Below are 57671 nucleotides of genomic sequence, written 5' to 3' on the forward strand. Positions count from 1 at the left end.
TCACGAACCCGAGCCGCGGGTCGCGCAGCCCCTTGTCGAGCCGTCGCGCGACGATCTCCTTGATACGATCGGCCAGCTTCCTGGCCCGTGCCGGATCCGCCATGTTCCCTGCCCTTCCCTCGCCCTGCGTCGGCTTGCGCCGGAGGGGTTCCGCTCTCTTCCTGGGTGAATCGGGGAAGGGGCCCCGCTCTTCACTCAGGAAGAGAGCGGGACCCCGACCCTCGAGCAACTAGGCGCGGGGCTTCTCCCGCATCTCGATCGTCTCGATCTCGTCGCCGATCTGGATGTCGTTGTACTTGCCGAGGCCGATGCCCGCCTCGAAGTCCGTGCGGACCTCGGTGACGTCGTCCTTGAACCGGCGCAGCGACTCGATGGCGAGGTTGTCGCCCACCACGACGCCGTCGCGGATGACGCGAGCCTTGGCGTTGCGCGTGATCGTTCCCGACCGCACGATGACACCGGCGATGTTGCCGAACTTCGAGGAGCGGAACACCTCGCGGATCTCGGCGACACCCGACTGCACCTCTTCGAACTCGGGCTTGAGCATGCCCTTCAGCGAGTTCTCGATGTCGTCGATCGCGTTGTAGATGACGTTGTAGAAGCGCACGTCCACGCCCTCGCGGGCGGCACGCTCGCGCGCCTTCACGTCGGGGCGGACGTTGAACCCGATGACGATCGCGTTGTCGATCGTCGCCAGGTCGATGTCGCTCTCGGTCACGGCACCCACACCGCGGTGGAGGATGCGCAGCTGCACCGAGTCGTCGACCTCGATCTTCATGAGCGACTCCTCGAGCGCCTCGACGGCACCCGACACGTCGCCCTTGATGATGAGGTTGAGCGCCTCCACCTTGCCCTCTTCGAGCGCACGGGTGAAGTCCTCGAGCGAGATGCGCTTGCGCGCCTTGGCCAGCTGGGCGTTGCGCTCGGCGGCCTCTCGCTTCTCGGCGATCTGGCGGGCGGTGCGGTCCTCCTCGGTGACGAGGAAGGTGTCGCCCGCTCGCGGGACGCTCGAGAGGCCCTGCACCTGCACCGGGCGCGACGGGGTCGCGGCGGCCACGGGGTCGCCGTTCTCGTCGGCCATGGCACGCACGCGGCCGTAGGCGGTGCCCGCGACGATCGCGTCGCCGACCCGGAGCGTGCCCGACTGGATGAGCACGGTCGCGACGGCGCCTCGACCCTTGTCGAGCTTCGCCTCGATGGCGACGCCGCGCGCGTCCTTGTCGGGGTTCGCACGCAGGTCGAGCCCGGCATCCGCCGTGAGGAGCACCGCGTCGAGCAGCTCCTGGATGCCGATGCCCTCGCGCGCCGACACGTCGACGAACATGACGTCGCCGCCGTACTCCTCGGCGACGAGGCCGAACTCGGTGAGCTGCTGGCGCACCTTGGCGGGGTTGGCGTCGGGCTTGTCGATCTTGTTCACCGCGACCACGATCGGCACGTTGGCCGACTGGGCGTGGTTCAGCGCCTCGATCGTCTGCGGCATGATGCCGTCGTCGGCCGCCACCACGAGGATCGCGATGTCGGTCACCTGTGCACCACGGGCTCGCATGGCGGTGAACGCCTCGTGACCCGGGGTGTCGATGAAGGTGATCGCGCGGTCGATGCCCTCGTGCTCGGTGTGCACCTGGTACGCACCGATGTGCTGGGTGATGCCGCCGGCCTCGCCCGCGACGACGTTCGCGTTGCGGATCGCGTCGAGGAGGCGGGTCTTGCCGTGGTCGACGTGGCCCATGACGGTGACGACCGGCGGGCGGATCTCGAGATCCTCGTCGGTCTCGTCCTCGAGCTCCTGGTCGAGGTCGATGTCGAAGCCCTCGAGGAGCTCCCTGTCCTCGTCCTCGGGCGAGACGACCTGGATCTTGTAGCCGAGCTCCTCGCCGAGCACCTGGAAGGTGGCCTCGTCGAGCGACTCCGTCGCCGTCGCCATCTCACCGAGGTGGAACAGCACGGTGACGAGCGAACCGGGGTTCGCGTCGATCTTGTCGGCGAAGTCGGAGATCGAGGCGCCGCGTCGCAGGCGGATGACGGTGTTGCCGTCGCCACGGGGAACGCTCACGCCGCCGAGCGACGGAGCCTCCCGCATCTCGAATTCCTGCCGCTTCGTGCGCTTCGACTTTCGGGCCTTGCTCTTGCCGCCACCACGGCCGAAGGCACCGGCCGTGCCGCCACCGGGACCGCGGCCACGGCCGCCGCCACCGGCCGGACGCGGGCCGCCGAAGCCGCCCGCACCACCGGGGCGCTGGAATCCGCCGCCGGCGCCGCCGGGACGCGCGCCGGCACCGGCACCGGCGCCACCGGGGCGCTGGAAGCCGCCGCCTGCACCGCCGGGACGGCCGCCGGCGCCTGCCGGACGGGGTCCGCCGGGACGCGGGGAGCCGGGGCGCGGAGCCTGCGGGCGCGGGATGTTGCCGGGGCTCGGGCGCTGGCCCATGCCCTGCGAGCTCGAGAACGGGTTGTTGCCCGGACGCGGCTGGGCGGGGCGCGAGCCCATGCCCTGCGAGCTCGAGAACGGGTTGTTGCCGGGACGCGGCGCGCCGGGGCGCGGTGCGGGGCGCGGGATGGCGCCTCCGGGCTTGGGCGCCGACGCGGGCTTGGCGACATCCGACGCGGCGGGCGCCTCAGGCGCCTCGGGCGCCTTGCCGGCGGCAGCCTGTGCGGCACGCTCCTCGGCCTGCGCCTGGCGCTCGGCGACCGTCATCGGTGCCTCGCCGACCGGTGCGGCCGGAGCCGCAGCCGGTGCCTCGGGCACCTCGGGCGCCGCCTTCGGCGCCGGCTTGGGGCCCGGCTTCGCCGCCGTGGCAGGGGCCGTCGCCTTGGCGGGCGCGCCCTTGGCGGGCGCGGCGTTCGCCGCGGTGCCCGCGGCCTCGAGCGCGGCCTTCAGCCGGCGGGCCACGGGGGGTTCGATGGACGACGAGGGTCCCTTGACGTACTCGCCCATCTCCTTGAGCTTCTCAAGGGCGATCTTGCTGTCGACACCGAGTTCGGATGCGATCTCGTGTACGCGTGGTTTGGCAGCCACTTCTCTCCTGTTCCGGGCCCACCCCGAAACAGGGGCGGACCATCAATGGCGGACGGGTCTCATTTCGAGCCGCTCATGAGTTGTCCATTAGCCGTTCAGCCTGTTCTCTACGTTGCTGGTGTCCACCTCGCCGCGGATGCGGAGTGCGCGTCCGAAGGCGCGTCGCCGCACGGCGAGCCGGTAGCACTCGAGCGTCGGATGCAGCCACGCACCCCTGCCCGGAAGCACGGCCGAGGCATCCGCCACGACGTGGGAGTTCTGGGAGACGACCCTCAGAAGCGAGGACCGCGGGGCGCGCGAACGGCATCCGATGCACGTTCTGACGGGTTCCATCCTACACCTCTGGGCTGGGAGCCTGCCGACGCAGGCCGGCGGCTCAGTTCGACTCGAGGATCGAGTCGGGCTGGATGTCGATCTTGGCGCCCGTCAGCTTCGCCGCCAGGCGGGCGTTCTGGCCCTCCTTGCCGATCGCCAGCGAGAGCTGGTAGTCGGGCACGAGGGCGCGCACGGCACGCGTGGACTCGTCGATGACGAACGCGCTCGTGACCTTGGCGGGCGAGAGCGCACTCGCGACGAAGGTCGCGAGGTCGTCGGACCAGTCGACGATGTCGATCTTCTCGGCGCCGAGCTCGGCGGTGACGGCGCGTACGCGCTGCCCGAGCTCGCCGATCGCCGCGCCCTTGGCGTTCACGCCCGGCTGGTTCGCCCGCACCGCGATCTTGGTGCGATGGCCCGCCTCGCGGGCGAGCGACACGATCTCGACGACGCCCGACGCGATCTCGGGCACCTCGAGCGCGAAGAGCTTGCGCACGAGCGCCGGGTGGGTGCGGGACACCGTGATCGAGGGGCCCTTCTGGCCCTTCGCCACGCTCGTCACGTACACCCGGATGCGCTGGCCGTGCGGGTACTCCTCGCCGGGCACCTGCTCCTCTGGCGGGAGGATCGCCTCGACGGTGCCGAGGTCGATGTGCACCATCCGCGGATTCGGCCCCTGCTGGATGACGCCCGCGACGATGTCGCCCTCGCGTCCGCGGAACTCGCCGAGCACCGCGTCGTCGGCGAGGTCGCGGAGGCGCTGGTTGATGACCTGCTTCGCAGCGAACGCGGCGATGCGGCCGAAGTCGCTGGGGCTGTCCTCGGCCTCGCCGATGACGTTGCCCTCCTCGTCGAGCTCGGGCACGTATACCGACACGTGTCCGGTCTTGCGATCGAGGTGCGCACGCGCACCCGACGGGTTCGCGTGACCGTGCTGGCCGGGGTTGGTGTGCTTCAAGTAGGCCATGAGGATCGCCTGCTCGATGATCTCCACCAGTTCGTCGAACGGGATCTCCTTCTCGCGCTCCATCATGCGGAGCACGCTGAGGTCGATGTCCATCGCCGGCCTCCTCTATTCAGCTCTCAGTGCCGCTTCCCCTCGGAGCGGACGACTCTCTACCGTACCGGATGCGGCGGGGCCCGTCATCCGGCGGGCGGGCCCGACCGACGCATCCGCGATCCACCCGGGAACGGCGCGCGGCAGCGGGGCGACGGATGCCACGCGGCATCCGTCGCCCGCCGGAGTTCGAGGCGCGCCTATGCCCGGAACACCTGCACGACCGAGGGCCGCGGCGCCGCCGCCCTGCCGCCGCCGTGGGCGGCGACGTAGTCGGGGAAGAACGAGCGCTGCGCACCGACCGCGCCGTTCTCGCCCGGGTGCTGGACGGCCACGAAGACGAGGCCCTCCCGGTCGTGGATGACCGGGCCGCAGGTCTCGGCCTCGCGCGGCACCGAGAGGAACTGCTGCACGTTGCCGCGCTGGTCGCCCTCGAGCGGCACCTTGAACAGCCCGTCGTTGTAGCCGATGGTGCCGGGGGCGCCGTCGGTCGAGATCCAGAGGTTGCCCTCGGAGTCGAACGCCACGTTGTCGGGGCACGAGATCGGCGACACGAGCTCCTTCGGGAACCCCGCGAAGTAGGTGTACGCGGTGGTCGAGGGGTCGCCGCAGAGCAGCAGGATGCTCCAGCCGAAGGTCTCCCCCGCCTGGCCCGACGTCTCGGTCAGCTCCACCACGTGGCCGTAGCGGTTGCCCGAGACCGGGTTCGCCTCGTCGACCGGAGCACTCGCACCGCCGCGGTTGCTGTTGTTGGTGAGCGCGAGGTAGACCTTGCCGGTGAGCGGGCTGGGCTCGACGTCCTCGGGGCGATCCATCTTGGTGGCGCCGACGAGGTCGGCCGCCAGGCGCGTGTACACGAGCACCTCCTCGGTGGACATCCCGGGCACGACGCTCTCGCCGTCGCGCGTGAGCGCGATCCACTGCCCCGATCCGTCGAACAGGCCGTCGCTCGGAAGCGCGCCGCCGCCGGTGATCTCACCCGCCGGCGAGTTGCCGGAGAAGCGGGCGACGAAGAGGTCGCCCTCGCTCAGGAGGCGCATGTTCCGCTTGCGGGCCCCGGTCGAGGTCGCGGCGGTGTAGCGGCCCTTCGAGACGAACTTGTAGAGGTAGTCGTTGCGCTCGTCATCGCCCATGTACGCCACGACGCGACCGTCCTCGGCGATCGTGACGTTCGCCCCCTCGTGCTTGAACCGGCCCATCGCCGTGTGCTTCAGCGGCGTCGAGGTGGGGTCGCTCGGGTCGATCTCGACGATGTAGCCGAACCGGTTGGGCTCGTACACGTAGTCGGGATCGTGGGCGTCGAAGCGGGGGTCGTAGGCCTCCCAGCCCGTCTCCGTCGAGGTCGTGGACGTGCCGCTGTAGCGCTTCTGCGCGGCCGTGTCGGCGGCCCAGGCGAAGTAGCCGTTGAAGTTCTCCTCGCCCGACAGCACCGTGCCCCACGGCGTGGTGCCGCCGGCGCAGTTGCCCAGCGTGCCCCTGACCCAGCGACCCTCGGGGTCGGCAGCGGTCTTCACGAGGTCGGACCCGGCCGCGGGGCCCGTGAGCTCGAACACCGTCTCGACCGTGATGCGGCGATTGCGCCGGCCGTCGACGACGTACGACCACGGCTCGCCGACCTTGCGACGCTGCAGCTCGACGACCGACATGCCCTGCGCGGCCTTGTAGATGTCGCCACGGCGTCGGCGCTCGGCGGGATCGGTCGTGGCGGGGAACATGATGTTCGGGTTCACGTACTCGTGGTTGTTGACCAGCACGCCCGACTTGCCGCTCGGGTCGGCGATGATGTCGAGGTAGTCGCTGTTGTAGCCGAACTGACCGGCCTGCGCCTCGGGGGTCTGGTGCTCGAAGTCGAGCGCCGGCGTCGAGGAGAACAGCGGGTCGCCCCACCGGATGATCGGCTGCCACGTGTAGCCGGCCGGCACCGTGAACTCGTCGACGAGGCGGTTGACGGGATCGATCGGACCGAACGCGAGACCGGAGGTGCCCGGCTGCGCGGCGTACGCGGCGCCGGAGGCACCGCCTCCGGCGGCATCGCCGACCACGAGGCCGATGGCGCCGGCGAGGCCGAGGCCGAGCAGGGAACGCCGGGAGAGGGCGGACGAGGCGATGTCGCGGAAGTGCGGGTTGTCCGACGTGTTGCACTCGGGGCCGAGGCACGCGTTCGCGCACTTCAACTGGCACGTCACGGCGGATCGCTTGCCGCGCACGTGGTCGGACATCGGGAGCAATCGCAGCCGGGGCTGGTCGGAAATCGTCATGTCAGCGGGTCCTCACGATCGACGAACGGGTCGATCCGAGGGTCGTCCTGCCAGGCGACGCGAATCCGCCACGTCGATGAACGTCGAGTGTCCGCGGGGTGAACCGTGCGTGCGTCGAGGCATCCGTCGCCTCGCGCACGGATCGCCTACTGCGCGGCGACCCCCGGGCGCAAGGGGGCGAGCGACGGGGGTCCGCGTCGATACGCTGTGCCGATGAACCCGGAAACCCTCAAGTCGACCGCGAGCGCCGCCCAACGCTCGCCCGCCTTCCGCATCCTGGCGCGCGTGGGATACGTCGTGCTCGGAATCGTGCACATCATCATCGGCGCGATCGCCATCTCCGTCGCGATCGGCGCCGGCGGCGGCGAAGCCGACCAGGGCGGCGCGATGGAGCAGATCTCGCGGGTCCCCTTCGGCACGGTCGTGCTCTGGGTGATCGTGCTCGGCCTCGTAGCCCTCGCCGTCTGGCAGATCGCCGAGGCGTTCCTGGAGCGGGATCCCGACTCGAAGAAGAAGTGGGGCCGGCGCGTGAAGGAGATCGGCACCGCCGTCGCCTACTTCGCGATCGCCGCCACGGCCCTCGTCTACGCGCTCGGCGGCAGCTCCGACTCCTCGCAGTCGTCGACCACGTTCAGCGCGACCCTGCTCGCGAACCCGGGCGGCGTGGTGCTGCTCGTGCTCGTGGGCCTCGTCATCCTCGGCGTCGGTATCGCGTTCATCGTGCGCGGCATCCGCAAGTCGTTCGAGAAGCAACTGTCGCTGCCCGCCGGCAAGGTCGGCGACGGCGTCCGCGTGCTGGGCGTGGTCGGCTATGTCGCCAAGGGCATCGCCATCGCCGTCGTCGGCGTGCTCTTCGTCGTGGCGGCGCTGACGCACGACCCCGAGAAGGCCGGCGGGCTCGACTCGGCGCTCAAGAGCCTCGCGGCCCTCCCGTTCGGGCAGGTCATCCTGTGGCTCGTCGGCGCGGGCCTGGTCGTCTACGGCATCTACTGCTTCGCGCGGGCGCGGTACGCGCGGCTCTGACCTTCACCGGCCGAGGGCGGCCGCCACGCCGTCGATCGGCACGGTCGTGCGGTCGCCCGACGCCCGGTCCCAGACCTCGACGACGCCCTCGGCGATGCCGCGGCCCGCGATCACGATCTTCGGCACGCCGATGAGCTCCGCGTCGGCGAACTTCACGCCGGGCGAGAGCTTGGGCCGGTCGTCGTAGAGCACATCGAGCCCCGCGGCCTCGAGCGCGGCGCTGATGGACTCGCCGACGGCGAACACCGCGTCGTCCTTGCCGGTCGCGAGCACGTGCACGTCGAACGGGGCGACCGCGGCGGGCCACACGAGGCCCTTGTCATCGTGGTGGCCCTCGGCGATGATCGCGAGGATGCGGGTCACGCCGATGCCGTACGAGCCCATCGTGACCGTGGCGAGCTTGCCGTTCTCGTCGAGCACCTTGAGCCCGAGCGCGTCGGCGTACTTGCGGCCGAGCTGGAACACGTGCCCGATCTCGACCCCGCGCGCGAGCTCCACCGGACCGGAGCCGTCGGGCGCGGGATCGCCTGCGCGAACGTCGGCGGCCTCGACGATGCCGTCGGCGACGAAGTCGCGCCCCGCGACGAGGCCGAACACGTGCTTCTCGTCGAGGTTCGCGCCGGTGATCCACTCGGTGCCGTCGACGACTCGCGGGTCGACGAGGAAGCGGATGCCCGTGACGGACTCCTCGCCGAGCACGGCGCCGTCGGGCGACCACGGGCCGATGTAGCCCTTCACGAGGCCCGGGCGCCCGGCGAAGTCGGCCTCGGTGGCCGCCTCGACCTCGGCGGGCGCGAACGCCACCTCGACGCGCTTCATCTCGACGTCGCGGTCGCCGGGCAGGCCGACGACGACGAGCTCGCGGGTGCCGTCGAGGTGGGTGAGCGCGAGCACCACGTTCTTCAGCGTGTCGGCGGCCGTCCACGGGCGACCGTCGGGGCGCGGGTACTCGGCGTTCGCCAGGTCGACGAGCGTGGCGATCGTCGGCGTGTTCGGCGAGTCGAGCACCAGGGGCGCGGGCAGGCCGTCGAACGGGACCGGCTCGGGCGGGATGGTCGTGTACGCCTCGACGTTCGCGGCGTAGCCGCCGGCCGAGCGCACGAAGGTGTCCTCGCCGACGGGGCTCGGGTGCAGGAACTCCTCGCTCTTCGAGCCGCCCATCGCCCCGGCATCCGCCTGGACGATGACGTAGTCGAGGCCGAGCCGCGTGAAGATGCGCTCGTACGCGTCGCGCTGCGCCTGGTAGCTCGCGTCGAGCCCCGCGTCGGACACGTCGAACGAGTAGGCGTCCTTCATCGTGAACTCACGGCCGCGCAGGAGGCCGGCGCGGGGACGCGCCTCGTCGCGGTACTTGTCCTGGATCTGGTAGATCGTGAGCGGCAGGTCCTTGTAGGAGGAGTAGAGGTCCTTCACCATGAGCGTGAAGACCTCCTCGTGCGTCGGCGCCAGCAGGTAGTCGCCGCCCTTGCGGTCCTGGAGGCGGAAGAGGCCCTCGCCGTACTCGGTCCAGCGGTTCGTGACCTCGTAGGGCTCGCGCGGCAGCAGCGCAGGGAAGTGCACCTCGTGGGCGCCCGCCGCGGTCATCTCCTGGCGGATGACCTCCTCGATCCTCGCCTTGACGCGGAGGCCGATCGGGAGCCAGGCGAACACGCCCGGCGCCTGCCGGCGGATGTAGCCCGCGCGCACGAGCAGGCGGTGGCTGGCCACCTCGGCATCGGCGGGATCTTCGCGGAGGGTGCGGAGGAAGTAGTTGGAGAGGCGAGTGGGCACCCGACGATTCTAATGACGCACGGATGCCGCGTCGGCCTCGGCACCCTCTTGCCGCCGTGCGTCGCCCGCGTCCTAGGCTGGCCGCATGCCCCGACGCCGACCGCACGTCGCCGGCTCCGCCGCGCAGAGCGAGCTCGCCGCAGCCCTCGCCGAGCTTCGCGAGGCGCTCGAGCTGCCCGACGGCTTCCCGGCCGAGGTCCTCGCCGAGGCGGAGGCCGCGGCATCCGCGACCCCACCGCCGGCCGTCGACCGGCGCGACCTGGAGTTCGTGACGATCGACCCCGCCGGATCGCGCGACCTCGACCAGGCCATGCACCTGGCGCGACGACCCGGCGGCTATGCGGTGCGGTACGCGATCGCGGATGTCCCGGGCTTCGTGCGCGCCGGCGGTGCCGTCGACCTCGAGGCCCGCGGGCGCGGGCAGACGCTGTACGCGGCCGACGGTCGGGTGCCGCTGCATCCGCCCGTGCTCAGCGAGGACCGGGCATCCCTCCTGCCCGGAGTCGACCGCAGCGCCTACCTCTGGTCGTTCGACCTCGACGATGCCGGCGCGGTGCGCACGACCCGCCTCGAGCGCGCGATCGTGCGGTCGCGGACCCAATTCGCGTACGACGAGGCGCAGGCGCGGATCGACGACGGGACCGCCGAGGGATCGCTGGCGCTGCTCCGCGAGATCGGGGACCTCCGCCTCGGCCAGGAGCGGGCTCGCGGCGGCGCCAGCCTCAACGTGCCCGACGAGGAGATCGTGCGCACGCCCGACGGCGGCTACGCGCTGGAGCGGCGGCGGCTGCTCCCGGTCGAGGACTGGAACGCGCAGCTGTCGCTCATGACCGGCATGGCCGCGGCGGAGCTCATGCTGGCCGCACGAGTGGGCATCCTCCGCACCATGCCGCCCCCGTCGCCCGACGAGATCGCGGCGTTCCGGCGGCAGACCGAGGCGCTCGGGCGGCCGTGGCCTGAGGCGGTCGGCTACGGCGAGTACCTTCGCGAGCTTCCACGCGACGAGCCGGCGTCCCTCGCGATCCTGCAGGCCGCCGGCGGGCTCTTCCGCGGTGCGGGTTACGAGGCGATGGACGGCAGCACACCGGCGGATCCGGTGCAGTCCGCCCTCGCCGCGCCGTACGCGCACGTCACCGCGCCGCTGCGGCGCCTCGTCGATCGCTGGGGCCTCGTCGTCTGCGAGGCGCTCAGCGCCGGACGCGAGGTGCCGCAGTGGGCACGCGACAGCCTCGGCGAACTCCCCTCGCTCATGGGCACCTCGTCGCGACGCGCGGCGCAGCTCGACGCCGCGTCGGTGGCGCGTGTCGAGGCGGCCGTGCTCTCCGATCGCATCGGCGACCGATTCCCGGCGACCGTGCTTCGGGTGCGGAACGGCTCGGCGGTGATCCAGCTCGTGGAGCCGGCCGTCACCGCCTCCGTCCCCGCCGGACCCGACGCGCGTCCGGGCGGGACGCTGACGGTCGTGCTGGAGCACGCCGACATCCGAGCCGGAACCGTGCGGTTCAGCGCCGGCTGAGGTCAGACGCCCTCGTCGTCGTCCTCTTCGTCCTCCATGGCGAAGTGGTCGAGTTCCGCCTCGGTCTCCTCCGCCGCGGTCTCCTGCGCCCCGGTCTCCTGCGCCTCGGTCGCCGTCGCCTCGTCGGTGCCCTCGTGCAGCGTGCCCATGCCGTCGGGGTACCCCGCCTCGTCGGGGTACTCGAACGTGCCGTCTCCGCTCATCGCGGTCCCCTCTCGCGATCGGATGCCGCGCCACGGGCATCCCATGCGGCCACCCTACCCGCGGGCTCCGCTCACCGCGACGCCGCAGCCATCACCGCGGAAGTCAGGGTCGCGGCCTGTGTCTGGTCGATCTCGAGCGGGACCGTGACCCAGGCGAGGTTCACGCCGTCGGTCGCGTAGACGGCCGTCGTCTGGCCGTCGCCGAGCGGCAGCGCGACCGCCTGAAGCGCGCCGTCGACCGTGACGGGCGCGGCGCCGGCGCGGGCGGCGAGTTCGGAGATCGCCCAACCGGCGCCAGGCAGGAGCTCGCTGGTGAACCACCGCGCGTAGTCGGGCGTCGCCCAGGTGCACGACAGGTCGCCGACCGCGTGCAGCGCCGCGATGAATCCCGACGTGACCTCGCCGCCCACGCTCTCCTGCTCGGCGGCGAACGTCGCACCCAGGATTCCCGTGGTGTCCACGGCATCGGCAAGTGTCGAGCACTCGGCAGGCACTGACCACGTGCCGTCGGGACGCGCGGCCGAGACCGGGGCCGCAGCGGAAGCCGCATCGGCGACGCGTTCCGTGATGGCGTCGATCGCGTCGAGGGCGGTGTTGGCGGATCCGTTCGCCACGCCGACGATCCCCGAGAGCCAATACCCGTCGATGACCGTGCTGAACGAGCAGCGGCTCTCGCTCGGCTCGCCGCCGTAGCAATACGGTGAGTCGGCCCCCGCCCGTGAGACCTGTGCCTCGAGTCCGGCGGCTGGGAGCACGTCGAGCGAGACGTACGCCTCGGAGTCGCTCAGCCAAATGCAGTCGAGGCCGCCGAGCACGCCCACGGCCCAGACCCGTTCGCTCTTCTCGACCGCGATCGCCATGTCGTCGCCCACGAGGTCCGACAGCGTCGCGTCGTCGACGAGCGCCTCGCAGGCGCCAGCGAAGGCGAGCGTCGGCTTCGCCATGACGGTGGGCTCCGGCTCCGCTGACGCGGTCGGCGACGGCGGCTCAGAGGTGGGAGGGGCGGCATCCGCGGCGGGGACGCAACCGGTCAATGCCGCGAGGAGAATACCGGCGAGCAGGGCGCCGGAGATACGTGTCATGGCGAGAATGTATCGCGGCAGTTCGGCCTGCGGCATCCGATCGAGATTTCGATTCGGATACGGCCTTCGGGCCGGCTCAGGGGGTGAGCACCTCGGGCGAGCCCACCGGGGCGTCGGCGCCCATCTCCTCGGCGATGCGGTTCGCCTCGGCGATGAGGGTGGCGACGATCTCGGACTCGGGCACGGTCTTGATGACCTCGCCCTTCACGAAGATCTGGCCCTTGCCGTTGCCGGATGCCACGCCGAGGTCGGCCTCGCGCGCCTCGCCCGGCCCGTTCACGACGCAGCCCATGACCGCGACGCGGAGGGGTACCGTCATGCCCTCGAGCCCGTCGGTGACGTCGTTCGCGAGCTTGTACACGTCGACCTGCGCGCGCCCGCACGACGGGCAGGAGACGATCTCGAGCTTGCGCTCACGGAGGTTGAGCGACTGCAGGATCTGCAGGCCCACCTTGACCTCCTCGACCGGCGGCGCCGACAGGGACACGCGGATCGTGTCGCCGATTCCCTCGGACAGGAGGATGCCGAACGCCGTCGCGCTCTTGATGGTGCCCTGGAAGCTCGGGCCCGCCTCCGTGACGCCGAGGTGCAGGGGCCAGTCGCCGCGCTCGGCGAGCATGCGGTAGGCCTTCACCATGACGATCGGGTCGTTGTGCTTGACCGAGATCTTGAAGTCGTGGAAGTCGTGCTCCTCGAAGAGGCTCGCCTCCCACACGGCGCTCTCGACGAGCGCCTCGGGGGTGGCCTTGCCGTACTTCTCGAGCAGGCGCGGGTCGAGCGAGCCGGCATTCACGCCGATGCGGATCGAGACGTCGGCGGCCTTCGCGCGCCGCGCGATCTCGGCGACCTGGTCGTCGAACTTGCGGATGTTGCCGGGGTTCACCCGCACCGCAGCACAGCCCGCGTCGATCGCGGCGTACACGTAGTTGGGCTGGAAGTGGATGTCGGCGATGACCGGGATCTGGCTCTTCTTCGCGATGATCGGCAGCGCCTCGGCGTCGTCGCGGCTGGGCACGGCGACGCGCACGATGTCGCAGCCGGACGCGGTGAGCTCGGCGATCTGCTGGAGCGTCGCGTTGATGTTCGGGGTCGGCGTCGTGGTCATCGACTGCACGCTCACCTGGGCGTCGCCGCCGACGAGGACCTTGCCCACCTTGATCTGGCGGGACTTGCGTCGCGGGGCCAGGACCTCAGGGACTTTGGGCATTCCGAGATTCACTGCAGGCACTCCCCGAGTCTACTTCCGGCGGCGTGCCCCAGGGCCCATCAGGCGGACGCCGCGTGGTTCTCCCGGATCACGCGCAGCCGCCGGCCTCCATCTCGGGGGCGCCGATCACCTCACCGTCCACTCAGGCGGCAGCGGCGGCGTCCGCCTCGAGCAGGGTCAGGAGCGCCGTCCGGAACTCATCGGGGCACTCGAGGTGCGGCGAGTGACCGCACTGCTGGAGCTGCAGCTCGGTCACCGCGCCGCCCTGGGCCGCGTAGCGATCGAGGACGGCGCGCGTCTGCACGATCATCTGCTGCGGGGGCGCCACGTCGTCGCCCGGCCAACCCGGCACGATGCCGGCCTTGCCGAGCTGGTTGAGGTCGAAGAACGACGCATCGCCGACGATCGCGTCGAGTGCCCCGCGGATCCAGAGGATCGGCGGCTTCGGATCGGCGTGGACGATCGCGGTGGTGTCGAAGACCGTCGGGGCCAGCGTGTTGAGGACGCCGCGTCCGCCGGGGGCGAAGCCCGGCCACGACTCGGAGGCCGTCGCATCGCCCGGATTGTTGTCGGGCCCGGTCGCCGTCGAGAGCATCGACTCGACCCAGATGTCCTCGTAGGGCGACTCGTATCCGGGCGCGACGTAACTCGACCGGAAGACGGCTCGAGGTGAGCCGGGCTCGTCGCTGCGATCGCCAGCCGCGAGGCGCGCCACGAAGTCGGGGTTGGACGCGCCGCCGCCGGTGCCGGCTCCATCGGGCGTGAGCAGCGAGCCGTCGGTCGCCGTGCCGCCGAACCCGTAGGGCGACACCGGCGCCTGCAGCGTGAGGCTCGCCACGAGATCGGGGCGGTCCAGCAGCAGCTGCATCACCACGCCGCCGCCGAGGCTCCAGCCGACGAGGTGCACGGCACCGAGTCCGAGCTCGTCGATCACCGAGGCGAGGTCGTCGGAGAAGTCGCGCACGCCGCGCGTCGCGTCGACCGGGAGCACGTCGCTGTCGCCGTAGCCCCGGAGGTCGACGGCGAGGGCGCGGATCTCGCCCGGCAGCGCGAGCATCGTCGGCTGCCAGAACAGCGACGACGAGACGTTGCCGTGCACGAACACGACCGTGCGCACGTGGTCGGCAGCGGCATCCGCCCGGCGCTCGAGCACGTTGGCCGTGAGCCGCGGCGTGGTCACCCGATGGGCGACGATGCCGGGGAAGAGGGTGTCGACCATGGTGCCTCCCTAGGCGACGGCGCTCGTGTCGAGCGGGGGCTCGGTCGCGGCCACGACCTCGTCGACCGTGACACCCGGCGCGAGCTCGACGAGCCGGAGCCCGTCGGGGGTCACGTCGATGACGGCGAGGTCGGTGATGATGCGGTCCACGACCGCCTTGCCCGTGAGCGGCAGCGAGCACTCGTTCACGATCTTCGGCGAGCCGTCCTTCGCGACGTGCTCCATGAGCACGATCTTGCGCCGCGCGCCGTGCACGAGGTCCATCGCGCCGCCGGGGCCCTTCACCATCTTGCCGGGGATCATCCAGTTGGCGAGGTCACCGGCGGCCGACACCTGCATGGCGCCGAGGATGGCGGCGTCGATCTTGCCGCCGCGGATCATGCCGAAGCTGGTGGCGGAGTCGAAGTACGCGGCTCCGGGAAGCACGGTGACGGTCTCCTTGCCCGCGTTGATGAGGTCGGGATCGACCTCGTCGTCGGTCGGGTAGGGCCCGACCCCGAGGATGCCGTTCTCCGACTGCAGCAGGATCGTGACGCCCTCGGGCACGTAGTTCGGCACGAGGGTGGGAAGCCCGATGCCCAGGTTCACGTAGGAGCCGTTGCCGAGCTCGCGGGCGGCGCGGGCGGCCATCTCGAATCGCGTGAGCGCCATCTCAGTTCACCTCTCGGACGGTGCGGCGCTCGATGCGCTTCTCGATGTCGGTGCCGACCACGATCATGCGGTCGACGTAGATGCCGGGCAGGTGCACGGCGTCGGGGTCGAGGTCGCCCGGCTCGACGAGCTCCTCGACCTGCGCGATGCAGACGCGCCCGGCCATCGCGGCGAGCGGCGAGAAGTTGCGGGCCGACTTGTCGAACACGAGGTTGCCGAAGCGGTCGCCCTTCAGTGCGTGCACGAGTGCGAAGTCGGTGGTGATCGCCTCCTCGAGCACGAACTCGCGCGGCTCGCCCTGGAACTCGAACGTCTGCACGGGCTTGGGCGGGCTCGCGATCGCGATCGACCCGTCGCCGTGGTATCGACGCGGCAGCCCGCCCTCGGCCACCTGGGTGCCGACGCCGGTCTGCGTGAAGAACGCCGCGATGCCGCTGCCGCCGGCGCGGAGCTTCTCGGCGAGCGTGCCCTGCGGCGTGAGCTCGAGTTCGAGCTCGCCCGACAGGTACTGCCGTTCGAACTCCTTGTTCTCGCCCACGTACGACGAGGTCATCTTCGCGATGCGCTGCTTCGCCAGCAGCACGCCCAGGCCCCAGTCGTCGACGCCGCAGTTGTTCGAGACGACCGAGAGCCGGTCGACGCCCGCGTCGAGCAGGGCCTGGATCAGCACCATCGGGATGCCGCAGAGCCCGAACCCGCCCACGGCGAGGGTGGCCCCTGAGGGGATGTCGGCGACCGCCTCCTGAGCGGACCCGACGACTTTGTCGAGTGTCACGATGCACCTTCCTGTGTTTCCGCGGCCTCGATGCGGGCGCGGATCACGGGGATCACGCTACCGGCACCGAGCTCCGACATGACGATCGTGTAGTGGTTGACGTCGGCGACGTCGTGGACGACGAGCTGCGGCATCCGCGCGGCCCAGTCGGCGACGACCGGCCGAGGGTACAGGGGTGCCGCGTCGAGGAGGCCGCGGGGCGCGCGGAAGAAGTCGACGGGGCCGGGCGCGGCGAGCAGGGCCTCGACGTAGCCCGCCGATCCGTCGAGTTCGACCGCGTTCACCGCGACCGCATCGGCCCTCGCCGAACTCCGCAGCGACGGCTCGTCGCCGTCGACGTCGTAGTCCACGTAGGCCTCGATCGCGTCGTTCCAGTAGGGGCCGAGGGCCGGATGCCGCCGCCAGAAGCCCACGTAGGCGTCACGGCTCGGGAAGGTCATCGAGAGCCGCTCGAGCGCGGGGCCGAGGAGCACGGCGGGCAGGTCGGCGGGTGCGACGCCGTCGGGGTTCGGCACGGGCAGGCCGCCGTCGATCAGGGCGAGGCCGACGACCCGGTCGGGATGCCGCTCCGCGAACCGCACCGACACGAACGCGCCCATCGAGTGGCCCACCACGAAGACCCGCTCCACGCCCTGCGCGTCGAGCACCGCCGCGAGGTCGTCGGCGTGCTGCACGAGTCCGTACGGCGCCGGAAGTGCGTTGCTCCTGCCCCGCCCGCGGAGGTCCGGCGCGATCACGCGCCGGTCCGGCAGCGCGGCCGCGAGCAGGTCCCAGTTGCGGTGTGTGGCCGTGATCCCGTGCACCGCGAGCACCGGCGTGCCGGGGGTGTCCGGCCGCCAGAGCCCGCCGGCCAGGGCCCCGCCCGCGACGGGTGCCGCGAAGGTCGTGTCGCTCACCGTGCGCTCCATCCGCCGTCCATCGTGTAGCTCGCGCCCGTGACCATGCCGGCGTCGGGGCCGGCGAGCCACAGCGCGAGGCTGGCGACCTCCTCGGGCTCGACGAGGCGCTTGATCGCGGACTCGGTGAGCATGATCCTCGGCACGACCTCGTCCTCGGGGATGCCGTGCACGCGCGCCTGGTCGGCGATCTGCTTCTCGACCAGCGGCGTGCGCACGTAGGCGGGGTCGATGCAGTTCGAGGTGACGCCGTGCGGGCCTCCCTCGAGCGCCGTCACCTTCGAGAGTCCCTCGAGCCCGTGCTTGGCGGCGACGTAGGCCGACTTGAACGGCGACGCCCGAAGGCCGTGCACGCTCGAGATGTTGATCACGCGCCCGAAGCCGCGCTCGTACATGCCGGGCAGGGCGGCGCGGATGAGGAGGAACGGCGACTCGAGCATGAGCCGCAGGATGAACGAGAACCGCTCGGGCTCGAACTCCTCGATCGGGCGCACGTGCTGGATCCCCGCGTTGTTCACGAGGACGTCGGCCTCGAGCGTCAGGTCCGCGAGCGCCGCCGTGTCGCCGAGGTCCACCTGCCATGCCTCGCCGCCGACCTCCTCCGCCACGCGTGCGGCGGCCTCGCCGTTGAGGTCGGCGATCACGACGTGCGCCCCGGCCGCGGCGAAGGCGCGCGCGCACGCCTCGCCGATGCCGCTCGCGCCCCCGGTCACGACGGCCCGCCGCCCGGTGAGATCGGTCACGATTCCTCCTTCTCCGGCGCGCCGTCGCGCCGGTCTCCTGCGAGCTCGGGGCGGCCGAGGGCTCCCCCGATGAACCGCATCATCTCGTCCAGCACGTGCGGGGGGACCTCCCGGGTGCCGCTCGCCGTGGGGTCCGCGTCGTCGCCGGGCGCGGCGTCGGGGTCGCCCCAGAGCACCCAGCGCATGCCGATCATCTCGCCGATGCCCATCAGCGCCCATGCGGCGACCGTCGGGTCGATGTCGCCGATCTCGCCGTCCTCCGCGGCATCGCGGAGGCCGTCGATGTAGCCCTCGACGATGCGGGTGTAGTGCAGTCGCAGCGCATCGGGTGAGACGAGCTCGGCCTCGCGCACGACCCGGTAGAGCGCGGGATGCTCGGCGGTGAACCGGAAGAACGCCGCGAAGCCCGCCCGCTCGGCCTCGAGCCGGCTCGTCGCCCCGCGTGCACCCTCGCTCATCGCCTGGCGGACGCGGTGGTTGAGGTCCTCCACGAGCTCGTTGAAGATGTCGAGCTTCGTGTCGAAGTACAGGTAGAACGTGCCCTGGCCGACGCCCGCGCGGTCGGTGATGCGCGACACGGATGCCTCGTGGTAGCCGTGGTCGGCGAACACCCGCTCGGCGGCCGCGAGCAGCTTTCGGCGGGTCTCGACGCCCCGGGCGGTGCGTGGGCTGGCGCTCATCGGGACTCCCCCGCCGACGCGTCGACGTGCGGGACGGCCCCCGAGGCGACCCGCTCCGCGAGTTCACGCCGCAGCACCTTGCCCGCGGTGGAGCGGGGCAGCTCGTCGACGAAGTGCACCTCGCGGGGCACCTTGAAGCGCGCGAGCGACTCCGCGACGAACTGCGCGAGCTCGGCGGCATCCGTCACGCGGCCCCGCTGCACCACCACCCAGGCCGCTCCCGCCTCGCCCCAGCGCTCGTCGGGCACGCCGACGACCGCGACGTCGGCGACGGCGGGATGCCCCGTGAGCACGGCCTCGACCTCGGCGGGGGCGACGCCCTCGCCGCCCGAGATGTAGATGTCCGAGATCCGGTCGACGATCGTGAAGTAGCCGTCGACGTCGCGACGCACGAGGTCGCCGGTTCGGAGCCACCCGTCGACGAGTGCGGCGGCGGTCGCGGCGGGGTCGCGGAAGTACCCGGCGAACACCGACGGCCCGCGCACGAGCAGTTCGCCCTCGGCCGCGCCGGGGAGGTGCTCGCCCGTGACGGGGTCGGCGACGGCCACGTCGACGTGCGGGTACGGCCGGCCGGCCGAGCCGGCGCGGGACCGCGCGTCCTCATCGGGCAGGCACAGCACGTTGGGCGACGCCTCGGTGAGCCCGTAGCCCTGCGTGAGCGCCACGTCGCGCGCGTGCCAGGCCCGCAGCAGCGCGGGCGGCATCGGCGCGCCGCCGACGATCGCGTGCGCGAGGCTCGACAGGTCGGTGCCCTCGAAGTCGGGATGCTGCGCGAGGAACAGGTAGTTCGCCGGAACCCCCATCATCGTGGTGATGCGCCGCTCCTGGAGGAGGTGCAGCACGCGCCCCGGATCGAACGTGCGCTCGAGCACCACGGTCGCGCCCGTCCACCAGGCCAGCAGCGGCTGGATGTTCCACCCGCCCACGTGGTACTGCGGCAGCACGGCGAGCACGGTGTCCGCCGCGCCGATCTCGGCGATGCGCGAGAACGAGAGGTTGGTCCAGAAGCAGTTGAGGTGCGTGAGCACCGCGCCCTTCGGCCGTGCGGTCGTGCCGGACGTGAAGATGATGAGCAGTGCGTCGTCGTCGGCCACGTCGACGCGGTCGACGGATGTCGCGCGTCGCAGGTCGACCGCCGGTGCGGGCACCTCGGACTCGACCCCGTGCGCGCCGAGCGGCGCGTTCGGGATGCGTCGGGCGAGCCGCGACAGGGTCGCCCGTCCGAGCGACTCGAACTCGCCCTCGACGAGCAGCAGGGCCGGCTCGGCGATCTCGAGCTGCTCCGCGAGCTCGCGCGGGGCCAGCCGCCAGGAGAGCGGCACGAGCGCGAGCCCGGCCTTGGCGCACGCGAAGAACAGCACGACGTGGTCGGCGCTGTTGCCGGTGATCGTCGCGACGCGGTCGCCGATCGCATAGCCGGCGGCGCGGAACGCCCCGGCGAGCCGTTCGGCGCGCGCGTCGAGCTCGCGGTACGTCACGACGACGCCACGGTCGTCGATCGCGATGCGCTCGGGCGTGGCGCGGGCGCGGTCGCGGGTCCACCGTCCGAGGGTGTGCAGGCCGTCAGGCATCCGCGGCCTCCTCCGTTTCGACCGGGTGCTGCTTCCGACCCGTTCGGATGCGCTGCGGAATCCCCGCGATCCCCCCGGGCAGGAACAGCACCACGAGGATGAAGAGCGTTCCCAGAATGAACAGCGGTTCGGACAGCGGCACGCGGAGCACGGCGGGCAGTCCGGCGATGAAGTCGGAGCCCGCGAGCGCCGTGAGTCGCTGGTCGAGCAGTGTGTAGACGATACCGCCCACGATGGCCCCCCAGCGATAGCCCACCCCGCCGAGCACGACGATGACGAGCAGCGTGAGGGTGAAGTCCGCGGTCGCGATGCGCGGCGACGCACCCGATTGCAGCAGCAGGTAGCCCATGCCCGCGACCGCCGCGAGCACCGACGCGACGATGAAGATGAGCAGCTTCACGGTGTACGGCCGGAGGCCGATGACCCGGACCCGCAGCTCGTTCTCGCGCACCGCCTCGGCCACGTGTCCCGCTCGGCTGCGCTCGACCCACAGCACCACCAGGTACACGAACACGAGCACGCCGAGCGCGAGCCAGTAGAGGTTGCGGGTGTTCACCACGCCGACGAGCGCGTCGGGCACGTGCTCGATGTCGAGCGAGAGCCCCTCGTCGCCGCCGGTCGCGCCACCCGGGTTGCGGCGGATGAGCACCGAGCCCGCCTGCGCGAACGCGAGCGTCACCATGGCGAACGAGATGCCGGTGACCCGAAGGGCGAGCGACCCCACGGTCGCGGCGAGCACGATGCCGACCACCAGCGTGACGGCGATCGAGCCCAGGAAGATGAGCTCGCTCGGCCATGCCACGGGCGCGAACGCGTAGAGGGTCATGCCGAGGCCGTAGGCGCCGGCCGCGAAGAAGAGGGCGTGCCCGAACGAGAGCAGGCCGGCGAGGCCGAACATCATGCGGTAGCTCAGCGCGAGCGCCGCGATGAGCATCGCGTAGGCGAGCAGCTGCAGCGTGCCGGGCGTGTACGTGGGTCCTGGCAGCACGCCGGGGATGTCGATCGCGAGCAGCGGCAGGATCGCGAGCAACACGACGAGGGCGACGCCGCCGGCGAGGAGGAGGAGCGGGCGCCGCGCGGATGCCGCGGGCGGCGGCGTGGGGCCAGTGGTCGTGTCGCGCGTGGGCGCGTCGACCGGCGCAGCGGCATCCGTTCTCTGCTGGTTCATGCGGCCTTCCCCATGAGTCCACGCGGGCGCACGAGGAGCACCGCGGCGAGCGCGATCACCACGACGAGGTCGCCGGTGCCGCCCAGGTAGTAGTTCGCGAACTGCTGCAGCACCGCCACGAGCACCGAGGCGATCGCGGCCCCCGTGAGCGACCCCAGCCCGCCGATCACGGTGACGATGAACGCGAAGATGAGCAGCACGGAGCCCAGGTGCGCCGACACGTAGCCGTAGTAGACGGAGGCGAGCACCCCGCCGAGTCCCGCGGCCGCCCCGCCGATCGCGAACACGATCGTGAAGGAGCGGCGCACGTCGATGCCGAGCGCGGTGACCATCGACCGGTTCTCGACGCCGGCGCGGATGATGAGCCCATAGCGGGTGCGCTGGAGGAACAGCACGATGCCGCCGAGTACGAGCAGCGCGCAGGCGATCAGGAGGAACCGGTCGTTCGGGATCTTCGCCCCGAGGATCTCGGTGGTCTCGCCCAGCCACTCGGGCTTCTGCGTGTAGATCGGGTCGGTGCCCCAGATGCCCTCGAACAGTGCGACGCTCGCGAGCGCGAGCCCGACGGTGACGAGCGCCTGCTCGATGTGGCGTTCGTAGAGGCGGCGGATGAGGAGGTACTCGGTCGCGGCGGCCACCACCGCGCCGACGAGCATGCCGACCAGGGCCGACAGCGCGAGCCCGGCCCAGGTGCCGTCGGAGACCCGTCGGCCGACCTCCCAGCCGAGGAAGGCCGAGATCGTGAGGAACGAGCCGTGCGCGAAGTTGAGCACCCCCATGAGGCCGTAGATGAGCGACAGGCCGCTCGCCACGAGGAAGTAGAGTGCGCCGAGGCCGAGCCCGGTGATGACGAGGAGGAGCAGGGTGCTCATCGGGACTCCCCTTCCGAGGCGTTCTGGCCTTCAGCGGCGTCGTGCACGCCGAGGTATCGCTGGATCCGGTCCTCGTCGTCGAGGAGGTCGGACGCCGCGCCGGTGAAGACCACGCGACCGCCCGAGAGCACCACCACGCGCTCGGCGAGCGCGCGGATGACGTGCAGGTTCTGCTCGACGAGCAGGATCGGAACGGTCCTCGCGGCCTCCGCGAGCGCGGCCGCCACCTCGTCGACGATGCGCGGGGCGAGCCCCTTCGTCGGCTCGTCGACGAGGAGGAGGCGGTTCTCGTTCACGAGCGCCCTGGCGAGGGAGACCATCTGCTGCTGCCCGCCTGAGAGTGTGCCCGCCCGCTGGGCGCGGCGCTCCACGAGGTCGGGGAACAGCCGGTCGACGAGTTCGCGGCGCGGACGGTCGTCGCGCTCGGCCAGGCGCAGGTTCTCGCCCACGGTGAGGGCGCCGAAGACCTCGCGGTCCTCGGGCACGTAGCCGACACCGCGCTGGACGATGCGATGCGTCGGCAGCCGGTCGACACGGGTGCCCGCCAGGCGGACCTCGCCGGTGCGCTCGATCAGGCCGAGGATGGACTTGATCGTGGAGGTCTTGCCGACGCCGTTGCGCCCGAGCAGCGCCGTGACGCCCGACGCGGGGACCTCGAACGAGACGTCCTCCACGACCTGCTGGCCGGCGATGCGCCCCGAGAGGCGGTCGACGACGAGGATCGGCTCGCTCACACCGCCTCCCCGAGGTAGGCGGACTGCACGGCCGGATTCGCCATGACGGCCTCCGGGGTGTCGACGGCGAGGAGCTCGCCGTGGTGCATGACCGCGACGCGGTCGACCAGGCCGAGCACGACCTCCATGTGATGTTCGACCATGAGCACCGTGCGCCCGCCCCGGTGGAGGCCGCGGATGACCTCCGTGATCGCGGGCACGTCGCCGGAGGCGACGCCGGCCATCGGCTCGTCGAGGAGCACGACCTTCGGGTCCATCGCGATGAGCATGGCGATCTCGACCTTGCGCTTCTCGCCGTGGGCGAGTCCGGCTGCGCCGGCGTCGGCGCGGCGCTCGAGCCCCACCTCGGCCAGCGCGTCGAGGGCGACGCGAGTCGCGGCATCCGTGCGACGCGGGGTGCGGAAGACGGATGCCGCACCGCCCGCGTGGGCCTGGGCGGCCAGCCGGACGTTCTCGAGCACGGTGAGCCCGGGGAACAGGCTCGACGTCTGGAAGGTGCGCCCGAGGCCCGCGACCGCGCGCCGGTGGATCGGCTCGCGCGTCACGTCCTGCCCGTCGAGTCGGACGACGCCCTCGGTGGGACGCACGACGCCGGAGACGACGTTGAAGAGCGTGGTCTTGCCCGCGCCGTTGGGCCCGATCACTCCGAGCATCTCGCCCACCGGGATCTCGAGGGCGATGTCGTGCAGGATGCGGGCGCCGCCGATGCGGAGGCCGACGTGCTCGAGGCTGAGCACCGCGTGGTCGGTCATGGCTGCCTTTGCGTGAGGGGACGTTTCTGGTGGACGGGACGTGCTGCCGGGGTCCGGCGACCGCGCTCGGGTGCGCGGCCGCCGGATGGCTCACTCGCCGGCGACCGGCGGCGCGACCGTCTCGGCGTCGATCGTCTCGACCAGCTCGGGCACCCAGGTCGCACCGTCCTGCGTCAGCTTGGCCTGGTACATCGGCTGGATCACCGCGTGGTCCTCCTCGCGGACCGTGATCTCACCCTTGACCGAGTCGAAGGTCCAGCCCTCGAGCGCGTCGATCATGCCGTCGACGGTGTCGCCGCCCTCGCGGATCGCCTGCACGATCATCTGCGCGGCGACGAAGCCGTCGGGCGAGAAGAGGTCGGGCGTGGCGCCGGCCTCCTCGAGGTGCTCGATCATCGCGGCCTCCACCTCGGTGCCCGCGGCGCCGCCGAAGTAGTGGTTGAGGAACGAGATGTCGGCGGATGCGTCGCCGTAGGCGCCGTAGGTCGCCGTGTCGCCGAGTCCGGTGACCACGGGCACCGCGTCGAACACGCCCTGCTGGGCCAGCGCGGTCCACATGGCGCCCGAGGAGGCGCCGGCCCACGCGACGAAGACGAGGTCGGGCGATGCACCGAGCAGCTGCTGGGCGAACGGGGTGAACTCGGTGGCGTCCTCGGCCACGAGCACGCCCTCCACGGTGGCGCCCTGGCCGCCGAGCACGGCCTGCACGCCCGCAAGGTTGCCCTGGCCGAACGCGTTGTCCTGTGCGAAGACGACGACCTTCTTGCCGGCCGGGTCGCCGATGAACGTGCCGGCGGTGGCCACGTCCTGGTACGTCTGGCGGCCGGAGCGGAACGTGTACTCGTTGATCCCGGTGATCGCGTCGGCGGCGGCGGGCCCCGAGATGTAGAGGATCTTGTTCTGCGCGGCCTGCTCGGCGAGCGCGGTGGCGATGCCCGACGCGGCGGTGCCCGCGAGGATCTGGTAGCCCTGGCCGATGAAGTCCTTGGCCTTGGAGACGGCGGTGTCGGGGTTGCCCTGGTCGTCGGCCCACTCGATCTCGAGCTCGCGACCGTCGACGGTGCCGGTGCCGTCGGTGGCGTAGTCGAGGCCGGCCTCGAACCCGGCGGTGTACGCCGCGCCGTAGGCGGCGAGCGGGCCGGTCTGGCTCGTGAGCATCGCCACCTTCACCGGTGCTCCGGCATCGGTCGCTGCCGCGTCGCCGCCGCCGGATGCCGCGGTCGGGGCGCACCCGACGAGCGCAATGGTCGCGGCGGCGATGACGGCCGTCGCGAGGTACTTCTTCGTAACCCGCATGTGAGTGCCTCTCAACAGTGAATGGCTGGACGTGTATGAACGAACCTGACAGGTGGTTCAGGTCTCAGGAAAGTACAATAGAGTCGAACACGCATCGCTCGCAACCCGTACGAAGGAGTCCCGGAACATGAGCATCCCCGACGTCGTCATCATCGCGGGGGCACGCACCCCGTTCGCCCGCATCAACGGCAACCTCGCGGGGCAGACGGCGGTCCAACTCGGCACCACGGCGATCCGCGGCGCGCTCGAGAAGGCCGGGGTCTCCCCCGACGACGTCGACGCCGTGATCATGGGCCAGGTGCTCCAGGCGGGCGCCGGCCAGAACCCCGCGAAGCAGTCCGCCGTCGCGGCCGGCATCCCGTGGCGGGTGCCCGCCACCACGGTCAACAAGGTATGCCTGTCGGGCCTCGTCGCCATCACGGATGCCGCGCGGCTGATCCGCCTCGGCGAGGCATCCGTCGTCGTGGCCGGCGGCCAGGAGTCCATGACCAAGGCCCCGCTCATGCTGCCGGGGTCGCGCAAGGGCTGGGCATACGGCACCGTCGAGATGCTCGACCACGCCGCCAACGACGGACTCACCGACGCCTTCGACCACGACTCGATGGGGGCGTCCACCGAGCGCTTCAACGCTCGCTACGGGCTCACCCGCGAGGAGCAGGACGAGATCGCCGCCGCCTCGCACGTGCGTGCCGGCAAGGCCCAGGCCGAAGGCGTCTTCGACGACGAGATCGTGCCCGTCGAGGTGCCGCAGCGCAAGGGCGACCCGATCACGGTCGCCGCCGACGAGGGCGTGCGCCCCGACTCCACCCCCGAGGTGCTCGGCCGGCTGCGCCCTGCGTTCAGCTCCGACGGGGCGATCACGGCGGGCAACTCGTCGCCGCTCTCCGACGGCGCCGCCGCCGTGGTGGTCGCGAGCCGCGAATGGGCCGAGGCCCGTGGACTCCCCTGGCTCGCCCTGGTGGGCGCCGCCGGGCAGGTCGCCGGCCCCGACAACTCGCTGCACTCGCAGCCTGCGAACGCGATCGCCGCGGCACTCGCCAAGGAGGGCGGCGAAGCCGGCGACCTCGACCTCGTCGAGATCAACGAGGCCTTCGCGGCCGTATCGCTGCAGTCGATGCGCGACCTCGGCATCACGTCCGACGTCGTCAACGTGCACGGCGGCGCGATCGCCGTCGGGCACCCGATCGGCGCGTCCGGTGCCCGCCTCGCGCTGCATGCCGCGCTCGAGCTGTCCCGTCGGGGCGGCGGCCGTGCCGCGGTCGCGCTCTGCGGCGGCGGCGGCCAGGGCGAGGCGCTGCTGCTCTCGCGATAGGGGCGCGAACGCGCCGGAGCCTGTGGCAGCATGATGCGACGGGCCATCCGGCGTGCCCGGTGAGGAGCGCACGATGAGCGAGAGCGGCACGCAGGGCGCGCACGTCGAGGCATCCGCTCGGCCGCCGCTCGACCACCGCATGCGGCGGATGGTCGGCCGCGATCCCGACGAGCCGCACCGCACGGCGACGCCGCTCGAACTGCTCTTCGATCTCACGTTCGTGGTGGCGTTCAGCCAGGCCGGCGCGCAGACCGCGCATCTGCTCGAGATCGGGCACTGGGGTCCGGCGATCGGCGGCTTCGCCTTCGCGGTGTTCGCGATCTGGTGGGCGTGGATCAACTACTCGTGGCTCGCCTCCGCCTACGACAACGACGACATCTTCTTCCGCGTCGCGACGATGGTGGAGATGCTCGGCGTCCTGGTGCTCGCCCTCGGCCTGCCGACGCTGTTCCACTCGCTCGACGAGGGCGAGCACGTGGACAACGGCGTCGTCGTGGCCGGGTACGTCGTCATGCGCGTCGCGACGATCGCGCTCTGGCTGCGCGCCGCGAAGCACGACCCGGCGAGGAGACGGACGGCGCTCACCTACGTGCTCTTCGTCTCGGTGACGCAGGTCGGGTGGATCGTGGTCATCTTCGTGAACCTGCCCGTCGCGCCGACGATCGGCTTCACGCTGCTCCTCATCGCCATGGAGCTCGTCGGCCCCTACGTCGCCGAGCACGGGCGGGAAGGGGGCACGCCGTGGCATGCCCACCACATCGCCGAGCGGTACGGACTGCTCGTGATCATCACCCTCGGCGAGATCATCCTCGGCACGATCCTCGCCATCTCCGCCGTCATCGACGAGCAGGACTGGTCGGTCGAGGCGGTCCTCGTGGCATTCGGGGGCACGGCGCTCGCCTTCGGCCTGTGGTGGGTGTACTTCACGATGCCGTCGGGCAAGGTGCTCGCGCGGTATCGACCGCGCGGTTTCGTGTGGGGCTACCTCCACTACTTCATCTTCTTCGCGCTGGCGGGAACCGGCGCGGGGCTGCACGTGGCCGCCTACGAGATCGAGGGCGTCGCGCACATCGGCATCGTGCAGGCGCTCCTGACCGTGGTCGTGCCCGTCGGGATCTTCATGGTCGCGCTGTTCACGATCTACTCGCTGCTGCTGCGCCAGTTCGATCCGTTCCACATCTGGCTGTTCATCGGCAGCGTCGTCGTCCTCGTGCTGGCAGTGGCCGCCGTCGCGGCCGGCGCGACCTTCGGGGTCGGCATCCTCATCACGGCGGCGTCGCCGTTCGTGGTCGTGGTCGGCTACGAGACCGTCGGCCACCGCCACCAGGCCGCGGCGCTCGAGCGGGCGCTCGGCGGCTGAGCCGCCGGTGAATCCCGATCGACGAGGGGGCGGATGCCGCGGCATCCGCCCCCTCGTGTCAGCCTGCGCCGTTACGCGTTCGGCCGATTGGCGCGCAGCACCTCCAGGCGGGCGCGGTACTCGGTCTCGTCGATGTCGCCCTTGGCGAAGCGCTCGGCGAGCGTGGACTCGGCACTGGCACCGCGGGCCCACGGCGGGCCGTAGCCCTCGGGGCCGCCGTTCGCCCAGGCGCGGCGGCGCCCACGGGTGACGAGGAAGATGATCAGCCCGATGACGAGGAACCAGAAGACGGGAATGAGGAAGAAGGCCCAGCCCCAACCGGCCGCCCAGGGGCCGGCGTGGGCGACGACCGCGGTGGTCGCGAGGGTGGTGAGCATGATGTGTCCCTTGATCGTGCGGTCCCGGAATGGACCGTCGATTCCATGCTCGCGACGCGGGGCCGAGCGCGAATCCGCCCGGCGGAGACACCTGGCCTGCTCCCACGGGAGCAGGCCGGTCGTTCGGGCTACTGCTGCCAGCCCGGCGCGACGAGGCCGGACTCGTAGGCGACCACCACGAGATGCACCCGATCGCGCGCGTGGAGCTTCGCCATGATCCGCGACACGTGCGTCTTCGCGGTGAGCGGGGAGAGCACGAGCCGCTCGGCGATCTCGTCGTTCGTCAACCCCTGGCCGACGAGCTGCAGCACCTCGCGCTCCCGGTCGGTGAGGGCGGCCAGGCGCTCGGCGTCGGGTGCGTCGCGGAGCCCGACGGCCATGCGCTCGAGCAGCCGCTTGGTGACCCCCGGCGACAGCAGCGCCTCGCCACTCGCCACCACCCGCACGGCCCGGAGGAGGTCGACGGGCTCGGTGTCCTTCACGAGGAAGCCGCCGGCGCCGGCGCGGATGGCCCGGGCGACGTACTCGTCGAGCTCGAACGTCGTGACGATCACGACGTGCACCCCCGCGAGCGCGGGATCCGCCGCGATCTGCTCGGTGGCCCAGAGCCCGTCGCCGCCGGGCATGCGGATGTCCATGAGCACGACGTCGACCGGATCCCGGCGCACGAGCGCGAGCAGCTCCTCGCCGCTCGAGGCCTCGCCGACCACCGCGATGTCGTCCTCCGCCTGCAGCAGCGCCCGGAAGCCGGCACGCACCAGGAGCTGGTCGTCGGCCAGCGCCACCCGGATCACGGCGTTGCTCCCCACGGGAGCCGCGCCGTCACACGGGTGCCGCCGCGCGGCGAGGCACCGACCTCCACGGATCCGCCCAGGAGTGCCGCCCGCTCGCGCATGCCGAGGATCCCGCTGCCCTCGGGCGAACCCTGCACGCCGGCGCCGTCGTCGTCGACGGTGACGAGGAGCTCGTCGCCGAGTCGCTCCACCGCGACCACGGCCCGCGTCGCGCCGGCGTGCCGCACCACGTTGGTGAGGGCCTCCTGCGCGATGCGGTACGCGGCGAACTGCGCCGCCCGGCCGGGCACCGCGCCGTCGAGCCGGTCGACGAGCTCGGCGTCGAAGCCCGGCGAGCGCACGCCCGCGACGAGCCGGGGCAGCTCGGCGAGCTCGGCCTGCGGCGCGAGCGGGGCATCGCCCTCGGTGCGGATGACGCCGAGCACGCTGCGCACCTCCTCCAGCGCGGTCCTCGACGTCTCCTTGACGGCGGAGAGGGCCGACCGCGCCTGCTCGGGATCCCGGTCCATGAGGTGCAGGCCGACGCTCGCCTGCACGTTGATCTGCGAGAGCGCGTGGCCGATCACGTCGTGCAGCTCACGCGCGATGCGAACGCGCTCGCGCTGCTCGGCCGTCTGGCGGCGGCGCATCGCCTCGGCCCGGAACTCCTCGGCGCGCTCGCGGCGCACCCGGACGAACGCGCCGACGCCGAAGCACGCCGCCAACAGGGCCGTGGTGAGCGCGATGCGGAACGGATGCCAGTCGAGCCCGACCACGGCGCCCAGCACGATCGCCGCCACCCACGCGACGACCACGGAGAGCACGGTCCACAGCATCGCGCCGCGCGCGATCCCGAGCACGATCGCGAACGCGAGCGCCACGTAGGGCGGCCCGACGTCGGGGGTGAGCAGGAGGTCGGCGAGGGCGGCAGCCGACACGACGGCGACCGTCGGGCCGGGATACCGCCGGGCGGCGAGCAGTGCGAGGGGGCCGGTGGCGGCGAGCGCGACCTGGGCGAGACCGGCCGCCCAGCCGACACGGAGCCAGACCGCGATGCCGATCGCGGCGGGCACCTGCACGAGCAGGCTGATGATCACCGGGGCCAGGAGCGTGACCCCGGGCGGCGGACGGAAGCGGTCGGGTCGTCCGTCCCACCGTCCGTCCCAGTGGGGCCGTCCGTCCCCCTGGGTGACGGGCATCCACCGATCGTAGCGCTGCGACGCACGCGCCGGATCGGCCCGGCGGAGGCTCATCGGCTACTCCTCCGGGAGTACCGGGCGCGGCTCAGAGGAGCGTCACCGGCTTCACGATGTCGGCATAGATGAGCAGCGCGCTCATCGCGCCGAGCACCACGACCACGCCGAGGGTGAGCGGCATGAGCTTCGCGAGGTCGACCGGGCCGGGATCGGGCCGGCGGAACAGCTTCGCGAAGCCGCGGCGGATCGCCTCCCACAGGGCGCCGGCGATGTGGCCGCCGTCGAGCGGGAGCAGCGGGATGAGGTTGAAGACGAAGAGCGCGATGTTGAGCGACGCGAGGATGCCGATGAGGCCGGCGGCCTTCGAGGCGAGCGGGATCTCGTCGAGGCTCGCGATCTCGCCGGCCACGCGCCCGACGCCCACCACGGAGATCGGTCCGTTGGGGTCGCGCTCGCCGGGGCCGAACGCGGCGTTCGCCACGTCGACGATGCGCTGCGGCAGGTTGACGATGATCCCGGTGACCCCGGCGATGTTCTCCCCGACGGCGGGGAGCACCGCGGTCACGGGCTGCTGCACGGTCTCGGAGGCGGGGCTGATGCCGACGAAGCCCACCTGCACCGTGACCGGCTCGCCCGACTCATCCGTGACGACCTGGCCGTTCTCGTCGGTCACGTAGCGTTCGCTCAGCATCGGCGTGACCGCGAGCGTCACCTCCGCACCGCCGCGTACGACGACGAGGTCGATGGGCTCGTCGGGGCTCTCGCGGATGATCGCGGTGGACTCGGTCCACGAGTCGATCGGCTCGCCGGCGACGGAGACGATGCGGTCGCCCGGTTCGATGCCCGCCGCCGCGCCCGGCGCAGCGGGGTCGCCGGGCTCGCAGGTCTGGCGCTCGCTCGTCGCGGGAAGGGCGCAGGCCGAGACCGACCCGACGGTCGTCGAGGCCTGCGCCACGCCGAAGCCCATCAGCAGCACCGCGAAGAGCACGACGGCCAGCACGAGGTTCATGAACGGGCCGCCGAACATGATGACGATGCGCTTCCACACGGGCAGTCGGTAGAACGCGCGGTCCTCGTCGCCGGGCGTGATCGACTCCATGCTGGAATCTCGGGCGTCCTGCACGAGACCGCGGAAGAACCCCGTCGAGTCCTCGTGCACGCGCGCGCCCTTGGCCGGCGGGAACATGCCGATCATCGCGATGTAGCCGCCGAGGGGGAACGCCTTCACGCCGTACTCGGTCTCGCCCCGGCGCTTCGACCAGATGGTCGGCCCGAAGCCGATCATGTACTGGGTCACCTTGACGCCGAACAGCTTGGCGGGCACGAGGTGCCCGATCTCGTGCAGGCCGATCGACACGGCGAGGCCCACCACGATGATGACGACGCCGAGGATGAAGGCGAGCACGGAATCCACCCGACGAGCGTACTGCCGACGCCTTGGGGTCCGCTGTCGTTCGGCTGTGAGAACGGATGCCGCTCAGCCCGAGATGCGTCGGATGAGCTCGTTCGCGGAGTGCCGTGCGGCGCGCTCCGCCTCCGTCAGCGAGGCCACCGTGAGCTCGCCCGACGACGACTCGTGCGAATCGACGACGGCTCGCACCGTGTCGACGATGTCGAGGAACCCGATACGGCCCATGTGGAACGCCGCCACGGCCTCCTCGTTCGCGGCGTTGAACACCGCCGGGTATTCGCCGCCGGCCCGGCCGACCTGCTTGGCGAGCGCGACGGCGGGGAACGCCGTGGCATCGAGCGGCTCGAACGTCCAGCTCGTGGCCGTGCTCCAGTCGAGCGGGCGGCCCACGCCGCCGACCCGGTCGGGCCAGTCGAGGCCGAGCGAGATCGGCAGCCGCATGTCGGGCGGCGAGGCCTGCGCGATCGTGGAGCCGTCGATGAACTCGACCATCGAGTGCACGATCGACTGCGGATGCACCACCACCTCGATGCGGTCGTACTCCACGTCGAAGAGGAGGTGCGCCTCGATGACCTCGAGTCCCTTGTTCACGAGCGTCGCGGAGTTGGTCGTGACTACGAGGCCCATGTCCCACGTGGGGTGCGCGAGCGCCTCCGCAGGCGTGACCTCCGCGAGGTCCTCCCGCTTCCGCCCACGGAACGGGCCGCCCGACGCGGTGAGCACCAGTCGCCGCACCTCGTCGTCGGAGCCCGACCGGAGCGCCTGTGCGATCGCCGAGTGCTCCGAGTCGACGGGCACGATCTGACCCGGCGCCGCGAGCCGCGTCACGAGGTCGCCGCCCACGATGAGGGACTCCTTGTTGGCCAGGGCGAGGGTGGTGCCGCGCTCGAGCACGGCGAGCGTCGGTGCGAGGCCGACCGAGCCGGTGATGCCGTTCAGGACCACGTCGGCGTCGACGTCGCGCACGAGCTGCACCGCCTCCTCGATCCCGATCGCGGTGTGGTCGACCCCGAACTCCGCCGCCTGCGTCTCGAGGAGCGCACGGTTCGAGCCGGCCGCGAGCCCGACGACCTCGAAGCGCCGCGGGTTGGCCCGGATGACGTCCAGCGCCTGCGTGCCGATCGAACCGGATGAGCCGAGGATGATGACGCTGCGCACGTTCCCACTGTACGGCGATCGCCCCCTCGCGCGCCGTCCCGCCGCTGCGGTCGTCGGCGGCGTGCGCTCAGCCGATGACGGCCACGGATGCCGCGCGGTTGCCGGGCACCGGCACGTCGTGGAAGCGCACCTGCCGCCACACCGAGCCGAACTCGGGCACGCTGCGGACGATGCGTCCCGTGCCGCCGTCCTCGCCGGGGATGGACAGCGCGAGCCGCGACGGCTCGATGAAGTCGGTGTGGCCGACGGCCCGGAGCAGGGCGGTCTTGCGCGCCCACAGGGTCGCCCGCACGAGCGCGCCGCGTGACGCGTCGAGCTCTCCGAGCGCGGCGAGCTCGCTCACGTGGAACGCCGCCTCGTCGATCACGGCCCCCGCGTCGAGCGTGGCGACCTCCATGCCGACCCCGAGCGGATGCCGCGTCGCCGCCGCCGCGACGACCGTGTCGCCCGACACGGCGACGTCCGCGTACCACGAGGCACCCGACGCGGTGAGCGGGTACGGGACGCTGACCCGGCCGTGCCGCGCGCCGCACACCCCGCAGGCGTGGATGAGCTCGACATCGTCGGCCGGCACCCCGGAGGCCTCGGCGATCAGGCCGCGCAGCACCGTGTCGGCGGTCGGCTGGCGCCGTTGGCCGCCGAGCACGAGCACGCGCGCGCCCGCCTCCTCGAGCTCGATGAGCTCGCCGTCGCCCGGTACGTCCATGCGCACCATCCTCCCGCATCCCGGCGCGATGCGCCGCGTCTCGCGTCGCATCATCGCGTGTCCGCGTATTCCGGCGCCGGCATGCCCACGGGCCTACAGTCGTATGGTGAGCGAGATCGAGGCCGACGCCGTCCCCGCAACCACCGTGCGACAGGGTCCGCTCTACCGCATCGTCCGCGGCATCCTGCGCCCGTTGGTGCGCCTGGCCTACCGGCCCACCATCACCGGCGCCGAATCCGTGCCGAAGCACGGCCCGGTCATCCTCGCGAGCAATCACCTCTCGTTCGTGGACAGCATCGTGATCCCGCTGGCCTCGCCTCGTCCCGTGCAATTCCTCGCGAAGTCGCACTACTTCACCGGCACCGGGTTCTCGGGATGGGTGTCGCGCACCTTCTTCACCGCGATCGGGGCGGTCGGCGTCGAGCGCGGCGTCGGGGCGCAGGCGCAGGAGGCCCTCGACCAGGGCCGCCGCATCCTCGAATCTGGAGCGGCGTTCGCGCTCTACCCCGAGGGCACCCGCTCGCTCGACGGGCGCCTCTACCGCGGACGCACGGGCGTGGCCTGGCTGGCGCTGCAGACGGGCGCCACGGTCGTGCCCGTCGGCTTGGTCGGCACCCAGGAGATCCAGCCCGTCGGCGCCAAGCTGCCACGGATCCGCCCCGTCACCGTGCGATTCGGTGCGCCGCTCGACCTCAGCCGCCACGGCGCCGCCTCCTCGGGCCGGGCGCGACGCGCGGCGACCGACGAGATCATGGCCGCGATCCACGAGCTGACCGGCCAGGAGCTGGCGGGCCGCTACAACGAGACGCCGCCCGCCGGCACGCTGGCCAAGCTCGCCGACCGCGTCGCGCCGCGCGAACGCGTCTGACGCGGATTCCCAGCATCGCCTCGCGTCGGCCCGGTATCGTCGGCACGATGAGCATCGCTGAGGTCGCCGCCCGCTGTGCCGCGGCGGCACTCGTCGTGGTGGCGTTCGCCGCGTGCACGTCACCGGTCGACGACGCCGGGTCCGCCGTCGCGACGTCGACGCGCGGCACGCTGCCCGAGCCGCCCGCCACCGAGTTCGACCCCGGCCACATCGTGAGCGACGATGCGTTCTACGACAGCGGGGCGATGAGCGAGGAGGAGATCCAGGCGTTCCTCGAGTCGGTGTCGTGCCGGCCCGACGAGGGCGTGGAGTGCCTGGCCGACTACACGCAGTCGACGACCACGCAGCCCGCCGTCGGCGGCGCGCACTGCGCGGAGTACCGCGGCGGCATCCGCGAGCGCGCCAGCCGCATCATCGCGAAGGTCTCCGAGGCCTGCGGCATCAGCCCGCGCAGCCTCCTCGTGCTCCTCCAGAAGGAGCAGTCCCTCCTCAGCCGTCCGAGCATCTCGGGATACGAGCGCGCGACCGGGTACGGATGCCCCGACACCGCCGACTGCGACACCAAGTACTTCGGCTTCTTCAACCAGGTGTACAACGCGGCGTGGCAGTTCCGGCAGTACACCGAGGAGCCCGACCGCGCGTACCGGATCGGCACCGTGCAGGTCGGCTACCACCCGGATGCCGCGTGCGGCGCCTCTGCCGTCGAGATCCGCAACCAGGCCACCGCCAACCTCTACAACTACACGCCGTACCAGCCGAGTGACGCGACCCTCGCCGACCCCGACACCGGCGACGGCTGCAGCGCGTTCGGCAACCTCAACTTCTGGCGGATCTGGCATCGCTGGTTCGGCGACCCCGAGGCCGAGCGGCTGCCCGCGTTCTTCCCGCCCTGCTCGCGGCTCGTGGGCGGACACCCGTGCCCGCCCGCCCAGGCGACCATCCCCGCCGCGGCGGGCTGAGGGTCAGCCGGCGACCACGGCCGTCGGTTCTTGGTGCACCGGGAACGCGACGGATGCCGCGATGAAGCACTTCTCGGCGGCCTCGGCGTGGATCTCCCCGGCGACCGCGAGCATCGAGGCATCCGCCACGACGACGCGGGGACGCAGGGTCGCCTCGCTGAACGCGCCGCCGCCACGGCCGTCCTCGATCATCGTGCCCGTGGCGGCATCCGTGTACCCGCGCACGATCACGCCATGACGGGTGGCGACGTGCAGGTACGAGAGCATGTGGCACTCGCTGAGCGCCGCGAGCAGCAGCTCCTCGGGGTTCCAGCGCTCGCGGTCGCCGTGGAAGACCCGGTCGCTCGATCCCGCGATGTCGTGCAGCTTGCCGGCGGCGCGCACGACGTGCTGCCGGCCGTAGGCGCGATAGCCCGACGTGCCCTCGCCGCGATCGCCCTGCCATTCCAGCTCGACCGCATAGTGGTGTTCGCCGAGCATCCGGGCCTCCTGTCGGGTGGGTCGCGTCATCCGATTCTGGCACTCCCGGCGGCCACGGCGCCCGGGTGCGGCGGCGATAGGGTGGAGTCATCATGACTGACACCCAGATTCCCGCAGAGACCGCGACCGCACCGGTGTACGCCGTGCCCCAGGAGCGTCAGGTCGTGACCGCCATCCCCGGTCCGAAGTCGGAGCAACTGCACGCACGACGCGCGAAGGTCGTGTCGGCCGGCGTCTCCTCCGCGCTGCCCGTGTACATCGAGCGCGCGAACGGCGCGATCCTCGTCGACGTCGACGGCAACCGGTTCATCGACTTCGGCGCGGGAATCGGCGTCACCACCGTGGGCCACACCGAGCAGCACGTGGTGCAGGCGGCGGCCGACCAGCTGCAGGACGTCATCCACACGCTCTTCACGATCACGCCCTACGAGGAGTACGTGCGCGTCGCCGAGCTCCTGGCCGAGCACACGCCGGGCAACTGGGAGAAGAAGAGCGTGCTCGTGAACTCGGGCGCCGAGGCGGTCGAGAACGGCGTGAAGATCGCGCGCAAGTTCACCGGCCGTCGAGCCGTCGCGGTGCTCGACCACGCCTACCACGGCCGCACCAACCTCACGATGGCCATGAACTACAAGGCCCACCCGTACGCCACCGGCTACGGCCCGTTCGCGGGCGACGTCTACCACGCCCCCAGCTCCTACCCCTACCGCGACGGCCTCTCGGGTGCGGATGCCGCGGCCCGCACGATCGCCTACCTCGAGAAGGTCGTCGGGGCGAGCGACCTCGCCTGCCTCGTCGTGGAGCCCATCCAGGGCGAGGGCGGCTTCATGGTGCCCGCCGACGGCTACCTGAACATCCTGCAGGGCTGGTGCACCGAGCACGGCGTGGTCATGATCGCCGACGAGATCCAGAGCGGCATGGCGCGAACCGGCCGATACTTCGCGAGCGAGCACTTCGGGTGGGAGCCCGACGTCGTGCTCTCGGCCAAGGGCATCGCCGGCGGGCTGCCGCTCGCCGCGGTGACGGGCCGCGCCGAGATCATGGACGCGTCGCAGCCCGGCGGGCTCGGCGGCACCTTCGGCGGCAACCCGGTGGCCTGCGCCGCGGCGATCGCCGTCTTCGAGTCGATCGAGCGGGACCACCTCCTCGGCGAGGCCGAGCGCATCGGGTCGACCCTCACCGCGGGCCTCGAGCGCCTGAAGCAGCGCTACGACCTCATCGGCGAGATCCGCGGAACGGGCGCGATGGTCGCCATCGAGCTGGTGCAGCCCGGCACGGGCGACACGACGAAGGTGCCGAACGCCGAGGCGGTCTCCGCCCTCGTGGCATACGCGGCCCAGCACGGCGTGCTGTTCCTGAGCGCCGGCACGTGGGGCAACGTGCTCCGCTTCCTCCCGGGCCTCGCGGTGAGCGACGCCCTGATCGAAGACGGACTCCGCGTGCTCGACGACGGCTTCGCGTCGCTCGGGTAGCGCGCGTGCCCGGCACATTCTCCGTCTCCGACGCCGTCGAACTCGCCGTGGTCGAACGCAGTGGTTTCATCGAGTCCAGGCACGCCGGCTCCGCGGTCGTGCTCTCCCCCGAGGGCGAGGTGCTGCGCGCGCTCGGCGACACGCACACCCCGACCTTCCCCCGGTCCTGCCTGAAGCCGTTCCAGGCCGTCGCCGTGATGACGTCGGGGGTCTCGCTCCGCGGCGAGGACGCGGCGATCGCGACCGCGAGCCACTCCGGCACCGCGGCGCACGTCGCGCTCGTGCGCGGACTCCTCGCCCGCGAGTCCCTGCCGACCTCGGCACTCGGCTGCCCGCCCGCGTCGCCGACCGATCAGGCCGCACGCGACGAGCTGATCCGGAGCGGCGCACCTCGCGAGCGCGTCTACATGAACTGCTCGGGCAAGCATGCCGCGATGCTGCTCGCCTGCGTCGCGAACGACTGGCCGCTCGAGGGCTACCTCGATCCCGAGCATCCGCTCCAGAAGCGCATCCTCGACGTCCTCGAGCGGTTCACCGGCGAACGCCCGGCGGCCACGGGCGTCGACGGATGCGGCGCGCCCGTGCACGCCGTCAGCCTGCGCGCCCTGGCCCGCGGCATCCAGAAGATCACGACGGCGGCGTCGTCGTCGCCGTTCGCCCTCTACCGCGAGGCGGCCGCCCTCACGGAGGCGGCGCGCGACCACGCGTGGGCGGTCGGCGGACCCGGCCAGCCCGACACCGTGGCCATGGAGCGGCTCGGCGTGTTCGCGAAGGTGGGAGCCGAGGGCGTCATGGTCATGACCGCGCCGAACGGCACGACCACCGCGCTGAAGGTGCTCGACGGGTCGTCGCGTGCGTCCACCATCATCGCGCTGCGGCTGCTCGCCGAGGCCGGCGCGCTGCAGGACGCCGCCGTCGACGCCGTGCAGACCGAGCTCGACCTGTGGGTCATGGGCGGCGAGCGTCGGGTCGGCCAGGTGCGCGCGACGATCTGATCCGTCGGCGGATGCCGCGTCGGGATCGCTCCCGCGCGGCATCCGTCGTCGGCTCGGTTCGGGTCAGCCGAGCTTCGCGAGCCGTTTCGCGCGCGCCGCGCGGGAGACCTGCGCGCCGATCACGAGCACGAGCGCGAAGAGGAACACCGCGGACGCGATGACGTTGGCCTCTGCCGGGATGCCACGCGAAGCCGAGATGTAGATGTACTTCGGGAACGTCGAGACCGAGCCCGAGTTGAAGTTCGTGATGATGAAGTCGTCGAAGCTCAGGGCGAACGACAGCAGGGCCGCGGCCAGGATGCCCGGCGTCAGCAGGGGGAACGTGACCCGCCAGAAGACCTGCGATGGCGAGCCGTAGAGGTCGCGGCCGGCCTCCTCGAGTGCGGGATCGAGGCTGGCGACGCGGGCCTTGACGGTGACCACCACGAAGCTGATGCAGAACATCGTGTGCGCCAGGATGATCGTCGTCATGTCCTTCGGCACGCCCACCGCGAGGAACTGCGCGGCGAGGCCGGCACCCAGCACGACCTCGGGCGTGGCCATCGGGAGGAACAGCAGGAGGCTGATCGCCGAGCGGGCCCGGAAGCGGTACCGCACGAGCGCGATCGCGATCATGGTGCCGAGGACCGTGGCGATGAGCGTCGCGACCAGGCCGATGATGATGCTGTTCGTGAAGGCCTGGCACACCGCTCCGCCCTCGACGTTGCAGACGTTCAGCCACTTGTCGAGCGTGAACCCGCGCCACGAGATGTTCGACTTGAGGGAGTCGTTGAAGGAGAACACGAACGTGTACGCGATCGGGATCAGCAGGAACACGAACGCGAGGACGGTGTAGACGGGGAGGAGCCAGTCGCCGAGGCCGATCCGGCGCCGGCGCGGGAAGCCGCGCGGGCCGCGGTCCTCCTGCGTCTCGCTCTCCGTGAACCCGCCGAGGACGGCCGCAGCCTGGACTTCGCCGCTCACAGCAGGTCCTCCGTTCCGGAACGCTTCACGTAGATGCTGACGAGCACGAGGATCGCCGCCATGAGGATGATCGAGAGCGCCGCGGCCGCCGGGTAGTTCAGCAGCACGAGGAAGTTCGCCTCGATCACGTTGCCCATCATCTGGGTGTCGGGCCCGCCGAGGAAGTCGCGACTCGCGTTCACGTAGTCGCCCGCGGCGGGGATGAACGTGAGGAGCGTGCCGGCGACGATGCCCGGCATCGAGAGCGGGATCGTGATCTTGCGGAACACGGTGAACGGGTTCGCGTACAGGTCGCTGCCCGCCTCGAGGTAGCGCGTGTCGAGCCGCTCGAGGGTGGTGTACAGCGGCAGCGTCATGAAGGGGATGAAGTTGTAGGTGAGGCCGAAGATCACCGCGAACGGCGTGCCCGTGAAGTGGGCGTCGGGGGCCATGAGCGACAGGGCCTTCAGCGAGGTGATGATGAACGACTCGTCCGACAGGAGCTGCTTCCACGCGAGCGTGCGGAGCAGGAAGCTGATGAAGAACGGGGCGATCACCAGCACGAGCATGAGGCTCTGCAGCAGCGGCCATCTGCGCGCCTTCACGCCGATGAAGTACGCGAGCGGGTAGCTGAAGAGCAGTGCGAACACGGTGGCGGCGAGCGCGTACCCGAACGACCGGAGGATGTGCGGCAGGTACTGCTGCACCACCGTCACGTAGTTCTGCCAGTTGAAGGCGTAGGAGTACTGGCCGATGTCGCCGAACTCCGCGGGCGCCTGCAACGACGTGAGGATCAGCGAGATCAACGGCGTCAGGAAGAAGAGCACCAGGTAGAGGATGCCGGGCAGGAGCAGGAAGAGCGCGATCCGGCTCTTCCGCTTCGGTGCCTGCGGCTGCGCCTCCGTGGTGGCGAACGCTGCGAAGGCCATGGTCAGTGCTCCTCGAGCTCCGACACGAGGGCCTCGCGTCGCTGTACGGCGATCGCGGTCGTCGAGTCGTCGGCCGGGAACCGGCCGGACTCGCCCGGGTCGTCCTCTAGGCCGAACCCGTGCTCGACCTCCCAGCTCACCCAGACCTCTGCGCCGACGCCCGCGACCGGGCCGACGCCGATGTTCTGCGCGAACACGAGCACCGCGCCGACACCGGGCACGTCGACGATGTACTGCGTGCTCACGCCCGAGAAGGACGCGTCGATGACCCGGCCGGGTCCGAGGACGTTGCGGTCGGCCGTGGCCGTGGGCGCCTCGGCGTGCAGCGCGACCTTCTCGGGTCGTACGCCGACGGTGACCTCGCCCTGGTGCCGCTGGGCGCGTGCCGTGGGCACCACGATGCGGGTTCCCCCGGCGTCGATCGTGACCGCCGCGCCCGTGGTGCCCACGACCTCGCCGGTGAACAGGTTCGACTGGCCGAGGAAGTTGGCGACGAAGGCGGTGCGCGGCAGGTCGTAGAGCTCCGCCGGCGCGCCCATCTGCTCGATGGCGCCCTTGTTCATGACCGCGACGGTGTCGGCCATGGTCATGGCCTCCTCCTGGTCGTGCGTCACGTGGAGGAACGTCAGGCCGACCTCCTCCTGGATGCCCTTCAGCTCCAGCTGCATCTGGCGGCGGAGCTTCAGGTCGAGCGCGCCGAGCGGCTCGTCGAGGAGCAGGAGCGCCGGGCGGTTCACGATCGCGCGCGCCAGGGCGACCCGCTGCTGCTGGCCGCCGGACAGCTGCTGGGGCTTGCGCTGGGCGAGGTGGTCGAGCTCGACGAGGCGGAGCGCCTCGTGCGCCTTGCCGACCGGGTCGGCGATGCGGCGCCGCTTCAGCCCGAAGGCCACGTTCTCGATGATCGTCATGTGCGGGAAGAGCGCGTAGCTCTGGAACACGGTGTTCACCGGACGCTCGTGCGACTTGGTGTCGGTCACGTCCTTGCCGCCGATCAGGATCCGACCGCGGGTCGGCTCCTCGAGGCCCGCGACGAGCCGGAGCGTGGTGGTCTTGCCGCAGCCCGACGGGCCGAGCAGGGCGAAGAAGGAACCGGCCGGGATGACGAGGTCGAGGTCCTCGATCGCCGTGAAGCCGGGGAATCGCTTCTGGATCCCGACCAGCTCGAGATCCGCGCCGCGCTCGGCGAACTCACGAACCGACATGCTCACGCACCCAGCAGGATGCTCTGGAACTCAGCCTGGTACTTCTGCTCCTCGGCTCCCGTGAGGGTCCGGAAGATGTGAGCCTGCGAGAGCGTCTCCTCGTTGGGGAAGATGAGCTGGTTCTCGGCGAGCTCGGGGTCGATCGCGGCGGCGGCCTCCTGCGCTCCGACGACGGGCGTGATGTAGTTCACCCATGCGGCGACCTCGGCCGCGACCTCGGGCTCGTAGTAGTAGTTCATGAGCGCCTCGGCGTTGGCCTTGCGGGGCGACCCGATGGGCACGAGGAAGTTGTCGTTCCACAGGGTGCCGCCGGCGGTCGGGATCGCGAACTCCCACTTGTCGCCGGCCTCGGCGTTGATGACCGTGATATCGCCCGACCAGCAGATCGCCGCGAGGGTGTCCTCGCTCTTGAGGTCCTCGAGGTACGAGTTGCCCTTGATGTTGCGGACCTGCCCGTTCTCGACCTGCTCGCGGAGGATCTCGATCGCCTCGGTGTACTCGGCGTCGCCCCACTCACCGGCGATGTCGACGCCGTTCTCGAGCATGATGAGGCCCATGGTGTCGCGCATCTCGGAAAGCACGCCGACCCGGCCCTTGAGCTCGGAGTTCCACAGGTCGGCCACCGAGGCGAGGCCGCCGGGGATCGCCTCCTTGTTCCAGCAGATGCCGGCGAACCCGCCCTGCCACGGCAGCGAGAACTTGCGGCCGGGGTCGAAGTCGGGGTTCTGGAGTGCCGGCGTCAGGTTCGAGAGGTTCGGGATGTTGGCGTGGTCGAGCTCCTGCGTGTAGCCGAATCGGATCCAGCGGCCGACCATCCAGTCGGTGAGGCAGACCGTGTCGGCGCCGATGTCCTGGCCGAGGGCGAGCTGGTCCTTGACCTTGCCGTAGTACGTGTTGTTGTCGTCGACGGCCACCTCGTAGTTCACCTCGATGCCGGTCTCGTCGGCGAATGCGACCAGCGTCGGGTAGTCGCCGTTGTCGTCCTCGTCGATGTAGGCCGCCCAGTTCGCCCAGTTCAGGGTCTTGTCGGTGGACGACGTGTCGGCCGCGGGGCTGGGCTTGCCCGCACCACCGGTCGAGCAGGCCGCGAGCGCGAGCGCGGAGGCACCGGCACCGGCACCGGCCAGGAGCGTGCGGCGATTCACCTGAGCCTGTCGCGCCTGGGCGATCAGGGCACGGATCATCGGGTCTTGGGGAAGGGGCCGAGCGGTCACGGGAACTCCATTCGGGTTGCAGGCGCGTGCTGGGGGTGCGTCGATACTGCCACACTGGTGGTCGACTTTCACGCGATCATGTCCGAATCGTTAATTTCTGGCAACATCCGGTGCGGATTCAGTATGCGATTGGGCCTCGGGCCGACGTTTTCAGTTGTTCGAGGAAGGCGGCCATGGCGACCTGCGCGGCGTGGCGCCCGGCGCGAGCACCCAGCACTGCGCCACCCCTTCGTCGAGCAGCGGCGGCAGCGACCCGTCGCGCACGAGGACGCGGTACTCGCGCAGTCCGCCGTGCACGACGACCGCGGCCTCTTCGCGCATCGCGGCGGCGAGCGCCCAGTTCGCCAGCCAGGCATCGGCATCCCCGATCACGACCCGCGGCCCGGTCGCCGTCGGCGTTCGCAGGCCGATCGCCGCTCGCACCGTGGGGTCGACGAGGGCGTCGAGCACGATCGGATCGTGCCCCTGCATCCGGAGCGCCGCGGCATCCGTGCGAGGCGTCGCGGTGACGATCGCCCAGGCGCCGGCGCCGCCGGCCGGGGAGCCACCCGCCGCCGCGGTCGCCGGCGGGTCCGGCTCCGCCGCATCCACGCCCCCGGCATCCGCTGCGGGAGAGGGCTGCGCGTCGACGAACTGGATGCGCCGGCCGCGCCACTGTCCGCGACCGGGCGGGTCGTCTGCGCGCCAGAGCGCCCCGACGCCTCCGGCCTGCACGAGGTCCGAGCGACTCGGATGCCGCAGGACGACGGTCGAGCCGAACAGCTCGCGGATCGCCGAGCCCAGCCGGTGCGCCGATCCCGCCGTCGCCACGACGGCGACGCCGCGACCCCTCCCCTCACGGAGCAGCGCCTCGACCATGCCGCGGGCGGCCTGCCGGTGGTCGTCGGGCCAGTCGCGGAAGCGGGTGTCGAGGTCGTCGATGGCGATCACGCCGCGCCCGTCGCCGCGCCGCATCGCATCGACCGCGGCGCACATCGCGTCCCACTGCGCGCTCGCGGGGCCGTCGATCCGAACCACCGGACCGGCCGCTGCGCCTGACGCCGCGGATGCGACGGCGGCCAGGGCGGAGCTGCGTCCGCTGCCGGGAGCCCCGACGACCAGCAGGTGACCGTCGGCACCGGGGTCCCACACCGCGAGCTCGTGGCGCTGACGATCCGGGTCGTCGAGCAGCCCGAACGCGAGCGAGCCCGCCCCGACCGCGGATGCCGGTGCGGCGAGGCCGAGGTCGTCGGGTGGGATCCGGTCGGGCAGCGGTCCGACCCACGGTCGACGAGCCGCCCGGAGGCCGGTGGTGCGTCGCACGAGGCGATCGATCGCCGAGGGGTCGACGCGGGCGGACTGGAACAGCAGCGGGCGGCCGTCGCCCGCGTCGACGACGCCGCGCCCCGGCGTCTCGGAGCCGATCGACGCCGCACCGTCGGACCCGACGACCGCGATGCTGTCGGACGCGTGCATCACGCGAAGCGACACGCGGATGGCGCAGTTCGCCGTGACCTGCTCGCGCACGACGCCGTTCGGACGCTGGGAGGCGAGCACGAGGTGCACGCCGAGCGAGCGCCCGCGGGCGGCGACATCGGCGACCACCCCGCCGAGCTCGGGGAAGCGCTCGATCATCGCCTGGAACTCGTCGACGACGAGCACGAGCCGCGGGAGCTCGACGTGCGGAGCGAGCTCCGAGATCCCGCGCACGCGCTCGTCGCGCAGGACGGCCTCCCGGTGGCGGAGCTCGGCGCGCAGGCTGAGCACCGCGCGCTCCGCCTCGCCCTCGTCGAGGTCGGTCACGATGCCCGCGACATGGGGCAGGGCACGGACCGGCTCGAATGAGGCACCTCCCTTGAAGTCGACGAGGAGGAACGACACGCGCTCAGGTGGATGGCCGTCGGCCAGCGCGACGATCCAGGCGAGCAGGAACTCGCTCTTGCCGCTGCCCGTCGTGCCCGCCACGATCGCGTGCGGCCCGAGCGTCGCGAGGTCGAGGACGAGCGGCCCGTCGGCGACCACGCCGACCGCCGCGCGGAGCGTGTCCCTCGAACCCGGCCGGGCCGTCGGCTGCTCCAGCGCGTCGTACGGCACGGCGTCGGGCAGGGCTGCGGCCGGGCCGACGCCCTCGCGGTCGCCGGCCGTCGCCAGCCGCTTCGCCAGTGCTCCCGCCTCGGCGAGGCTCACGAGCGCGGGCACGATCGTGCGACCGCCGTGCCCGTCGCCGCGCCGTCGTACGATCGCATGCCCCGGCGACGCGACCACCACGACGGTCTCGAGCCCGATCGGCAGCCCGTCGGCCGTCTCCGCCACGGCGATCACGATCTCGCCGTGCGGTGCGGCTCCGCGATCGACCTGGCCGAGGGTCGCGTCGATGCCGAGGGTCCCGTCGAGGCGGAGGGTCGCATCGACGAGCCGGACGACCATCGGGCCCCGGCGATGGGGCAGCTCGGTCGCCCAGGCCCAATCGTCTCCGGGCGGCACCGCGATCGCCACCGTCCCCGGGCGGCATCGATGCGCGACCTGCACGAGCAGCGCCCTGGCGGCCGACCTCGCGAGCGCCGGCTCGCCGATGACGCCGATCCCGCCCTCGGCGACTGCCAGCACCGGCGCGCCGTCGAGGCGCGCAGCGCGTGCGAGCAGTTCGCGGTCGTCGGCGTCGACCGCCGTGCCGTCGACCCGGAGTGCGCTCCGCGTCGTGCCGCGACCGAGCACGAGATGCCCTGCATCGCCGTCGCGCCAGTCGAGCGGCCGCCGGGCATCGAGGATCGGGCGCGCGGGCGCGACCCGCCGCCACGCGGCGGTGCGCTCGAGCTCGTGTCTGGCGGCGACCGACGTGCGCAGTGCCGCGAGCCGCTCGGCGCGCTCCGCCGCCCCCGTGCGCTGCATCCGTCGCCCCTGTCGCCGCGCATCGAGGACGGAGGCGACGGCGACGACCGGGCCGAGGGCGGCGAAGGCCAGGGACAGCGCGGAACCCGTGATGGCCCAGAGCACGACCGCCCCGCCGACCGGGGTGATCGCGGCGATCCACGGGAATCCGGGCGTCGGCGGATCGGGCGGGTGCGACGGCAGCGCGAGCGCCGCGCCCGGCGCGTCGGCGAAGTCGATCACGTCGGCGAGATCGGTCTCGTCTCGTTCCACTCCAGCATCCGATCATCGGCGGCCGACCGCGACTCGACGGACCGACTGGGGTGGAGCGTCGCCGCCCGCACCGTCGGCTGTGCAGGACGAGTGGGAGCGGGATGCGCTCCGTCAGGCCACGGTGAAGGACTGCTCGGCGAGCTCGACGCGGCTGCCGCGAGGCACGAGGTAGCGCCGTCCGGGCTCGCACCGGAGTGCCCCGTCGTCGGGCCGGCGCACGATGGTGCCGTTGCCGGAGAACCGGTCGGCGATCCACATCACGCCGTCGTGCTCGCCGAACTCGAGGTGGGTCTTCGAGACCGACAGGGTGCGATCCGCGATCTGCACCAGGTGGTCGAATGCCTCACCCGGCTGCGGCAGCGGCTTGCGGCCGATGAGACCGGTGCCGAACACGGTGCGCGTCTCGCCGGTGCTGAACGCCAGCACGAATCGGGGCGTGGTCGTCATCGGCGGGATGGGACCCGTGCCGGCCGGCGACTCCGACGCGTTCGCCGCGGGCGCCTCCGTGGCCTGGGCCTCGGGGATCGCCGTCGCGGCGCGGAAGCCGTGAACGGGGATGCTGACCACGCCGCTGTTCCGCCTCGCCGGACGTTCGATGGCGGTCGTGTCCCCCGGCCTGGGATCCGGTCGGCGGCGCGATTCGGGCGTCGCGCTCGTGGAGCTGCCGCAGTCTCCGCAGAACATCGCACCCTCGGGGAGCGCTGCTCCGCAGATCCGACACGTCACGGCTTGGGTCCTCTCCGCGTCACAGCGTAGCCGCCGAGCGAGGTGAGCGAGATCGCGGCGAGGATCCGCTCGCGCCGGCTGCGCGGCGCGGCGAGCCGGTCCTGCAGCTCGTCGACCGCGCTCCAGACCCGCGCGTCGTCGCCGTCGCTCGGCCCGTCGGGCGCGAAGACCGCACGGTCCACGACCGAGGCGAGCACGAGCGGCGCGAGCCCGCCGACGGTGGCCGCCTGCTCGGCTCGGGTGGCGGTCGGACGGATCGCATAGCCGTAGTCGGCGGCGGTGTCGGCGAATTCCTGCCATCCGCCCTCGATGCGTTCGACCGCCGACGGCGCCAGCCGACGGAGGCGGCGGCGGCGGAGCTTCGCGACGATGATCGCCAGGAACGGGCTGACGAGCACGGCCAGCCCCAGGACGACGAACCCGGTGATGGCGAGCGCCCCGAGGAGCGCCTCGACCCACGGCTCCGTTCCGTCGTCGCCCCGGTCCAATGCGAGCTCGGGGTCGGAGTCCAGGTCGTCGACGGGGGTCCGCTCCGCCGGCGGCGGAAGGGCGGACTGCGGACGCGAGACGATGGTGGGCTCGTCGGGCTCGCGCTCGGGGATGGGGCGCGGCTCGGGATTCGGGTCGACCGACACCCACGCGCCCTCCGCGGTCTGCACCTCGATCCACGCCTGGCGGTCGTCGCTGTCGAACACCGTCGACTCCCCGGGCTCGGGCAGCGGATCGCCCGGGTCGGGCAGGTAGCCGACGACGACGCGCGCCGGGAAGCCGATCTGGCGCGCCATGAGCGCCGCGGCCACCGCGTACTGCTCGCCGTCGCCGACCATCGGGCGCTCGGTCGCGAGCTCGACGAGCCGGTCGAGCGAGTGCCCGGAACGGCTGGGGACCTGGTCCGACTCGAGTCCGTGGCTGACGAAGCCCTCACGCTGCAGGGCCGCGATCACGCCCTGGAGTCGCTCCCCCTCGTCGTCGGAGGCGGGTGCCCACTCGTCCAGCAGGACGGCGAGTTCCTTGGGCAGCTCGGGCGCCGGAGGCAGCACGCTGGTGCCGGGCTGCAGGCGCGCGAGGCTCTCGGGCTCCACCGGCACGACCGACTGCGCGGTGTACCGGTCGAGTGCCTCGAGCCCGACCTGCACGGCGCCGGTGCCGGTCACGTCGTTGTAGACGAATGCGTCGGCGAGGAGCTCGGCGCGCTCCCCGGCGAACGTGATGCGCTCGAGCTGCCCGATGCCGGGCACCCAGACGTCGGAGTACCCGCGCACGAGCACGTCGAGCTCCGTCGACTCGCCGCGGACGGCGGTCTGGTCGAGCCGGTACGGCACACGGGTGAAGCGGCCGGACTCGGCGGTGCCGTCGGCGCCGCCGACCGTGTAGACGATGCCGTCGTACGTGTCGAGGGTCGCGATCCGGATGCCGGCGCCCGGGGGCAGGCCGCGCACCTCCAGCATGGCGTCGCGGGCGACCTCGGGGTCGAACGCGGTGCGGAATCCGGCGAGCGGGCTCTCGTGCGCCCGCGGTTCGAACGGCGGCTGGAGTTCGGCGCGCACCACGCTGCGAGGGGGCATCGGCAGGGTCACGGATGCCGCGGTCGCGCCGACCAGCGCCACGGCGACGATCGCCGACGCCCCGAGCACGCGGCGTGCGTCGGCGAGGGCCAGCTCGACGGGGCGACCGCTCGTGATCTCCCGGCGGTTGGCGATGGCGACGCGGACGAGCCACGCGACCGCGGTGATGAGGAACGCGAGACCGGTCTCGATCGCGAGGGCGGCGTGCACGACCCCGAGGGCGATGCCGGCGAGCAGCAGCACCGCCGGCGGGATGACGGCGGCGGCGGGCCGCCTGCTGCGCAGGGCGATGGTCACCGCCGAGGTCGCCGCCACCAGCGCGAGGAGGAACGGGGGCACCAGGAGTGTCTGGTAGGAGCCGACGGGCACCGCGATCGTCACGAGCTGCTTCCACGACAGGGCGGCACCCGTGAGGAGCTCGACGATGCCCTGGGGCGTGGGGATGACGCCGACGACGGCCCTGCTCGGCACGGCAGCGGGGACCCCCAGCACGAGGTAGGTGCCGAAGACGGCGATGACGACGGCCCAGGCGGGCCATCCGAACTTCGCCCCGGCGACCGCGATGGCGGTGCCGGCGACGATGGCGGCGCTCGATGCCACGACGAAGGCGGCGCTCTCGTAGATCGGCCACCACGGGATCATCGCGGCCGCGAGCATCGCCATGACGAGGAGCACGCTGACGAGCGTGGGCCACAGGCGGTCCACGCCGGCCGGGCGTCGTGCGGCGCTCATGCGATCGACGCCGATCTGGCCAGGATCGCGCGGAGGTCCTCGAGGTACCCGATGCCGAGCACCGTGAGGCCCGCAACGGTGCGGGCCGCCGCCGCCCCCTCGGGTGCGCACTGCACCGCGACGGCGTCGACGCCGGCCGGGAGGCGCGAGGCCGCCGCCCGCAGCGGCCCGACGCCGCGGGCCGTGCCGGTGACGAGGAAGGCGAGCGAGACGCCGGGCAGTCCCTCGGCGGCGGCGCGCGCGACATCCGGGAGCATGACGGCCTGGTCGTCGCGTTCGACGACGCAGAGGGCGTCGAGCAGCCGGTCGCGGGACACCGTCGGCAGCTCGCGCATGGCGCTCCCGCGGATGCCTCCGCGGACGCTGCCGGTGCGACCCCGACCGGAGACCACGAACGACACGGTGCGGGCGTCGCGGATGGCCCGCGCCCCGACGGATGCCGCGGCGCTCACCGCGAGCTCGAACTCCGCGTCGTCGGCGTACGCCCCGACATCCAGGTCCAGCAGCACCATGAGCCGGCTGCGGCGCGTCTCCTCGAACTGCCGGACCATGAACGTGCCCGTCTTCGCCGAGCTCTTCCAATGGATGAACCGGCGGTCGTCGCCGGGCACGTACTCGCGGAGCGCATGGAACGCGATGTCGCTCGCCGTGAGGTCGCGGGTCGGCGACCCCTCCAGGTCGCGGATGAACCCGGTGCTGAGCGCCGCGATGGCGATCGTGCGGGGATGCACGTGCAGCTCGACCGTCTGCGACCAGACGATCTCGCGTCGCATGAGCCCGACGGGGTCGGCCCGTACCGTGCGGGCGGGACCGACCGGGATGATGCCGCGTCGGTCGGTGGGGATGCGGAACTGCTCGTCGAACGCGCCGCCGCGCGGCAGGCCGGGCAGGACGCGCTCGATCACGCGGCCGCCGACCGGCACCTCGAGCTGCACTCCGCCGAACCGCCGCCTGCCGGGGTTCGCCGCGACGAGCCGCGCCTCGGCCTGCTCGCCGACGACCACCCGCGGCGTCGGCAGCGAGAGCTCGATCGTCGAGGCGCCGCGGCCGATGAGCCACACGGATGCCGCGGCCACGAGCAGTGCCAGCCCCCATCCGATGGCGATGAACTCCATCCAGCCCCACGCGTAGCCGACCGCGAGCGCGACGACCGAGCCCGCGACGACCGCCCAGCCCACGGGCGTGACGACGCCCTGCACGGCGCGCGCCCAGTCGGCCACCACCGAGGTGGCGGCGAGCACGCCGCGCACGGCTCGTCCGATGACGACCGCGAGCAGCCCCTCCTTCTTGGCCTCCTCGGGGATCGAGGTGCGGGTCTGGGCGAAGGTCACACGGCCTGCCTGCTGGACGGTGGCGGCGTCTCGATGAGCACCTGCGCGATCATGTTCGAGGTGGTCACGCCGTCGAACTCGGCCTCGGGGTCGAGGATGAGCCGGTGCGCGAGCACGGGCTCCGCGAGCGCCTTGACGTCGTCGGGCACGACGTAGTGCCGGCCGCGCCCGGCCGCGTGCGTTTTCGCGGCGCGGATGAGCGCGAGCGCGCCGCGCACGCTGACGCCGAGGCGGACCTCCCTCGCCGTGCGCGTGGCGTCGACGAGCCGGGAGACGTAGTCGTGGATCGTCGGATCCACGTACACCGTTCGAGCCAGCGAGGCCATCTCGACGATCTCCTCCGCGTCGAGCTGGGCCTCCAGGCGGTGGTCGTGCGCCCGCTGGTCGGCTCCCTCGAGGATCCGGATCGTGGAGGCGTGATCGGGATACCCGATCGAGGAGCGCATCAGGAAGCGGTCGAGCTGCGCCTCGGGAAGTCGGTAGGTGCCGGCCTGCTCGACGGGGTTCTGGGTCGCGATGACCATGAACGGATGCCCCACCGGGTGCGTCCGCCCGTCGACGGTGACCTGTCCCTCCTCCATGACCTCGAGGAGGGCGGACTGCGTCTTCGGGCTCGCGCGGTTGATCTCGTCGGCGAGGATGATGTTCGCGAAGACCGGCCCGGGATGGAACTCGAACGCCCCGCTGCGCTGGTCGTAGACGGTGACGCCGGTGATGTCGCCGGGCAGCAGGTCGGGCGTGAACTGCACGCGGTTGCTCGAGCCCGCCACCGACTGCGCCATCGCACGCGCGAGCGAGGTCTTGCCCGTGCCCGGCACGTCGTCGAGCAGGAGGTGCCCCTCACTGAGGAACGCCGTGAAGGCGAGGCGCACGACCCGGTTCTTGCCGAGCAGCACCTCCTCGACCGCGCCGACGAGTCGGTCGAGGTTCGCGGCGAACCGCGTCGCCTCCTCGGGGGTCATCGTCATCGTTGCTCCTCGCTCATCGATTCCAGTACCTTGCGGTCACGCCGGCGACCTCAACATCCAACCAGACCCGCTCGCCGTCCTTGGCGTCGGGCACCTGGCACGTGGTCGCCGACTGGGCGTTCCGGCCGTTGCGGTCGCCGTCGACGCCGCAGCGGAAGTTCGCCGGAAGGCCCGAGTTGTCCGGCCCAGCCGTCCACGCCCAGGTCCGCGACGGTTCGTCCCACACCCGGCTGGGCAGCGCGAAGGTGAGCGACGGGCTCGCGTCCGACGGCATGATCCCCGACCACGGCCCGCAGCTCCCCCAGACCGAGCAACTGCGCACCTGGAACCTCGCCGCCTCGCCGAACGGCCGGTTCAGCAGGGATCGGAGCCACCCCGTGCCGCGGAACTCGGCCGGCTGGCCGATCTGGGCCCCGTTGGCGTCGACCGCGATGATCTGCAGGCGGGGCGAACTGGAGTCGACCCGGTCGATGTACCGGTCCCACGTCTCCTGGTTCATCCAGTCCATCCGACTCGAGAGGCCGGTGATCGTGCCGGGCGCGGGCCGCACCACGATGCCCGCCACCTCGGTGTTGACGCAGGCGGACCGGTTGAATCCCCACACGACGAAGGAGTAGCGCGTCGACTCGGTGACGGTGCCCGTGAACTGCACGCTCGAGGCATCCGGCCCGACCTGCACCACCTCGGCGACGCTGCCGCCGCTCGCCGGGGCGATGACGTCGCCGGGGGCCGGACTCGTGACCGAGCAGGCCTGCGGGCCCGAGGGCACCGCGGTCTGCCCCTCGGCGAGGCGCTGCACGAAGTACCCGCCGATGGCGTCGCCGTTGCCGCCGAACGGCGCCCACGAGACGGTGACCGCCCCCGCGGCGGCATCGCCGCTCACGGTGATGCCCCCCGCGATCGGCGGCCCGAACGGCGTCCCGGTGCCGCCCGCCTCGGTCCACGTCGCGAGCGCGGGGTAGGCCTGATTGCGCGCGCTGACGGTGAACGGCACCTGGCTGCCGTTCGCGATGGCCTGGGACTCGGTGGTGCACACCGTCGCGGTGCACGCCCCGGCCGCATCGACCTCGCTCGAGACGCCGGCCACCGTGACGACGTACGACTCGACCTGGCTCCCCGAGCCCGTGCCGACCGGCGACCACTCGATGCGCAGGCGCCCGTCGAGCGGCAGCGCCCGCAGGCCCTCGGGCGGCGGCGGGATGACGTCGGACCAGATCGGTCCCGGAGCATCGACCGGGTCGGAGAGCCCGATCCCGTTGCGCGCCTGCACCCTGACGAGCACCGCGTTCGACTGCCCGTTGCCCGGGGTGGGCACCGTGCAGGTGGTGGCGGCGCAGGTGGTCGTGTCGAGCACCTCGCCCCCGCTCGGGTCGACGAGTGCGATCTCGTAGCCCGTGATGGGCGAGTTGTTGAATCCGCCCGCGCCGAAGGCGACGTCGAGCGTGCCGTCGCCGAAGCCGGTGACCTGGGCCCCCGTGACGGGGTCGGGCCGGTCCTGCACGGAGATCGTGACCGTGCCCCACGCGTACCGGCTGGGGTCGTCGGTCGCGTCGGCGACCTGGTACTGCAGGGTGGTGTTGATCGGCGCGGCGCCCGGGGCCACGTCGACGGCGAGGGTCGACCGGTCGGCGCTCGGCTCGACGGTGACGCCGGCCGGCAGGCTGTCGTCGAGCCCGCGCACGGCCACCACGCGCAGCGGAGTGGACGGGAAGGGATTCGTCGCCCGGTCGTTCGCCAGCACGTCGATGGTCGTCGTGCGCCCGCGCGCGGCGACGGCGAGGTCGGCTGCGGGCTGCGCGAGGGGCCGCGTCGACGGCACGACCCGCAGCTCGACGCGTCCGGGACGACCGTCGCCCGCGGCATCCGCCACCGCGATGGCGACCGCCTGGCTCGTGCCGGTCGAAGTGGACTCCGCGGCCTCGATCGTGAGCTCCTGGCCGTCGAGCGCGACGTCGAATCCCTCGGGCATGGGCTGCAGCACCCGGAAGGCGAGCTCGTCGATCGCCTCGGGGTACGGGTAGTCGGTGAGCTTGACCAGGTCGATGGCCTTCGACTGGCCGGGTTCGAAGTCGATCACGCCGCCCGTGAAGACCGGGGGCTGGTCGTCGGTGGGCTCCACCGTGATCGGGATGACGATCGTGCCCGTTCGCCCCGACGGGTCGGCGGCGGACTCGCCGTCGGTGACCGTGAACGAGAGGGACGCGAGCCCGAAGTACCCGGGCGCGCTCCGGAACCGCAGCGTGTCGTCGTCGACGACGAGGTCGGTCCCGTCGCTGTGCGACGCGCGGACGCTCGCGCCGTCGGTGATGCGGACGGGGCGCCCGGATGCCGCGATGACGTAGTCCTCGAGGTCGAGCACGACCTCGGCCCCGCTCTTCACCTCCACGTCTGGCGCGTCGCGTCGCAACTGCGGCAGCGCGTCGTCGCGGCCCGGCACCCAGATGAAGGCGTAGGCCGACACGTCCGGATCCTCGGGGTGGGTGACCTCGAACGGGATGATCCGGCGGCGGTCCTCGACGGTCACCCGGATGCTGCCGTCGCGACGCACCTGGGCCCCTCCCTCGTACCCGTCGACGAGGCTCACCTGCAGGTCGGCGGCATTGCCGTCGGCCAGGAACACGTTGCGCAGCACCTGGACGTCGATGGCCTCCTCCTCGAGGATGTCGCTGAGCGTCAGCACGGTGTCGGATGCCTCGGGACGCGCGAACGGCGCGTCGGCGCGCGCGTGCACGGTGAGGAAGGTCGACGCGACGCCGAGTGCCGCGTTCTCGACCTCGTAGACGAAGCCGTAGTCGCCCTCGCCGTCGGGCAGCTCGACCTGGATCGTGTCGCCCACGATCGTGGCGGTCGCGCCGGGCAGGGTCTGCTTCACCGAGCGCAGTTCGAGGCCGCCGCCGTCGGGGTCGGAGTCGTTCTCGAGCACGCGCACCGAGATCGTGCGGTCGGGCCGTACGGTGACGACGTCGGGTGCGGCGATCGGCGCGCGAGCGCCGTCGAGGCTCGGGGCGATGCCGACCCGGATCGAGCCGGTCGACCGGGCGCCGAGCGCGTCGACCACGGAGTACTGGAACGTGTCGGTGCCCGCCGAGTACTCCCCCGCCTCGTAATCGAGCCAGTCGGCGCCCCGGCCCACGACCGCGCCGCGCTCGGGGTTGGTCTCCTGTCCGAGCAGCTGCACCGAGTCGCCGTCGGGGTCCGTACCGCCGAGGGGGATCGGGATCCGCACCGTGTCGCCCGCGATCACCCGGGCGGTGACGGCCCGTGGCACGGGCGCCGCATTGGTCACGGGGTCGGCCTCGCGGACCGAGATGCGCACGGTGGCCGTGGCGTACTGACCGTCGGAGGCGTCGACCCGGTAGCTCGCCTCGAACTCCCCGTCCTGCTCGGGAGCGAAGTATCGCAGCCGATCGCCGGCGACGAAGAGCAGGCCGGAGGCCGGCTGCGTGACGAGGTCGGGTGCCAGCGTCAGCGGCAGCGCGTCGGGGTGCTCGTCGTTGTCGAGCACGCCGATCTCCACGACGTCGCCGGTGCGCGCGGAGATGGTGTCGGGCGCGGCCACCGGCGGCTGGTAGCTCTCGGGTTGCGGCACCTCGACGACCGTGACCACGCCCTCGGCCTCGGCGAGGCCGTTGCTCACGCGGTAGCCGAACGTCGTCGAGCCGGTCGCGAGCGGGCGCATGAGGGTGACGCGCAGGACGCGATGGTCGACGACCTCGACCCGCACCCCTTCGTCCTCGGCCGGGTCCGTGACGCCGGTCACGATGAGCACCCCGCCGGTCGGATCGATGTCGGTCGCGAGCACGTCGACGTCGACGGGCTGCTGCAGGCGCAGGAAGGCCGTGTGGGGCACGGTGATCGGCGTGGTGTCGCGGTCGGGCGGTGCCGACACGTCGACGCGCACGAGGCCGGTCGCGGTGTCCGTGCCATCGGTCACCGAGTACTCCAGGTAGTGGGTGCGCACGTCCGCACTGGAGAAGCGGAAGCTGCCGCCGTCGAAGTCGGGCGTCAGCTGCACGTCGGGCTTCGCGGGCACCGCGCTGAGGCTGATGTGCCCGCTGCCGCCCCGGACGTGGCGAAGGGGGTCGATCCTGATCTCCTCGCCGGCCGTCGCGAGGGCGACGAACGGCTCCGCGATGAGGGGAACGTCGCCGGGCGCCTTCACCGCGATCGCGAGCACCCCGGTCGACTCCTCCCGGCCGTCGGAGACCACGAGCGTCACGTCGCGCGTCGGGCCGGCTCCACCGAGCTCGTCGAACACCACGATGCCCTCGGCGGTCGAGGAGAGCGCGTCGGGCTCCGGCACCACGGCCGAGCGAAGGAAGAACGGGTCCCCGTCGGGATCGACCCAGTCGCCGAGCACGGCCGTCGTGACGCGCCCCTGCGCTGCGACGGAGGCGCGGTTCCCACGCTGCTGCACCGGGGGGCCGTTCTCGTCGGGATCGCGCACCGTGACGGTGACCTGCGCGTGCGCCGTGCCGCCCCGACCGTCGCCGACGGTGTACCCGAAGGTCAGTGCGCCGGATGCCGCCTCGTCGAGCGTGAGCTGCAGCTGCTGGTTCTCCGACACTCGGTCGAGCCGCGCTCCGCCCGGGAGCTCGCCGTCGATCCCGTCCACGACGAGGACGTCGCCGTTGGCGTCGTAGTCGTTGAGCAGCACGGGGAGGAGCGTCGACCTGCCTGGCCGCGCCCCGAAGGCGTCGTCCTCGGCCGTCGGCGCCACCTGGCTCTTCTCGACGGTGGGCTCCGCGTCGGGATCGTTCTGCTCGATGGTCTCCTCGTCGTGCTCGCGCTCGAGCAGCGCGTCCCAGTTGTCGATGAGCCCGTAGTCGCCGGTCGCCGCCCACGTCGCGCCGCCCCGGCGGTCGTTGAGCACCATGGCCTCGCCGTTGACGGCGAAGGCGAGGTCGCCGGCGCCGGTCGCCCCGTCGAGCTCGAACGGTCCCACGACCCCGTCCGGGCATCCACGCCAGGCCTCGCCGGTGCCCCACGCGGCGTGCAGGCATCCGCCGTGCCGAATGGGGGCGGCCGGGGCGCCGCCGACGCCCTCCGCGGCCGTCGCCGGCTCGCTGCCGTCGAGCCCGACGGTGATGAGGCCGCGGCGATACGCGATGGCGATCGAGTCGCCCTCGAGCGCCGGGACCTGCAGGACGGGATCGTCGGTCGTCTCGAGCAGTCCGGACAGCGGGACCTCGCGCCCCTCCACCCAGAGGGTGCGATCCGTGGAATCGAGCACCGCCCAGTGCCCGCCGACCGACGTGACCTGCACGTCGTGATCGTCGTCGACGGACGGGAGCTGCCACCTCGCGGCCACGGTCTCCTCGTCGGCCGCGTCGACGCGCGCCACCGCGCCGGTGCTCGGCGTGTAGGCGAAGAGCACCCCCGCGGGATCGACCGAGGTCACGGCGCCGGGGCCGAAGTTGAGCATCGGGTCGGCGTCGCCGTCGAAGTCGGCGAACCCGGCGGCGGGCGCCGACCACACCTTGCCGTCGGCGGCGACCACCACGCGATCCCCGGCGAGCGCGAGGGACGAGTCGCCGGGTGGCACGGGCACCGTCTCGGTGACCGTCGACGTGGTGGCGTCGACGATGCCGACACTCGCGCGGTCGCGGTCGAGCACCAGCACCGTCGCACCCTGCTGCACGATCTCGGCGGCCGAGCCGCCGGTCTCGACCACGGAGTTGAGCTCGAGCACCGCGGTGTTCGCCCGTCCCACCGCCTGCAGCTCCTCGTTGGCCACCCAGACCGCCGCGTCGCCGAGGTCGACCCGCTGGGCCGCGTACCCGCCGGATGCCACGGCCACGCCCGCGATGACGGCGACCACGGCGGTCACCGCCCCCGCGGTCACGAGCGCCGAACGGTGTCCGCCCAGCTGCGGCAGGCGCATCAGCCGACCCCCGCCTCGACATCGACGCAGCGCTCGGCGCTCGGCACGCCGGACTTGCCGTCGCGCGTCACGGTGACGGTGGCGCACACGCGGTCGCCGTCATCGGCGCTCGTGTCGAAGCGCGGCTCCCGCTGCATCGGCCGCGGCTCGCCGTCGACGGTGACGATGTAGGCGTCGCCGCTCTCGATGCCGGGATCGTCCCACGTGAACGTCACCGCCGTGCCGTCGGCGCTCCCCTGCACGTCGGTGACGACGGGGATGCCGCGGGTGCCCTGCACGACGGCGACGACGCCGGCGCCGACGAGGGCGACGATCAGGGCGGCCGCGACCGAGATGCCCCAGACGAGGCGCCGCATCGTGGGCGGAGCGGTGCGCGGGCGGCCGGTGGTGCCGTCGTGCGCGTGCGCATCGGCGCCGAGCACGGTGCCGGAGGAGCGTGATCCGGATCGTCGCGTACGGCGACGTGCGCCCTGCCCGTCGGACAGCGCGTGGTGCCCGCCGATGCGCGTGCGCTCGTCGAGGTCGACGGCCGTGGCGAGCGCCCAGTCGTCCATCGCGACCTCGAGCGGGGTCTGCGGCAGTCCGAGCTCCTCCTCGACCGACTGCAGGTCGCGGATGAACTCGAGGGCGCTGGCCTGGCGGTCCTGCGGACGCTTCGACATGGCGCGGGCGAGGACGCGCTCCAGGCTCCGCGGCACGTCCACCCGGCCGGTCGGCGCCGGCCTCGCCTTCTCGATGCGCCCCATGAGGGCGACGGTGGCGTTGTCGCCGCCCGGGATCTCGAACGGGCTGCGGCCGGCGATCAGCGAGTACACGGTCGCGCCGAGCGACCAGACCTCGCTCGCGACGGTGCCGGAGACGTCGTCCTGGAGCACCTCGGGCGCCGACCACGGGATCGACAGGCCGACCGCCTCGCTCGTCTCGGCCTCGCCGAGCGTGGCCGCGATGCCGAAGTCGGACAGCACGGGATGTCCGTATGCCGTGGTCAGGATGTTCGACGGCTTGATGTCGCGGTGGAGCACGCCCTGTCGGTGCGCCGTCTCGACGGCGCTGGCGATGCGCACGCCGATCGAGAGCACCTCGGCGAGCGGCAGTTGCACGGCTCGGTAGCGCTGCCCCAATGTCGAGGAGCAGTACTCCATCACGAGGTACGGGCGGCCGTCGGCGGCGACGCTCGCCTGGTACAC

47 protein-coding genes (2 of these 47 running past the window's edge) are annotated in these 57671 nt (G+C 72.1%); 8 read left to right on the top strand and 39 right to left on the bottom strand.

The window, feature by feature from the left end; genetic code table 11:
• The 5 genes from rbfA to EV187_RS00810 form a co-directional block, all read right to left on the bottom strand.
• Positions 1 to 103, bottom strand: partial view of a 30S ribosome-binding factor RbfA gene (rbfA, locus tag EV187_RS00790; protein ID WP_130351149.1) — the beginning only. It extends 404 nt beyond the left edge of the window; only the first 103 of its 507 coding nucleotides appear in the window; it begins with the start codon at positions 101 to 103; the stop codon falls past the left edge of the window.
• Between the two features lie 126 nt (positions 104 to 229).
• Complete coding sequence (gene infB, locus EV187_RS00795) at positions 230 to 3019, bottom strand: translation initiation factor IF-2 (protein WP_130351150.1); 2790 nt, start codon at positions 3017 to 3019, stop codon at positions 230 to 232.
• Positions 3020 to 3106: 87 nt separating this feature from the next.
• A complete protein-coding gene (locus tag EV187_RS00800) occupies positions 3107 to 3352 on the bottom strand; it encodes a YlxR family protein (protein WP_130351151.1) in 246 nt (81 codons plus the stop codon).
• Between the two features lie 43 nt (positions 3353 to 3395).
• Positions 3396 to 4394, bottom strand: coding sequence for a transcription termination factor NusA (nusA, locus tag EV187_RS00805; RefSeq protein ID WP_130351152.1), 999 nt, complete (start codon positions 4392 to 4394; stop codon positions 3396 to 3398).
• Positions 4395 to 4591: 197 nt separating this feature from the next.
• Positions 4592 to 6649: a PhoX family protein gene (locus tag EV187_RS00810; RefSeq protein WP_130351153.1), complete on the bottom strand. Its 2058-nt coding sequence runs from the start codon at positions 6647 to 6649 to the stop codon at positions 4592 to 4594.
• A 213-nt stretch (positions 6650 to 6862) separates the two neighbouring features.
• Between EV187_RS00810 and EV187_RS00815 the strand changes: the two genes are divergently transcribed.
• Positions 6863 to 7672, top strand: a complete 810-nt coding sequence (locus EV187_RS00815) for a DUF1206 domain-containing protein (protein ID WP_130351154.1) — start codon at positions 6863 to 6865, stop codon at positions 7670 to 7672.
• A 3-nt stretch (positions 7673 to 7675) separates the two neighbouring features.
• Here EV187_RS00815 and EV187_RS00820 read toward each other — a convergent pair whose 3' ends face one another.
• Positions 7676 to 9442: a proline--tRNA ligase gene (locus tag EV187_RS00820; protein WP_130351155.1), complete on the bottom strand. Its 1767-nt coding sequence runs from the start codon at positions 9440 to 9442 to the stop codon at positions 7676 to 7678.
• Positions 9443 to 9527: 85 nt separating this feature from the next.
• Here EV187_RS00820 and EV187_RS00825 point away from each other — a divergent pair, with 85 nt between their 5' ends.
• Positions 9528 to 10958, top strand: coding sequence for an RNB domain-containing ribonuclease (locus EV187_RS00825; protein ID WP_130351156.1), 1431 nt, complete (start codon positions 9528 to 9530; stop codon positions 10956 to 10958).
• Positions 10959 to 10960: 2 nt separating this feature from the next.
• Here the strand turns inward: EV187_RS00825 and EV187_RS00830 are convergent, their stop codons facing one another.
• The 15 genes from EV187_RS00830 to EV187_RS00900 form a co-directional block, all read right to left on the bottom strand.
• Positions 10961 to 11161: a hypothetical protein gene (locus EV187_RS00830; protein WP_130351157.1), complete on the bottom strand. Its 201-nt coding sequence runs from the start codon at positions 11159 to 11161 to the stop codon at positions 10961 to 10963.
• 71 nt (positions 11162 to 11232) lie between these two features.
• Positions 11233 to 12243, bottom strand: coding sequence for a hypothetical protein (locus tag EV187_RS00835; protein WP_130351158.1), 1011 nt, complete (start codon positions 12241 to 12243; stop codon positions 11233 to 11235).
• A 76-nt stretch (positions 12244 to 12319) separates the two neighbouring features.
• Entirely contained in the window at positions 12320 to 13450 is a 1131-nt protein-coding gene (ispG, locus tag EV187_RS00840) for a flavodoxin-dependent (E)-4-hydroxy-3-methylbut-2-enyl-diphosphate synthase (protein WP_130351159.1), read from the bottom strand.
• 142 nt (positions 13451 to 13592) lie between these two features.
• Positions 13593 to 14669: an alpha/beta fold hydrolase gene (locus tag EV187_RS00845; RefSeq protein WP_130351160.1), complete on the bottom strand. Its 1077-nt coding sequence runs from the start codon at positions 14667 to 14669 to the stop codon at positions 13593 to 13595.
• A gap of 9 nt (positions 14670 to 14678) precedes the next feature.
• Positions 14679 to 15320 (bottom strand): CoA transferase subunit B, encoded by a 642-nt coding sequence (locus tag EV187_RS00850; protein WP_207221700.1) that lies wholly within the window; start codon positions 15318 to 15320, stop codon positions 14679 to 14681.
• Position 15321: 1 nt separating this feature from the next.
• Complete coding sequence (locus tag EV187_RS00855; RefSeq protein ID WP_130351161.1) at positions 15322 to 16095, bottom strand: CoA transferase subunit A; 774 nt, start codon at positions 16093 to 16095, stop codon at positions 15322 to 15324.
• Positions 16092 to 16991, bottom strand: a complete 900-nt coding sequence (locus EV187_RS00860) for an alpha/beta fold hydrolase (protein ID WP_242609369.1) — start codon at positions 16989 to 16991, stop codon at positions 16092 to 16094. Before EV187_RS00860 ends, EV187_RS00855 begins: the two co-directional genes overlap by 4 nt.
• Complete coding sequence (locus EV187_RS00865; RefSeq protein ID WP_130351163.1) at positions 16988 to 17734, bottom strand: 3-hydroxybutyrate dehydrogenase; 747 nt, start codon at positions 17732 to 17734, stop codon at positions 16988 to 16990. The genes EV187_RS00860 and EV187_RS00865 overlap by 4 nt, the downstream gene beginning before the upstream one ends.
• Positions 17731 to 18414, bottom strand: a complete 684-nt coding sequence (locus EV187_RS00870; RefSeq protein ID WP_130351164.1) for a TetR/AcrR family transcriptional regulator — start codon at positions 18412 to 18414, stop codon at positions 17731 to 17733. The genes EV187_RS00865 and EV187_RS00870 overlap by 4 nt, the downstream gene beginning before the upstream one ends.
• Positions 18411 to 19985 carry a class I adenylate-forming enzyme family protein gene (locus EV187_RS00875; protein ID WP_130351165.1) on the bottom strand — a complete coding sequence of 525 codons (1575 nt, stop codon included), beginning with the start codon at positions 19983 to 19985 and terminating at the stop codon, positions 18411 to 18413. The genes EV187_RS00870 and EV187_RS00875 overlap by 4 nt, the downstream gene beginning before the upstream one ends.
• Positions 19978 to 21153: a branched-chain amino acid ABC transporter permease gene (locus tag EV187_RS00880; RefSeq protein ID WP_130351166.1), complete on the bottom strand. Its 1176-nt coding sequence runs from the start codon at positions 21151 to 21153 to the stop codon at positions 19978 to 19980. Before EV187_RS00880 ends, EV187_RS00875 begins: the two co-directional genes overlap by 8 nt.
• The gene (locus EV187_RS00885; RefSeq protein ID WP_130351167.1) at positions 21150 to 22025 is read right to left on the bottom strand and encodes a branched-chain amino acid ABC transporter permease; all 876 of its coding nucleotides are present in this window, start codon (positions 22023 to 22025) and stop codon (positions 21150 to 21152) included. Before EV187_RS00885 ends, EV187_RS00880 begins: the two co-directional genes overlap by 4 nt.
• Positions 22022 to 22759: an ABC transporter ATP-binding protein gene (locus EV187_RS00890; RefSeq protein WP_130351168.1), complete on the bottom strand. Its 738-nt coding sequence runs from the start codon at positions 22757 to 22759 to the stop codon at positions 22022 to 22024. The genes EV187_RS00885 and EV187_RS00890 overlap by 4 nt, the downstream gene beginning before the upstream one ends.
• A complete protein-coding gene (locus EV187_RS00895) occupies positions 22756 to 23511 on the bottom strand; it encodes an ABC transporter ATP-binding protein (protein ID WP_130351169.1) in 756 nt (251 codons plus the stop codon). Before EV187_RS00895 ends, EV187_RS00890 begins: the two co-directional genes overlap by 4 nt.
• A gap of 90 nt (positions 23512 to 23601) precedes the next feature.
• A complete protein-coding gene (locus EV187_RS00900; protein WP_130351170.1) occupies positions 23602 to 24807 on the bottom strand; it encodes a substrate-binding domain-containing protein in 1206 nt (401 codons plus the stop codon).
• Positions 24808 to 24934: 127 nt separating this feature from the next.
• Here EV187_RS00900 and EV187_RS00905 point away from each other — a divergent pair, with 127 nt between their 5' ends.
• A complete protein-coding gene (locus EV187_RS00905; RefSeq protein ID WP_130351171.1) occupies positions 24935 to 26119 on the top strand; it encodes an acetyl-CoA C-acetyltransferase in 1185 nt (394 codons plus the stop codon).
• A gap of 73 nt (positions 26120 to 26192) precedes the next feature.
• On the top strand, positions 26193 to 27479 hold the full coding sequence (locus EV187_RS00910; RefSeq protein WP_242609370.1) for a low temperature requirement protein A: 1287 nt from the start codon (positions 26193 to 26195) through the stop codon (positions 27477 to 27479).
• Positions 27480 to 27550: 71 nt separating this feature from the next.
• Here EV187_RS00910 and EV187_RS00915 read toward each other — a convergent pair whose 3' ends face one another.
• The 6 genes from EV187_RS00915 to EV187_RS00940 all read right to left on the bottom strand — a co-directional run bounded on the left by EV187_RS00915 (position 27551) and on the right by EV187_RS00940 (position 33100).
• Entirely contained in the window at positions 27551 to 27856 is a 306-nt protein-coding gene (locus EV187_RS00915) for an SHOCT domain-containing protein (protein WP_130351172.1), read from the bottom strand.
• A gap of 128 nt (positions 27857 to 27984) precedes the next feature.
• Entirely contained in the window at positions 27985 to 28650 is a 666-nt protein-coding gene (locus EV187_RS00920; protein ID WP_130352164.1) for a response regulator transcription factor, read from the bottom strand.
• Positions 28647 to 29882: a sensor histidine kinase gene (locus tag EV187_RS00925; protein WP_130351173.1), complete on the bottom strand. Its 1236-nt coding sequence runs from the start codon at positions 29880 to 29882 to the stop codon at positions 28647 to 28649. Before EV187_RS00925 ends, EV187_RS00920 begins: the two co-directional genes overlap by 4 nt.
• A gap of 31 nt (positions 29883 to 29913) precedes the next feature.
• Complete coding sequence (locus tag EV187_RS00930) at positions 29914 to 31239, bottom strand: M50 family metallopeptidase (protein WP_207221701.1); 1326 nt, start codon at positions 31237 to 31239, stop codon at positions 29914 to 29916.
• A 63-nt stretch (positions 31240 to 31302) separates the two neighbouring features.
• The gene (gene dxr / locus EV187_RS00935) at positions 31303 to 32394 is read right to left on the bottom strand and encodes a 1-deoxy-D-xylulose-5-phosphate reductoisomerase (RefSeq protein WP_130351174.1); all 1092 of its coding nucleotides are present in this window, start codon (positions 32392 to 32394) and stop codon (positions 31303 to 31305) included.
• 67 nt (positions 32395 to 32461) lie between these two features.
• The gene (locus EV187_RS00940; RefSeq protein WP_130351175.1) at positions 32462 to 33100 is read right to left on the bottom strand and encodes a 4'-phosphopantetheinyl transferase family protein; all 639 of its coding nucleotides are present in this window, start codon (positions 33098 to 33100) and stop codon (positions 32462 to 32464) included.
• Between the two features lie 103 nt (positions 33101 to 33203).
• Here EV187_RS00940 and EV187_RS00945 point away from each other — a divergent pair, with 103 nt between their 5' ends.
• Both EV187_RS00945 and EV187_RS00950 read left to right on the top strand, forming a co-directional pair.
• Positions 33204 to 33968, top strand: coding sequence for a lysophospholipid acyltransferase family protein (locus EV187_RS00945; protein ID WP_130351176.1), 765 nt, complete (start codon positions 33204 to 33206; stop codon positions 33966 to 33968).
• 47 nt (positions 33969 to 34015) lie between these two features.
• Positions 34016 to 34927: a hypothetical protein gene (locus EV187_RS00950; RefSeq protein ID WP_130351177.1), complete on the top strand. Its 912-nt coding sequence runs from the start codon at positions 34016 to 34018 to the stop codon at positions 34925 to 34927.
• A gap of 3 nt (positions 34928 to 34930) precedes the next feature.
• Here the strand turns inward: EV187_RS00950 and EV187_RS00955 are convergent, their stop codons facing one another.
• Positions 34931 to 35437, bottom strand: a complete 507-nt coding sequence (locus EV187_RS00955) for an OsmC family protein (RefSeq protein ID WP_423190862.1) — start codon at positions 35435 to 35437, stop codon at positions 34931 to 34933.
• A gap of 62 nt (positions 35438 to 35499) precedes the next feature.
• Here EV187_RS00955 and gabT point away from each other — a divergent pair, with 62 nt between their 5' ends.
• Positions 35500 to 36876 (top strand): 4-aminobutyrate--2-oxoglutarate transaminase, encoded by a 1377-nt coding sequence (gene gabT, locus EV187_RS00960; RefSeq protein ID WP_130351178.1) that lies wholly within the window; start codon positions 35500 to 35502, stop codon positions 36874 to 36876.
• Between the two features lie 5 nt (positions 36877 to 36881).
• Positions 36882 to 37871 carry an asparaginase gene (locus EV187_RS00965; RefSeq protein ID WP_130351179.1) on the top strand — a complete coding sequence of 330 codons (990 nt, stop codon included), beginning with the start codon at positions 36882 to 36884 and terminating at the stop codon, positions 37869 to 37871.
• A gap of 63 nt (positions 37872 to 37934) precedes the next feature.
• Here the strand turns inward: EV187_RS00965 and EV187_RS00970 are convergent, their stop codons facing one another.
• The 11 genes from EV187_RS00970 to EV187_RS01020 all read right to left on the bottom strand — a co-directional run.
• Positions 37935 to 38735 carry an ABC transporter permease gene (locus EV187_RS00970; RefSeq protein ID WP_242609461.1) on the bottom strand — a complete coding sequence of 267 codons (801 nt, stop codon included), beginning with the start codon at positions 38733 to 38735 and terminating at the stop codon, positions 37935 to 37937.
• Positions 38736 to 38830: 95 nt separating this feature from the next.
• Positions 38831 to 39742, bottom strand: a complete 912-nt coding sequence (locus EV187_RS00975) for an ABC transporter permease (RefSeq protein ID WP_130351180.1) — start codon at positions 39740 to 39742, stop codon at positions 38831 to 38833.
• Between the two features lie 2 nt (positions 39743 to 39744).
• Entirely contained in the window at positions 39745 to 40944 is a 1200-nt protein-coding gene (locus tag EV187_RS00980) for an ABC transporter ATP-binding protein (protein ID WP_130351181.1), read from the bottom strand.
• Positions 40945 to 40946: 2 nt separating this feature from the next.
• Positions 40947 to 42128 (bottom strand): ABC transporter substrate-binding protein, encoded by a 1182-nt coding sequence (locus EV187_RS00985; protein ID WP_130351182.1) that lies wholly within the window; start codon positions 42126 to 42128, stop codon positions 40947 to 40949.
• 180 nt (positions 42129 to 42308) lie between these two features.
• Positions 42309 to 45278, bottom strand: coding sequence for an FtsK/SpoIIIE domain-containing protein (locus EV187_RS00990; protein WP_130351183.1), 2970 nt, complete (start codon positions 45276 to 45278; stop codon positions 42309 to 42311).
• Positions 45279 to 45389: 111 nt separating this feature from the next.
• The gene (locus EV187_RS00995) at positions 45390 to 45845 is read right to left on the bottom strand and encodes an FHA domain-containing protein (protein ID WP_130351184.1); all 456 of its coding nucleotides are present in this window, start codon (positions 45843 to 45845) and stop codon (positions 45390 to 45392) included.
• A gap of 155 nt (positions 45846 to 46000) precedes the next feature.
• Positions 46001 to 48301 carry a transglutaminase TgpA family protein gene (locus EV187_RS01000; protein WP_130351185.1) on the bottom strand — a complete coding sequence of 767 codons (2301 nt, stop codon included), beginning with the start codon at positions 48299 to 48301 and terminating at the stop codon, positions 46001 to 46003.
• A complete protein-coding gene (locus EV187_RS01005) occupies positions 48298 to 49632 on the bottom strand; it encodes a DUF58 domain-containing protein (RefSeq protein WP_242609371.1) in 1335 nt (444 codons plus the stop codon). Before EV187_RS01005 ends, EV187_RS01000 begins: the two co-directional genes overlap by 4 nt.
• A complete protein-coding gene (locus tag EV187_RS01010; protein ID WP_130351186.1) occupies positions 49629 to 50600 on the bottom strand; it encodes an AAA family ATPase in 972 nt (323 codons plus the stop codon). Before EV187_RS01010 ends, EV187_RS01005 begins: the two co-directional genes overlap by 4 nt.
• Positions 50601 to 50613: 13 nt before the next feature.
• Positions 50614 to 56484, bottom strand: a complete 5871-nt coding sequence (locus tag EV187_RS01015) for an Ig-like domain-containing protein (protein WP_130351187.1) — start codon at positions 56482 to 56484, stop codon at positions 50614 to 50616.
• A protein-coding gene (locus tag EV187_RS01020) for a serine/threonine-protein kinase (protein ID WP_130351188.1) crosses the window boundary here: on the bottom strand, positions 56484 to 57671 show its 3' portion. Its footprint extends 231 nt past the window's final position; the window shows 1188 of its 1419 coding nt (coding positions 232-1419); its start codon lies off the right edge, out of view — the gene reads right to left on this strand; it ends in the stop codon at positions 56484 to 56486. Before EV187_RS01020 ends, EV187_RS01015 begins: the two co-directional genes overlap by 1 nt.

This window comes from Agromyces ramosus, assembly GCF_004216665.1.
Taxonomy (GTDB): domain Bacteria; phylum Actinomycetota; class Actinomycetes; order Actinomycetales; family Microbacteriaceae; genus Agromyces; species Agromyces ramosus.

Coding starts and splice junctions, on each gene's coding strand:
- EV187_RS00800 (WP_130351151.1), bottom strand. CDS start 3,352: ATGGAACCCGTCAGAACGTGCATCGGATGCCGTTCGCGCGCCCCGCGG.
- nusA (WP_130351152.1), bottom strand. CDS start 4,394: ATGGACATCGACCTCAGCGTGCTCCGCATGATGGAGCGCGAGAAGGAG.
- EV187_RS00810 (WP_130351153.1), bottom strand. CDS start 6,649: ATGACGATTTCCGACCAGCCCCGGCTGCGATTGCTCCCGATGTCCGAC.
- EV187_RS00815 (WP_130351154.1), top strand. CDS start 6,863: ATGAACCCGGAAACCCTCAAGTCGACCGCGAGCGCCGCCCAACGCTCG.
- EV187_RS00825 (WP_130351156.1), top strand. CDS start 9,528: ATGCCCCGACGCCGACCGCACGTCGCCGGCTCCGCCGCGCAGAGCGAG.
- EV187_RS00830 (WP_130351157.1), bottom strand. CDS start 11,161: ATGAGCGGAGACGGCACGTTCGAGTACCCCGACGAGGCGGGGTACCCC.
- EV187_RS00835 (WP_130351158.1), bottom strand. CDS start 12,243: ATGACACGTATCTCCGGCGCCCTGCTCGCCGGTATTCTCCTCGCGGCA.
- ispG (WP_130351159.1), bottom strand. CDS start 13,450: ATGCCCAAAGTCCCTGAGGTCCTGGCCCCGCGACGCAAGTCCCGCCAG.
- EV187_RS00845 (WP_130351160.1), bottom strand. CDS start 14,669: ATGGTCGACACCCTCTTCCCCGGCATCGTCGCCCATCGGGTGACCACG.
- EV187_RS00850 (WP_207221700.1), bottom strand. CDS start 15,320: ATGGCGCTCACGCGATTCGAGATGGCCGCCCGCGCCGCCCGCGAGCTC.
- EV187_RS00870 (WP_130351164.1), bottom strand. CDS start 18,414: ATGAGCGCCAGCCCACGCACCGCCCGGGGCGTCGAGACCCGCCGAAAG.
- EV187_RS00875 (WP_130351165.1), bottom strand. CDS start 19,985: ATGCCTGACGGCCTGCACACCCTCGGACGGTGGACCCGCGACCGCGCC.
- EV187_RS00880 (WP_130351166.1), bottom strand. CDS start 21,153: ATGAACCAGCAGAGAACGGATGCCGCTGCGCCGGTCGACGCGCCCACG.
- EV187_RS00885 (WP_130351167.1), bottom strand. CDS start 22,025: ATGAGCACCCTGCTCCTCCTCGTCATCACCGGGCTCGGCCTCGGCGCA.
- EV187_RS00895 (WP_130351169.1), bottom strand. CDS start 23,511: ATGACCGACCACGCGGTGCTCAGCCTCGAGCACGTCGGCCTCCGCATC.
- EV187_RS00900 (WP_130351170.1), bottom strand. CDS start 24,807: ATGCGGGTTACGAAGAAGTACCTCGCGACGGCCGTCATCGCCGCCGCG.
- EV187_RS00905 (WP_130351171.1), top strand. CDS start 24,935: ATGAGCATCCCCGACGTCGTCATCATCGCGGGGGCACGCACCCCGTTC.
- EV187_RS00910 (WP_242609370.1), top strand. CDS start 26,193: ATGAGCGAGAGCGGCACGCAGGGCGCGCACGTCGAGGCATCCGCTCGG.
- EV187_RS00915 (WP_130351172.1), bottom strand. CDS start 27,856: ATGCTCACCACCCTCGCGACCACCGCGGTCGTCGCCCACGCCGGCCCC.
- EV187_RS00925 (WP_130351173.1), bottom strand. CDS start 29,882: ATGAGCCTCCGCCGGGCCGATCCGGCGCGTGCGTCGCAGCGCTACGAT.
- EV187_RS00940 (WP_130351175.1), bottom strand. CDS start 33,100: ATGGACGTACCGGGCGACGGCGAGCTCATCGAGCTCGAGGAGGCGGGC.
- EV187_RS00945 (WP_130351176.1), top strand. CDS start 33,204: ATGGTGAGCGAGATCGAGGCCGACGCCGTCCCCGCAACCACCGTGCGA.
- EV187_RS00950 (WP_130351177.1), top strand. CDS start 34,016: ATGAGCATCGCTGAGGTCGCCGCCCGCTGTGCCGCGGCGGCACTCGTC.
- EV187_RS00955 (WP_423190862.1), bottom strand. CDS start 35,437: ATGACGCGACCCACCCGACAGGAGGCCCGGATGCTCGGCGAACACCAC.
- gabT (WP_130351178.1), top strand. CDS start 35,500: ATGACTGACACCCAGATTCCCGCAGAGACCGCGACCGCACCGGTGTAC.
- EV187_RS00975 (WP_130351180.1), bottom strand. CDS start 39,742: ATGGCCTTCGCAGCGTTCGCCACCACGGAGGCGCAGCCGCAGGCACCG.
- EV187_RS00980 (WP_130351181.1), bottom strand. CDS start 40,944: ATGTCGGTTCGTGAGTTCGCCGAGCGCGGCGCGGATCTCGAGCTGGTC.
- EV187_RS00985 (WP_130351182.1), bottom strand. CDS start 42,128: ATGATCCGTGCCCTGATCGCCCAGGCGCGACAGGCTCAGGTGAATCGC.
- EV187_RS01000 (WP_130351185.1), bottom strand. CDS start 48,301: ATGAGCGCCGCACGACGCCCGGCCGGCGTGGACCGCCTGTGGCCCACG.
- EV187_RS01010 (WP_130351186.1), bottom strand. CDS start 50,600: ATGACGATGACCCCCGAGGAGGCGACGCGGTTCGCCGCGAACCTCGAC.
- EV187_RS01015 (WP_130351187.1), bottom strand. CDS start 56,484: ATGCGCCTGCCGCAGCTGGGCGGACACCGTTCGGCGCTCGTGACCGCG.